Raw genomic sequence first — 56274 nt, 5'->3', positions numbered from 1 at the left:
CTCCCCCGGCGCCAGCTCGCCAAGCTCCCATCCCCCGATTCGCCAGCGCACCAGCCGCAGCGTCGGATAGCCGACCGCGGCGGTCATGCGGCGGACCTGGCGGTTGCGGCCTTCGGTGATCGTCAGCTCGATCCAGCTGTCGGGCACGCTCTTGCGGTATCGCACCGGCGGGTCGCGGTCCCACAGCAGCGGCGGGTCGATGCGGCGGACGGTCGCGGGCCGCGTCGGGCCGTCGTTCAGCGTGACGCCGCGGCGCAGCGCCTCCAGCGCGGTGGCGACGGGCTCGCCCTCGACCTGCGCCAGATAGGTTTTGGGCGTCTTGTGCTTCGGCGACGAAATCCGCGCCTGCAGCGCGCCGTCGTCGGTCAGGATCAGCAGGCCTTCGCTGTCGCGATCGAGCCGCCCCGCCGGATAGACACCGGGGACGTCGATATAGTCGGACAGCGTCGCGCGCGGGCCGCCATCGCCCCCCGCTCCGCTCGCGGTCATGCTCTTGTCGGTGAACTGGCTGAGCACGCCCCACGGCTTGTTGAACAAGATCAGCGTCATGGCATCAAACTCCGCGCGACCGCCTCGGCAACCTTGATGCCGTCGACCGCCGCCGACAAGATGCCCCCGGCATAGCCCGCGCCCTCGCCCGCGGGGAACAGCCCGGCGGTGTTCAGGCTCTGAAAATCGTCGCCGCGGGTAAAGCGCACCGGCGACGAGGTGCGCGTCTCGACCCCCGTCATCACCACGTCGGGATGGTCATATCCCGCGATCTGGCGCCCGAACACCGGGATCGCCTCGCGCATCGCTTCGACGGCGAAATCGGGCAGGCACGCCGCGAGGTCGGTCGGCGTGACGCCGGGGCGATACGATGGGACGACGCTGCCGAGCGCGGTCGACGGGCGCCCCGCGAGGAAATCGCCGACGCGCTGCGCGGGCGCTTTATAGTTCGATCCGCCCGCGACAAAGGCGAGCGATTCCCAGTGCCGCTGGAAGGCGAGGCCGGCGAGCGGATCGCCGGGATAGTCGCGCGCTGGGTCGATCGCGACGACGAAGCCCGAATTGGCGTTGCGCTCGTTGCGCGAATATTGGCTCATGCCGTTGGTCGCGACGCGGCCTTCCTCGGAGGTCGCGGCGACGACGGTGCCGCCGGGGCACATGCAGAAGCTGTAGACGGTTCGCCCGTTCTTGCAGTGGTGCGAGATATGATATTCGGCGGCGCCGAGGATCGGGTTGCCCGCATCCGCGCCGAAGCGCGAGGTATCGATCCACGATTGCGGATGCTCGATGCGGACGCCGATCGAAAAGGGCTTCGCCTCGACATGCACCCCCGCCGCGTGCAGCATCGCGAAGGTGTCGCGCGCGCTGTGGCCGACGGCGAAGATGACGCGGTCGGCCTCGATATACTCGCCGCCCGCCAGGTGCAGGCCCTGGACGCGGCGCTCGCCCGCCCCGTCGGTCACGATATCGAGCCCGTCGACCTTGTGCTGCCAGCGATATTCGCCGCCCAGCCCCTCGATCGTCTCGCGCAGGCTTTCGACCATCGTCACCAGCCGGAACGTGCCGATATGCGGGTGCGCCTCGGTCAGGATTTCGGGCGGCGCGCCCGCCTTGACGAACTCGGTCAGCACCTTGCGGTCGAGATGCCGCGGGTCCTTGATCCGGCTGTAGAGCTTGCCGTCGGAAAAGGTGCCCGCGCCGCCCTCGCCGAACTGGACGTTCGATTCGGGATGGAGCACGCCGCGCCGCCACAGATCCCACGTGTCCTTGGTGCGCTCGCGCACGACCTTGCCGCGGTCGAGGATGATCGGGCGGAACCCCATCTGCGCGAGGATCAGCCCGACGAACAGCCCGCACGGCCCCGCGCCGACGACGACCGGCCGTTTGATGCCCTTCGGCGCCTGCGTGATGAATTTATAGGCAGTGTTCGGGGTCTGCTGGACATTGCGGTCCTTGCGAAAACGCGCGAGCACCGCGCCCTCGTCCTTCACATTCACGTCGACCGAATAGATCAGCTTGATGTTCGTCTTGTCGCGCGCATCATGCGCGCGGCGCGCGACGACATGGCGCACCAGTTCGCGCGGGGAAATGCGCAGCCGCTTGCAGATCGCGGCGGGCAAATCCTCCGGCGCATGGTGCAGCGGAAGCGGGAGTTCGGTCAGGCGAAGCATCGCACGCCTCTAGCTCGCATTCACCAATGCGCCAATCAATCACGCTCATTCGGCGATCGATCGACTCAGCCCCGAGCGACCCCTGCCCCATCGCCCGCGCCGGCGGCGCCGAAGGAAACGGGCGGTGGCGCGGCCGCCGGCACCGCGGCATCGACCGCCTCGACAGTCGATGCCAGCGGGTAGAGTTCGCTGTCCTCGCGCTCGATACGCTGGGCCAGCGCGCCCAGGATGCCCTTGGTCGCGGCGCAATAGCCGGGCCAGTCGGCGGCGATCGTATCGGGGAGCCATTGGCGGCTATAGGCGCTGAACGCTTCGGAAATATGGCCCATTTCGTCGGCGAAATCCTGCGCCGTCGCGGCCAGCCGGGCATCGTCGCTGGCGAGCATCGAGGGGTAGAGCACCCAATCTTCGCGTTTCAGGTGCGCGATCAGCTGGTTGCGCAATTGGGTGCGCACGCCGTGAAAATCGTCGAGCGCGGCACGATCGGCGGGAAATGCGCCGCGCACATGGCGTCCCAGCGTGGTCGCCAGGGCAAGCAGCCGGCTATGCTCGGTCGTCAACCGTTCGATTTCCGCACGCATCGTCATCGCCCATTCCCTCCATCGCAGAAGGACAGAGGCGTATAGCGGCGATGTGAAGAAAGGTTGAACCGCGTAGTCCGGCCGAACCGTGTCGGAACACGGCGCCAGAGCCGAAGCCCTGGCGCGCCTGATTTATGCCGCTTCCTTCTTGCGCGACGCTTTCTTGCGCTCGTGCGGGTCGAGCAGCGCCTTGCGGATGCGGATATTCTTCGGGGTCACTTCGACCATTTCATCGTCGTCGATATAGGCGATCGCCTGCTCCAGCGTCATGCGCTTGGGCGGGGTCAGGCGGATCGCGTCGTCCTTGCCCGTCGAACGGAAGTTCGTGAGCTGCTTCGACTTCATCGGGTTGACTTCGAGGTCGTCGGGCTTCGCATTTTCCCCGATGATCATGCCCTCATAGAGCGCCTCGCCGGGCGAGACGAAGAGGATGCCGCGCTCTTCGAGCGGGCCGAGCGCATAGGCGACGGCTTCGCCGTTGCCGTTCGAGATCAGCACGCCGTTCTGGCGGCCCGCGATCTGGCCCTTATGCGGGCCATATTTTTCGAACAGGCGGTTCATGATCCCGGTGCCGCGCGTGTCGGACAGGAATTCGCCGTGATAGCCGATCAGGCCGCGCGACGGGCCGCTGAAGGTGATGCGCGTCTTGCCGCCGCCCGACGGGCGCATGTCGGTCAGGTCGGCCTTGCGGATCTGCATCTTCTCGACCACCGTGCCGCTGTGCTCGTCGTCGACGTCGATGACGACGGTTTCATACGGTTCGGTGCGCTTGCCGGCCTCGTCCTCGCCATACAGCACGCGCGGGCGGCTGATGCCGAGTTCGAAGCCTTCGCGGCGCATCGTTTCGATGAGCACGCCGAGCTGAAGCTCGCCGCGGCCCGCGACTTCGAAGCTGTCCTTGTCGGCGCTTTCGGTGATGCGGATCGCGACGTTCGTTTCGGCTTCGCGGAACAGGCGGTCGCGGATCATGCGGCTCGTGACCTTGCTGCCCTCGCGGCCCGCCATCGGCGAATCGTTCACCGCAAAGCGCATCGACAGCGTCGGCGGATCGATCGGCTGCGCGGCGATCGGCTCGCTGACGCTGGTGTCGGCGATGGTGTTCGCGACGGTCGCCTGCGCGAGGCCCGCGATGGCGACGATGTCGCCCGCGCGCGCTTCCTCGACCGGAACGCGCTCGAGCCCGCGGAACGCCAGCAGCTTCGACGCGCGGCCGGTTTCGATGATCTTGCCGTCCATGTCGATCGCATGGATCGGCTGGTTGACCTTGATCGTGCCCGACTGGACGCGGCCGGTCAGGATGCGGCCGATGAAATTGTCGCGGTCAAGCAGGGTCGCAAGGAAGGTGAACGGACCATCTTCGGGCAGGCCCGGGGTCGGGACGTGCGACACGATCGTCTTGAAAAGCGGCTCGAGCGTGCCTTCGCGCGCTTCCGGGCTTTCCGAGGCATAGCCGCCGCGGCCCGAAGCATAGAGGATCGGGAAGTCGAGCTGTTCGTCATTCGCTTCGAGCGTCAGGAACAGTTCGAACACTTCGTCGAGCACTTCGGCGGCGCGCGCATCGCTGCGGTCGATCTTGTTGACGACGACGATCGGCTTCAGGCCAAGCGCGAGCGCCTTGCCGGTCACGAACTTGGTCTGCGGCATCGGGCCTTCGGCCGCATCGACGAGCAGGATGACGCCGTCGACCATGCTGAGGATACGCTCGACCTCGCCGCCGAAGTCGGCGTGGCCCGGGGTGTCGACGATGTTGATGCGCGTCAGGTCGGCGCCTTCGCCCCACTCGACCGAGGTGCACTTCGCAAGGATCGTGATCCCGCGTTCCTTTTCGAGATCGTTCGAATCCATCGCGCGTTCTTCGACGCGCTGGTTGTCGCGGAACGTGCCCGACTGACGGAAAAGCTGGTCGACGAGGGTGGTCTTGCCATGATCGACGTGGGCGATGATCGCAATATTGCGCAAAGACATGCGGAAGAGCCTTGATGGAAGGGGGCAGCGCCCGGAGCGCCGCGAAACGCCGCGCCCCTAACAGAAGTGGTGCTGCGGCGCAACATGATTGCCGATGGCGCGGACTAGCGCAGCGATTCCGCCAGACGCTTTCTATCGTACAGGGAGCGGCCCTCGGCGCCGCGCAGCCGTTTCGCGAGCCCCGTGTCGAAGTCGCCTTTCCAGCGCGCGAGCGCCGGCCCGATCCGCGCCGCGTCGCCATCGCCGATCGCCTGCAACGCGCGCGATGCGGCGAGCAACCCTTCGCGCTCCTCCGCCAATCCCGGCCCCGCATAGCGTTCGGCGATCAGTCCGAGCTGATGGCGCATCGACGCAATCGACAGCGCCGCGCCTTGCAGGTCGGCGCGATCGATCATCAGCCGCACGCCCGCGACGCCGTCGTCGATAGCCGAAAGTTGATCGCCGAGACCCCGCCCGATCCTCGGCTCGCCCGGGCAGGCGCGCACCGCGCGAACATAGGTGGCCAGCACGTCGAGCATTGCGGGGGTCGGTTCCTGTCCGCCGAATTCCTCGACGATCAGGTTGCGGACAAAGGCTTCGAGCGCACGCGCATCGGGATCGCGCGCGACCTTTCCCGGCATCGCGAGGTCGGGAATGACGACGGGGTCGAACCGGCCATTGCCGCGCGCCGCGCTGAAGAAACTGTTCGTGACGTCGGCCGTCCCCGGCACCGCCGACACGCCTGCGAGCAGAAAATGCGGATTGTCGCGCCCGTTGATGTGGCAACTCGCGCAACTCAGCCCCGCCTTCGCCGCCTGCCCGCCGAGCAAGGTCGGCGCGCCGAACAGGGCGCGGCCGCTGAGCACGAGCGCATCGTCGGGACCGGCAAGACACGTTGCGGTTTGCGTCGACAGCAGCGCCAGCTCGGACCCCGGCGCGGTCCAGCGCAATTGCTCGAAAACCGGCGGCGCGCTGTCCGGCGTCGCCGCGACACCGAGGAGCAGCGCCGCGAACGCGATCAGCTTGCGGATGCGCGCCCCGCGGCAATCCAGCGCTTCAGCTCGTCGACTTCGTGACAGCCGAAACCGCAGATCGCCTCCAGCTTTGCCAGATGCGCCCTCGCGCCCGCGACGTCGCCGCGTTCGAGTTTCAGTTCGCCATAATATTCGAGCGCGCCGCGATGCGCCGGCGCGATGGCGAGCGCCTCGCGATAATAGGCTTCGGCCGCGTCATAACGTTTCAGCTTGCGGTTCGCGAAACCCAGGTAGGTGAGCACATCGGGGTGCGGGCCCGCCGCCCACAACGCGGCGTCGAGCTTGGCGATCGCAGCTTCGTAGCGATGCTCGTTGATCAAGCCCACCGCCGCGACATAAGTCGCATCGAGCGTCTCGGCCGCGGCCAGCCGCACCTCGGGCTCGACCGCACTCTGCGCTTGCGGCCCCGCGGCAACCGCCGCCTCCAGCTTGGCGATCGCATCGGTGAGCTTCGCCGAATCGGCGCACGTCCCCGCGCACCCTTCCTGAATCGCTTTCAGCGCGCCGAGCTGCTCGCCGGCCTTTTCGGCCTTGCCGAGCTTCGCCTGCGTGATGCCCAGGTCGCGGCGCGCGTCGACCATCTTTTCGTCATAGCGCACCGCGGCTTCGAGCGGCTTCACCGCGCGTGAGAAATCGCCCTGCGCCATATAGCTCGCGCCGAGCAGATAATTGGCCTGCGGGTTCTTCGGCACCGCGGACACGACCTTTTTGAAGGCCTTCGCCGCTTCGTCATATTTTCCCGAAGCGAAGGCGTCGACGCCTTTCTCGTAATCGACCGTCGGGTCGTAGGCGCTCTGGCTCGGCGGCGCGCTGCCGCCGCCTCCGCCGCCTCCCGCCGCGAAGGCGAGCGGCGCGACAAAGATCGCGCAGGCCGCGGCGACGGATAGTGAAGATCGATAGCGCATGACGAGTCTCTCCGTCGGCCGATACGGGCGCCAGCCTATCACAAACGCGATCGCCGCGGAACGGCGAAGCGACGGTCAGATCGTCACGATCAGCCGCTCGATCGCTTGCCCGGCGACGCGCGCGGCGCGGACGAGATTGGCATGGAAATCGCCCGCGCTGTCGCCATTCGCTTCGTCAGTGACCGCTTTCACTGCCGCCCAGGGCTTGCCCAGCCGTGCCGCGACCTGCGCCACTGCGCCGACTTCCATGTCGACCAATGTCGCGCCGAGACTGGAGAGATCGGCGGCGGCATCGGGACACGCGACAAATGAGTCGCCGCTCGCGATGCGCGCGTGCGGCAGGCCGAGGCCGGGGTCGGGCATCGCCGAAAAATGCGCCTCGCCGGCCTCGCCGATCGGCCATTCGCCCGCACGGTAGCGGCGGAAGAGGCCGGGCTGCACCGCGCCATAATCATGCTGAAGCGCCTCGGCGAGCCAGTAAGCACCGGGGGCCGCGCCGAGCGATCCGCAGGTGCCGGTCATCAACAGCATGTCGGCATCGCCCGCCAACGTGCCCGCGCAAAGCGCGGCATTGACCTTGCCGAGCCCGCAGGTCGCGATGGTGAGGCGATCGCCGCCCACCGCGAGCCGCCGTTGGGCAAATAATCCGCCGATGCGTTCGCCAGTGCCGGGAAACAGCGCGTCGGCCTCTTCGGGCAGCGCGGCGAGGATCAGGATATGGGCCATCACGCCTCTCTATCGTCTCGCGCGGCCTTGCCAAGCGCGCGTGACGCCGCCATCGCTCGCACCAATGCTGTCCCGCATCTTCCCCGACCGCTTCGTCCCCGTCCTGTTCGCGACGATCCTGCTCGCGAGCCTGCTCCCGGTGCGCGGCGCGGCGGTGCCGATCGCGGGAGGGCTGTCGACCGCGGCGATCATCTTCCTCTTCTTCCTCAACGGCGTGCGCCTGCCGCGCGAAGAGGTGCTGCACGGTATCCGCAACTGGAAATTGCAGGGAAGCGCGCTCGCTTTCTGTTTCGGCTTCATGGCGCTGCTCGGCCTCGCGGCGCAGGCGGCGACCGCGCCGCTGCTCCCCGCGACGCTCGCGCTCGGTTTCCTCTTCCTCGGCATCCTGCCCTCGACCGTCCAGTCGGCGACCGCGGCGAGCAGCCTTGCCGGCGGCAATGTCGCGGCGAGCGTCGTCGCGGCGGCGCTGCTCAACCTCAGCGGGGTCGCGCTCTCGCCGCTGTTCTTTGCGCTGCTCGCGGGCAGCGCGGGCGAGATCCATGGCGAGGCGGTGCTGCGTATCGTTTCGATCCTGCTCGTGCCCTTCGTTGCCGGCCAGTTCGTCCAGCGCTGGCTGCGGCCGTGGGTGCTCGCCCATCGCGGCCTCGCGACCTTCATGGACCGCACCGCGATCGCAATCGCGGTCTATGTTGCCTTCTCGGCGGCCGTCGTCGCAGGGATCTGGAGCCTGCTCGACGGGCGCGAGATCGCCATCGTGCTCGCCGCGGTTGCGGTGCTGCTCGCACTCTCTTTCGGCGGCGCCTGGGCGCTCGGGGGGCTGCTGAAGCTCGCGCGGCCCGACCGCATCACCCTGCTGTTTTCGGGCGCGCAAAAGAGCATCGCGGTCGGCGCGCCGCTCGCCGCGACGCTTTTCCCGCCCGCCATCGCCGGCATGGTGCTCGTTCCGATCCTCGTCTATCATATGGCGCAACTGATCCTGTCCGCATGGATCGCGCCGGTGCTGCGGTCGGAACAGGGTGTGGTGCTTGAATAACACAGATGCGCATGCCATATAGGCAGGCGGCCCAAATTCTCTCTGTGGGTGGCTGGAAGGAAGACGAATGAGCGAACTGACCGCGACGGCAACCGCGACCGACGAGTTGAAGCTGACCCCGCCCGATCCCGTGCCCGCAGTTTCCCCCGAAAAGGCCGCCGGCCTGGTGCCGCTGTCGACCGAACAGAAATCGAAGCTCGAGGAACGCGTCGATGGCTTCATCGACGATCTTGTCGCGCAGGACGTCAATTCGCCCGCCTTCGGGCAAAAGGTCGACCAGATCACCAACATGGGCCGCAAGGAAATGCTGGAGGCGGCGAACCAGTCGAACCGCTTCCTCGACCGCCCGATCAAGGCGATGGACCGCGACACCGATATCGGGATGAACCTGATCGAGCTTCGCAACACCGTCGAACGGCTCGACCCCTCGGCGAACGGCAAGCTGTTGACGAAGCGCGGCTTTTTCGACAAGATTCTCGGCAACAAGGTGGGCAATTATTTTGCGCAGTACCGCAGCGCGCAGACGCATATCTCGGGCGTGCTCACCGCGCTGTCGAACGGCAAAGACGAACTGTTGATGGACAATGCCGCCATCGACGTCGAGCGCCGTAAGCTGTGGGAAGCGATGGGCAAGCTTGAGCAGATGGTCCACATCGCGGGCACGCTCGATGCCAAGCTCGAGGCGAAGGCGACCGAGCTCGACGGCATCGACCCCGCCAAAGCGAAGGTGCTGCGCGAGAACGCACTCTTCTATGCACGCCAGCGCACGCAGGACCTGCTCACCCAGATGGCGGTGACGGTGCAGGGCTATCTCGCGCTCGATCTCGTCAAAAAGAATAATGTCGAACTGGTGAAGGGCGTCGACCGCGCCTCGACCACTACCGTCGGCGCACTGAAAACCGCGATCACCGTCGCACAGGCGATGACGAACCAGAAGCTGGTGCTCGAGCAGATCACCGCGCTCAATACCACGACCGCGAACATCATCGACGGCACGTCGAAGATGCTGAAGGACAACACCGCGCGCATCCACGAGCAGGCGGCGTCGAGCACGATCCCGATGGAAACCCTGCAGCGCGCGTTCCAGAACATTTATGACACGATGGATGCGATCGACACCTTCAAGCTGAAGGCGCTCGACAGCATGAAGACGACGGTGACGACGCTCGAGGGCGAGGTCGCGAAGTCGAAGGGCTATATCGCGCGCGCCGAGGGTGCGAGCCAAGCGCAGGCCAGCGTCGGCGGCGCCGAAAGCCCGCTCGCGTCGCTCGAAGGCTAAGGCACATCATGACAATGAGCGAAGTCGACAAGATCCGGGTTTCCGCGGCATCGGCGATCGAACGTTCGCGCGAACGCCGTCGTCCGATCGGCACCAAAAGCGTCGCGCTGCGCCGCCAGCATCTCTACAAGAAGCTCGGCCGCGTGCTGATCGCGGGCGGGATCGTGCTGATCGGCGCCGCGGTGTTCGGCGCGCTGATCCAGCCGCTCGGCTTCACCGGGCTGCTCGCTTTGTTCATTCTCCTCATCGGGGTCGCGGTGCTGTTCGGCCGTTCGCCCTTCCCCGAACCGCGTCAGGCCGATCTGCCCAAGGCCGATCTCAAGCAGCTCGCGGGCCGCACCGAAATCTGGCTCGAGGCGCAGCGCCCCGCGCTCCCCGCCCCGGCGCGCCAGCTCGTCGATGGCATCGGCGTCCAGCTCGACCTGCTCGCGCCGCAGCTCCAGACGCTCGATGCATCGAGCCCCGCCGCGGCAAATATCCGCAAGCTCGTCGGCGAAGACCTGCCCGAACTTGTCGCGGGCTATCAGCGCATCCCCGCGGGGCTCCGCACCGAAGCGCACGCCGGGCGCACGCCTGACGAAACGCTCGTCGGCGGGCTGAAAATGCTGGAGAGCGAAATCGGCAACGCAGCGCGTAGCCTTGCCGCGGGCGAACTCGACAAGCTCGCGACGCGCGAACGCTATCTCCAGCTCAAATATCAGGGCATCGACGACGAGGACGTTCCTCCCGCCTAAGCCTGCCGCCAGCGCTGCGTCCCGAACCAGAGCAGCAGGATGAGCAGCAGCGGCGGTGCGAGCCCCCAATGCCCCGCCCCGGCGAGCGGCGCCAACAAAGGCGCCGACGAGAGGAGCCACAACGCCGCGAGCAGCGCGCCGATCGCCGACGCCTCGAACGCGAAGCTCCGCCAGAAGCGGGACCGCGCGCTTGCATAGGCCGCCTGCGCGTCGATCGCGCGCTCGACGCCGACCGCAAAACCGCGATCACCCGGCCGCTCGGGCGGCGCCAGCATCGCCGCCAGCATTGCATTGATGTCGTGATCGTCCGGCGCCGTCATGCGTCCGCTCCTTCGCCGATCATCTTCTGCGCCTTTGCGCGCCCGCGCAAGACGAGCGATTTGAGCGTGCCCAATGGCAAGCCCATGATCTCGGCCGCCTCCCCATGCGACCAGCCATGGCCGAAGCATAAAGTGAGTGCGGCGCGCTCCTGCGGCGACAGCGCGGCAAGCAGCCGGTCGGCGTCGATCGCGGCGTCGCTTGCCGGGCGCGGATCGGTCGACGTCGCAGCCTCCTCACCCGCCGCCAGTCCCGCGCGCCGCCGTGCGGTGCGCCGCTGGTCGAGGAACAGTCGCCAGCCGATCCCCATGATCCACGCCGCATAACTCCCCTGCCCCCGATATTCGCCCGCGCGCTGCCACGCGCGAACAAAGGCTTCCTGCGCCAGATCGTCGGCGTCGCACCCGGCGGCGCGGGACAGGAAGGCGCGCAATCGCCCTTCGTGCCGCAACACGAGGAGCTGAAAAGCGGCGCGATCTCCCCCCGCGACACGCTGGTTGAGGGCCCAATCTTCATCGGCGCTTGCCTCATCACGCAGCGGCGCGCTCCCCGGCAGCCGCTGCGCGCGCAAGGCGGCGGCGGACGAGCAGCGCGATGCCGACAAAGGCGGGAAAGAGCGCCGCGCCCGAAGAAATCCGGATCAGCTGCTCATTCCCCTGGATCAGCCCGAAGCCCGCCATCGCCAGCCCGATCGCGAGCAATACCAGCGCATTGCGGTCGTCGCCGCCCGACGGTTCGCCGGCACTCTGCGGGCCGATATGCTCATAGGGCTTGTTGAGCTTGTCGATCAGCGGACTCACCGCATCCGACTTGGCCTCGAGCGCGCGGCGGATCGAGCGATGGAGCATCCACGCGTGGAGCAACCGCGCGAGCAGGAAGAAGCCGACGACGAACAGCGCGACCATCGTGATATTTTCGAGCCAGCTGAAGAAACTGTCGCTGACCGCGACCAGTTCGGTGGTCGGCGGGGGCGCGGGCACATAAGAGGCGACTTCGCGCGGGCTGATATAGGCGGCGACATCTTCGGCGCTGAGCGATTCCCCGGCGGGTACGGTGATCGTCGTAACGGCCGGGGGCACCGCCGCCGGGGAAGATGCAGTGGCGGCAGCGGCCGCGGCGGCAATCAGAATATCCATCAACATATCTCCCCGTCATGCCATTTCGACATGGTGAAACCACAGGCGGCGGCCTCCGGCAAGGCGAGATGATCTGCACCGGGGAGCACATATCAACCGCCGTGCGACGCCGCCGCCCGGACCGGCGCGGGGGCCGATCATGGACTGGACGGCACGACACGCGCCGGTGGATGCAAGGGAGGAGATTTTTTGGGTGAGAGGGCCTAAAGCCCCTCGCCGCCGGTCCAGTGCGCGTTGACGAGGCGGCGCGCGAGCGCGCTCACCTGGTTGCGGATATCGGGCACCGCGACGACTTCCCACAAATCGCCGCGCGTCATCGGGCCGATCGCGAGGATATGCTCGGACGAACGACCCGAGGCATCGACGATATGCCCGTCGCGGTCGATATCGAGCCCGAGGCGCAGCGCATCGGGGCGGATACGCCGCGCTCCGAGCAGGCGTTTTACCAGCGGATCCGACGAGCGCAGCAAATCGCCCTGCGGCCCGGTGCAGTTGATCACCCGCGCCGCGCGTGTCGTCACCAGTTCGGCTTCGCCGCGCGGCAGCCAGGAAACCGCGAGCGCGTCGGGTTCGACCGCGACATGCGCGATCTTGCCCGCGCGGAAATGAAGCTGCCCCGACGCGATCAGCGCGTCGATCCGGTCGGCAACCTCGGGCGCGAGCCGGTGGCGATGGACGTCCCAGAAGGGGCGCAAGTGACGCAGGAAGCGTGCGCGCTTTTCGGCATCGGCGGCGGACCACATCATCTGTGTGATCGGGCGGATCGAATCGACGACGAGCCGCCAGTCGCGGTCCTTTGCCTCCTCCCGCGCCCAGCGTACGAGTTCAGACAGGTCGGGCGCCGGCTTGGCCAGCACCGGCTTGGGGCGCGGCAAGCCGTCGATATGGCGATGCGGACGCAGGCCGCGGCGCGAGAGCGCGGTGATCGGCCCCTCATGGCCGTGCGAAACGAGCCGGAGGATCACATCGACCGCGGTCAGCCCGGTGCCGACGACCAGCACCGGCGCCTGCTTGTCGAGTCCGTCCTCGAAGGCGCTCGCCCACGGGTCGCCGATATAGCGGTGCGACGGCAGGTGCGCGCCCTCGATCGCGGGCGGATCGTGCGGTGGCAGATTGCCGATCGCGAGCACCGCGCGGTCGGCCTCGATCAGCCCGCCGTTGACGAGCCCCAGCGTGACCTGCCCGCGCTTCTCCTCGATATCGAGCACCTCGTCGTCGACGAGCTTCAATCGCCGGCCATATTTTTCCATCGCCGCGCGCAGCGTCTCGCGCAAATAGCGACCATAGGTCGCGCGCGTGACGAACGCCGCCTCGCAGCCGAGGCCGCGCGCGGCAAGCCACTCGCAGAAATGGTCGGGCCGGTCGGCAAAGGCGCTCATATTGCCCGCGCGAACGTTGAGCAGGTGCGAGGTTTCGGTGCTGCTGTACGCGACCCCGGCGCCCATCTGGTGCCGGTCGCGCTCGATCAGCAACACCTCGACATCGGGCTGTTCGAGCAGGTTGATCGCGAGCAACGTCCCCGAAAAACCCGCGCCGACGATCGCGACGCGCGTCGCGGTGCGAAAGCGCGGACGCGGCGAATGAAGCTGCGCTTCGATCATCCTCATCGGGTTACCACGTCGCCCGACACCGTCACGCGTTCGAGCGCGCGATATTCGGGCCAGTAATCGCCGACGGCATAATGCTGGGTCGATCGGTTGTCCCAGATGCCGATCGCGTTCGGGGTCCAGCGGAAACGAACCTGATATTCGGGCACCTTGATCCGGTCGAACAGCAGGCGGAGCAGGCTGTCGCTGTCCTCCTCGCTCGCGCCGACGATGCGGCTGGTGAAGGTGTAGTTGACGTAAAGGATCTTCTCGCCCGTTTCGGGGTGCGAGCGCACGACCGGGTGGCGCACCGGCGGGAAATCGCGCGCGAGCTGCGCGCGCTTTTCTTCGGTCACGCGGCCGCCGAAGCTGCGCACGATGTCATGCTCGGCCTCGAGCCCGTCGATCCGGTCCTTCACCGGCTGCGGCAGCCCTGCATAGGCGGCGACGGTGTCGGCCCACATCGTATCGCCCCCCAGCGGCGGCAGGTGCCGCGCGCGCAGGATCGAGGCGATCGACGGCCGCTCGCGGAAGGTTACGTCGGTGTGCCATTTGTTATACGCCTGGAAGGGCGCGACCGTCTCGGCGGTGAGCTGAACGCCCTCGACGCCTTCGATCTTGAGGATTTCGGGATAGCCCTCGACCGACGGGATAACCGGATGGCCTTCGAGTTCGCCGAACAGGGTGCCGAGCCGGACATGGCTTTCGTGGCTGATATCCTGATCGCGGAAGAAGATGACCTTGAAACGCAGCCACGCGGCGCGTAGCAGATCGGCCTCTTCGGACGAGAGCGGGCGGTCGAGATCGAGCCCACTGATCTCCGCCCCGATCGTCGGAGTCGAGGGAGAAATCGACACGCCGAGCGATCGCGCGTTCTCGAACAGGTCGGGGGTGTTCAGCTGCGTGGCCATAAGCGGTCCTTTCGCTCGTTCGATTCGGACGATGTCCCGGAACGCATGAAATTAACTCAACTGATCTAATTGACAAGTCTTAACACGCCGAAGCGCATGATATGCGCGACCTATGGCCGATAAGGGATGGCGTCGGGCAGGATCACGCCGACATCCTGCGCATAACGATCCCATGCCGCCGCAAGCTCGGCTTTGCGGCCCGGATGCGCGAGCGACAGGTCGCGCGTTTCGCCGGGGTCGCGCGCGATGTCGAACAATCGCCAGATGCCGTCGCCGACATCGGTGAGCTTCCAGTCGCCACGGCGATAGGCGCGCGAGCCGAACAGCTCGGCCCCCACGCCGTCGTCGGCGCCATAAACGCGTGCGTCGGCATTTTTCAGCCAGGCGGCCCACGACCGGCCGGTGATCGGCACGACCTTGCGCCCCGCGACCTGCGTCGCCCTGGCATCGGCACCCGCAAGGTCGAGCAGGGTCGGGGCGATATCCGCGACCGACAGATATTGCGTTTCCGCACCCTTGCGTGCCGCGATCCCCGCGCCGCTGATGAAGGCGACCGCGCGCGTGCCGCCCTCGCTTTGATAGCCCTTGGTCAGCCACGACGGCGCGGTCGCCGCCTGTGCCCAGCCCGCGCCATAGGTCAGGTACGACGACGCCGTGCCGCGATTGGCGAAGCCGTTGTCGGCGCCCTTGAGCGAGCCCGCCAGCATCTGTGCGCCGGTGGTTTCGACATCGAGCGCCTCGGCGCCATTGTCGGCGAGGAAGACGATGACGGTGTTGTCGAGTTCGCCCGATGCGCGCAGCAATTCGATCACGCGGCCGACATTCTGGTCGAGCCGGTCGACCATCGCGGCATAGATTTCCATGTCGCGCGCGGCGAGCCGCTGCTGGTCAGCGGTCAGCGAATCCCAGCTGCCGTCGCGGTTGCGCGGCGTGTGCGCGACGACATCGGACGCAAGGATGCCCAGCTCGCGCTGCCGTGCAATGCGGCGTTCGCGCAGCACGTCGAAGCCTTCGTCATAGCGCCCCTTGTAGCGCGCAATGTCCTCCGCCGGCGCTTGCAGCGGCCAATGCGGCGCGGTGAAAGCCAGATAGCCAAAGAAGGGCCGCCCGGCTTTCCCCTTCGCCGGCCGCTCGCCGAGAAAATCGATCAGGCGGGTCGCGAAATAATCGCTCGAATAGAAATCGGTGGGCAAGCGCGCGACGACCTTGCCATCCTCGCGATAGGTCGCGATCCCGCGTGTCCCGGGGCTCGCTTCGGGCTGGATGTCGGTTCCATAATGATTGTGCCCGCCCTGCAATAACGCAAAGCTGCGCTCGAACCCCCGCGCATGCGGGTCTTGCTCGGGGGTCAGGCCCAGATGCCATTTTCCCGACAGCAATGTGCGATAACCATTGGCGGCCAGCCGCTCGGCGAGCGTCGCGACATCGCTGCGCAAATAGCCTTCATAGCCCGGCTTGCCCTGCTGGTTCGGCCGGATCATCTCGGCCATCGTGCCGAGCCCCGCGCGATGATTGTCGGTGCCCGACAGCAGCATCGAGCGCGTCGGCGAACAGGTCGGTGCGGTGTGGAAGCCCGCGAGCCGGATGCCGTTCAGCGCCAGCTTGTCGAGGTTCGGCGTGCGGATCTCGCCCCCGAACGCGCCAAGGTCCGAATAGCCGAGATCGTCGGCGACGATGACGAGCAGGTTCGGCCGCCGCTCCTTCGCCTGCGCGGGACCGACGGTCGCGGCGGCGCCGATCAGCGCGGCAAAAAGGAAGCGGGCGAAACGCGAACCTTGGGTCATCGGGTGGTCTTTCGAAGGTAAAAGGTCGGCGCGCCCGGGCGAATGGAACCGGGGCGCGCCGCAGACAGGGCCGGCGCAGTCACAGGAAGGAAGGGAGAGCCATAAACGCCGGCCGATTTCTCAGGCAGGTTCGTATTGAACCGCCTTTTCCTTGCGGACGGTGCGGCTGCGGCGCCCGTCGATTCCGACCGGCACTTCGCCCGAAATCGTCGCACGGCGCAGCGTCCGGCGCTGCAAGCCAAAGTCGGCAGTCGCGCGGTGCTGGGTCGACTGATTGTCCCAGATCGCCACATCGCCTTCACGCCAGCGCCAGCGCACGACATTCTCGGGCTTGGTGATATGATCTTGCAGCGTCTGAAACAGCCGCGCCGAATCCGCCGCGTTCAGCCCGACGAACTGCTTGACGAAGTGGCCGAGCAACAGGCTGCGCTGCCCGCTGACCGGATGGACACGGACCACCGGATGCTCGGTCTCATAGACCGTCGAGGCGAAGACGTTGCGATGCTCCTTGATCCGCTTCGCCGCACTTTCGCCGTCGGGCGCCGATTGCAGGATCGACGCATAGTCATAGAGGTTGGTGTGCGTCGCCCACAGATTGTTGACGAGCTGGCGCAGCACTTCGGGCAAGCCCTCATAGGCGGTCTCGCCATTCGCCCACTGCGTGTCGCCGCCGGCTTCGGGGATGGTCAGCGCGCGCAGGATCGATGCCTTGGGATAGGCGTCGACAAAGGTCACGTCCGTGTGCCAGCTCGACGCCGCATAGCCTTCCTTGCTGTCGAGTTCGAGCAAGTAGCGCGATCCTTCGGCAACCGGCACCGTCGGATGCGCGACCGGATCGCCGAGCAGCGCCGCGAAATCCTCATGCTCCTGGTCGGTCAGATGCTGCTGGTCGCGGAAGAAGAGTACCTTGTGCCGCACCAGCGCGGCCTGGATGGCCTGCACCACCGGCGCGGGCAGATCGCCCGACAGCGCGACACCGTGGACGATGGCGCCGATCGTGCCGGTCACCGGTGTGATTTCGAGCGGGATATTCTTGTCGCGCGCATTGGCATAGCTGTTGTGAAGGTCCGTCATGTCAGTCTCCTTTGGGGGTTGGACGGCGGGGGTATCCGGCAAGAGCCCCGGCGGGCGGTCGTCGAATGGGGTGGGCGCGTGGTTCACGCGCGAGTGAGGCGGGCATGGCCATCACAGCTTCGTCCGCAGCGTCGCGCCGATCGTGCGCGGTTCGCCGATCAGCGAGGTCACGATGCCGGTGTTTTGCGCCGACAAGGTCTGGAAATAGTCCTTGTCGAACAGGTTGCGCGCCCAGAGCGACAGGTCGAACAGGCCGTCGTCGGTCTTGAAACCGATACGCGCGTTCGCAATCCCATAGGCGGGAACATCGGCATAGATGCTGTTGCTCGACGAGGTGTTGAACGAGGAGCGATGCGAATAATCAGCATGGGCATAGATCGACAGATCGCGCCCGCCGAGATTGCCGACCGGCGCCGACACATCGCCGCCGAGCGTGTAAGTGAACTTCGGAACGCCGGGCAGCTGCTCGCCCGTCAGATCCTGAATTCCACCTTCGTTCAGCCGCTCGGGCGCCTGCGGAGCGGTCCGGTAATCGCTGTACGTCGTGTCGGCATAAGCGACCGAAGCATAGAAGCTCGCACGCTCGCTGGGCGCATAGCTGAGGTCGCCCTCGATCCCGCGCGAGCGCACGCCGGGAATGTTCGCAATATATTGGCGAACGTTGACCGTGTTCGGCACCTGCTCGGTGATCGCGGTCTGATAATCGCTGATCTCGGTCCAATAGCCCGCGACGTTGAGCGTCACCGCCTTGTCGAACCATTGCGACTTGATCCCGAGTTCGTAGCTGTCGACCTTTTCGGGCGCGACGTCGGGGTCGATCCCGGCGGGCAGGTTGGTGAGGTTGAGCCCGCCCGACTTGTTGCCGCGCGAATAGGTCGCATAGGCGAGCGCATCGTCGCTGAACTGCCACGACAAGGTCGCGAGCCCCGACACGCTGTTGTCCTTGAAGCCCGTCGAATAGCTGGTCACCGGGTTGAATTGCGCGCGGAGCGCCGCCGCCTGCGCCGCGATTCCGGCTGGCAGGGTCGACAGGTCGGTCCCCGCGACGTGGAATTGCGTGAACGAACCGCTCTTCTTTTCGTGCGTGTAACGCAGCCCCGCGGTCAGCGTCAGCCGGTCGGTGAATTTCCAGTCGAGCTGGCCGAACAAAGCATAGCTTTTGGTCCGCGGGTCCGAGGTCGAATTCGCCTCAAAGCCGTTGAGCGCGGCTTCCCATGCGGCGAGCGGGATCGGCGAGGTCGCGGGACGGTTCCACAGCGCGGCGGCGGGGCCATAGGCGCTCGCGCCCCGGCCGCGGATCACTTGCCAGAAATAATAGGCGCCGACGACATAATCGATCGGCCCGTCGCTGTCCGACGCGAGGCGAAGTTCCTGGCTGAACTGGCGTTGGCGGTTCGACTGTTGCGCCTTGACGATGACGGGGAGCGAAGTCGAATCGCCGTCGTTCGCGGGGTTCCAGTCCCACCAGCGGTATGCGGTGATCGAGGTCAGCTTCGCGGCGCCGACGTTCCAGTCGACCTGCCCCGACACGCCATAACCGTCCATATTCGACTGATAATGGCTGTCGGCCTCGCCACGCCGCGCGAAAGGATCGATCGTCGGAAAGCTGTAACCCGGGAAACGCGCCGCGCGCTCGGCAAAGCTGTTCGCGATCGCCGCGCCATTGGCATAGGTACCGAAATAATCGGCGAAGACATTGAGGACGTGATTCTGCTTCTGCCGCGCAAAATCGCCGATGATGCGGACCTCCAGATCCGACGTCGGGGTAAACAGCAACTGCCCGCGCACGCTCCAGTTCGAATAATCCTGCGCGCGCTCGTTCTGCGTGTCGTTGTAGAGGAAGCCGCGCCGCTCGGTCACCGAGCCGCTGACGCGGACCGCGAGCAGATCGTCGATCAGCGCCCCCGATGCCGAGCCGCGCAGCTGGTAATAGCCATAATCGCCGACGCTCGCCTCGCCCGAAAATTCGGGGTCGAAGCTCGGCTTCCTCGAGCTGATGTTGATCGCGCCCGAGGTGGTGTTCTTGCCGAACAACGTCCCCTGCGGCCCGCGCAGCACCTCGATCTGCTGCAGATCGACGAGGTCGAACTGCGACTGGCCGACACGCCCATAATAGACATTGTCGACATAGAAGCCGACGCCATTCTCCAGCCCGTCGTTGGTCAGCGCGACATTGCTGCCGAGCCCGCGGATGTTGATGTTGGTGTTACGCGGGTTGAAGCTGAACACTTGCAGACTCGGCACGATCTGCTGGATCTGCGTCAGCGAGTAGTTGCCCGTCGCCTCGAGCTGCGACGCGCCGACGACCGACAGCGCGATCGGCACGTCCTGCGCGCTTTCGTCGCGGCGGCGCGCCGACACGATGATTTCGGCGCCATCATAGGATGCGGCCGAGGCGGCCGCCACCGCGGCGCCGGCGGCTTCTTCTTCGGCCGCGGCGTCGGCAGACGCGCCGGTCTCAGCGGTGGTTTCGGCGGCAAAAGCCGGAGCAGCGGGCAGCAACAGCGCCGCGCCAAGCAAAAACTTCAAACGATGATCGGGAGAGAAACGGTTCATTATATCGGGTCCCCGGGCGGCGATCCCGCCCCCTTTTTGATGTGATGGATGGTGGCGCGGTGCGCCGCGCCGGATCGGGCAGCCGCCAGCTCCGCCCCCCAAAGCGCACGGGCGGCGCTGCGCAAGGACGCAGGATAGCGAGCCAGATCCGACAGGTCGGATTGGGTCAGCAAAGGCATGATATTTCCCCGCGCCGGCGCTTGGGTGCCGGACGTCAGGCCGCAAACGTCTCGCGTGAGGAGGCGCGGCTGGAGATTATGGGAGGCCGCTGGGCGTGAAGGGCGCGGTCGGTCCGCTACCCCGCGCTAGCGCGGCGATGATTTAGTTGATGGTGCTACACATACGCATCGCAATACCCCTTCTGGGGGAACGCAATGCCTGGCGATGTCGCCCGAGCATCACGCGCTTTAGCCGTTGGTAACGCGGAGCAAGCTGCTTCCCGGTCAAAAGCCGCGGGTCGAAGGGGAGAGCCCGTCATTCGTCTCAACCAGTCCCGAATGACAATGTCAACTTAATCGATTGATTTTAGATTCGTCAACGGCGAGGGCCGCTTTTTGCGACGAAGAAAATCTATCGATGGACAAGCCGAGGCTTATCCGCCGGTCACAAATCCCGTCAGGCGATTGCGCCGACCGGTCAGAAACGCTTGATCGAAAGCACCTCGAAGGTCTGGCGCAGCGTGTCGATCGAATGATCATAATCGCCGAGCGCGAGCGCCGCGATCAGGGCATCAACGACGCAAAGCTGGGCGATCCGGCTCGTCATCGCCTCGGTGCGAAAGCGCGTTTCGCGCGCCATGGTGAAAAGCACCACGTCGGCATAAGCCTGGATCGGCGAGCGCGCGAAATTGGTGATGACGATCGTCCGCGCCCCCGCCTCCTTCGCCAGCCGCGTCGCCGCAACGGTTTCATGCGTCGCGCCGCTGTGCGAAATCGTCAGCACCGCGACATCGGGGTCGCAGCGCGAGGCGCTGATCGCCTGGATATGGCTGTCGGTGACCACGCGCGCGTCGAGCCCGATGCGCAGCATCCGGTAATGCGTGTCCTCGGCGATCGGCGCCGACGAGCCGATGCCGTAGATTTCGACGCGCTTCGCCGTCCGGATTGTACTCACCGCGCGCGTCAACGCCTGCGGATCGAGCACCGAGAGCGAGTCACGCAGCGCCTGAATCCCCGAATGAAAAACCTTGCGGCAGATCGTATCCATATCGTCGTCGCGCCCGACATCCTCGTGGATGAACTGCACCGGCTGGACGACCTCGCGCGCGAGGCTGAGCTTCAGATGCTGGAAGCCCGAGAGACCAATGCCGCGGCAGAAATTGACGACGCTGCCTTCGCTTACCCCGACCGCTTCGGCGAGTTCGGTGATCGACATGCGGACAATCTCTTCGGGCTGCGCCAGGATATGGTCGGCGATGCGGCGCGCGCCCCGCGCCATATTCCCATGAGCCATTCTCATTCGCTCGAGCGCATTTTCGATCGGCGCCCGATCGTCACCCGCCGTTTTCGGCGCCCCGCCCTTGTCACTCATCTTACGCAATTCTCCGTCAGAATCCGCATGTCCGCCCCTGCAGGACAGAGAATGCTAGCCGAGATCGCGGTAACCCGAAAGTATAATTTGCTCATTTTTCCACAAATCTAAAATTGAGCTAATTTCACTCAACTGTCACACGCCGCCCCTAGCGGATGCCTCGCACATTGGTGCGGCGCAGCATCGAGTCGTGAACACGACCGCCCTGCTCCGCCCGATGTGATCGCGATTCTTCAAAAGGGGCATGATTGTGCACAAGGCTTCCAAATTTCGTGCGGCCATGGTTTTTGGCCTGATGCTGTCGGCGAGCGCGCTGCCGTCGGTCGCCTTCGCCGCCGTCGATGAGGCGACCGCCGACAGCGCCGATGCCGGCTCGGGCGCGGGCGACGAGATCATCGTCAATGGCACCGCGACCGTCGAAGCGACCCCGCTCGCCGCTGCCGCGGTCGAATATGGCAACGCCGTGCAGATCGTGACCGCCGAAGAAATCGCCGCTACCGGCGCGACCAACTTCGCCGAAATCGCGCAGCTCCTGATCAAGGGCGCGAACATCGGCTATTCGCCCGACGAAGGCGAATATACGATCCGCCTCGACGGCGGCAGCGACCGCGACACGCTGGTCGTGCTCGACGGTGTGCCGCTCTACGATCGCGGCCCCGCGCTCGAGGATATTTGGGGATCGACGACGATCGACCCGCACATGATCGAGCGCGCCGAGGTGTTCCGCGGCGGCAACAGTCTCTTCTTCGGCAGCAACGGCGGCATCGGCGTGATCAGCCTCGTCACCAAGCGCCCCGACGGCAGCAGCAAGTTCGAACTCGGCGCGCAGTACGGCGCGTTCAACACGCGCGAAATCTGGGGCAACGCGCGCTTTCCGATCGATCCCGAGGGGCGCCACAGCCTGATGGTCTATGGCGGCACGATCCAGACCGACGGCCCGCGCATCTTCGCCCCCGAATCCTATGTCGACAACGTCGCCAAGGCCGGCGGCATCCAGGATTATCCGCTCAACCGCAGCAATATCGGCGTCAAATATCTGTGGAAGGTCGACGACAAGACCGAATTCCGGGTGAACGGCCAATATACGCAGATCGAATTCCACGATCCGTTCCCCGATGCCGAAACCTATTCGCCGAACCGCGTCCGCTACCCGATAGTCGACTTCTCGCTCGACCGCCGCTGGTCGGAGAATTTCTACACCGAGGTCGCAGGCTATTGGAGCAACCCGCGGCTCAACAACACCGAGACTTTCGCCGAAATCTGCAAGACGCCCGCGGGCTGTACCGACCCGACGACGGGCAAGACTACGCCATTCGGCGACGCGACGGGCAAGTCGGTCCCCTTCCCCAACAAGGGCTTCGGCAAGGATTCAAAGGTCGGCGGTTTCCGCGAAATGGGGCTCAACGTCCGCAACACGCTGTCGCTCCCGAACATCCTCGAAGTCGTCGCGGGCGTGCAGGTCGTGTCGTACAAGAATGACTCGGACCCGGTCTTCCCGATCTCCAACAACGCGAACACGATCACCGGCGTCTACGCCGATTTCCGCCCGGTGATCCCGTTCAGCCCCGACACCAAATTGTCGCTCGCGCTGCGCACCGACTTCGCCGACAGCTTCGGGTCGCGCACGATCTGGAAATTCGGGTTCCGCCAGCCGATCGGCGCTTTCTATATTCGCGGCAACGGCGGTACCTCGTACAGCCTGCCGCGCACCAACGAACTTTATGCCGACAGCCCGACCTTGATCGGCAACCCCGATTTGAAGACCGAGGAAACCGAAACCTATAACGGCGGCATCGGCTTTTCGCAGAACTTCGGCAATGTGCAGGTGAATGCCGAGGTCGGGGCGTTCCGCACCGACGTCACCAACCGCATCCAGACGACGTCGGGCCTGACTCCCAACACCTATTTCAACAACGACCGCATCACCGAAATCCGCGGGCTCACCGCCGAGCTCGACGTCCGTGTCGGCAAGGGCTTCGCGTTCAACGTCAATTACACCAAACAGAAAGCGCGCCTCGACGGCACCAAGCTGCAGATCAACGAGACCCCCGAATATATGATCGGCGGCAACCTCCGCTGGACGAGCCCCGACGACCGTTTCTCGGTCACGCTCTTCCCGCGGTATCAGGGCCCGGAATATGCGACGGGCGGCGTCAACAATGCGCTGCGCCACAATTTCGGCAATTATTTCCTGTTCAACGGGTCGATCGGATACCGTCTGGGGGACGAGCGCCAGCACCAGATCCAGCTGCGCGTCGTCAACATCTTCGACAAGAAATATGCCGAACGCTACGGCTACGGCAACATGCGCTACAGCTCGGCGTTCATCCGCGGCGAGATTGCGCTCAACAGCCCCGCATATTTCTATGGCTATGAGTTCGAGGGCAAGCCGCGCGCCGTCTATGTCTCCTTCTCGACCCAATTCTGATCGGCCCGGTTCGGAGAGCCCGGTTCATGCCGCTGTCACAGCCCCGTCGTAATCGCCCCCTGTTTTTCGGGTCGACGGAGATTGTGTATGCGGCGGTGGATGATTGCGGGCGTGCTGGCGGCGCTATGCGTCGCCGGCACGGCCTGGCTGACCTTGCCTCGCCGCTCGGCCCAGCCGCCGCCGCTGCGCGTGCTGCTGATCCCCGCCGATGGCGGGACCGAAAGCGGCACGCTCGCCGACTATCGCCCGATCTTCGACGCGGTCGCGCGCAGTACCGGGCTGCGCTTCGACCTCAAGGTCGCGCAATCCTATGGCGGGGTCGTTGAGGCGATGTGCAACAATGCCGCCGATATCGCATTTGTCGGATCGGTCACCTATCTGCAGGCGCAAAAGCGCGGCTGCGCCGAGCTGCTCGCGGTCGCGGTCAAGTCGGGCCGCTCGGTCTATTATTCGGGGCTGTTCGTCCGCGCCGACGCGCCCGTCCGGTCGATCGCCGACCTGCGCGGCAAGCGCGTCGCCTTCGGTGACGTCAATTCGACCTCGGCCTTCATCTTTCCCGTCGCGATGTTTCTCGACGCCGGGATCGATCCGGTCCGCGACCTGTCGGCGGTCCGCATGACGGGCACCCATGCGAACAGCCTCGCGGCGCTGATCAACGGCGAGGTCGACGCCGCCGCGCTTTCCTTCGACAGCTATGACAAGGCGGTGCGAGCCGATGTCCCCGGCGCGCGCGACCTCCGCGTCGTCGCGCGCAGCGAGCCGATCCCCTACCCGCCGCTGATCGCGAACACGCGCCTCGACCCCGCGCTCCGCAACCGGCTGCGCGGCGCGTTCGAGAAGATCGGTCGCACCGCGGGGGTCGCACCCGAGATGATCCGCGGCTATGGCGGCGCACGCGTCGATGGCTATATCGGCCATGTTCCCGCCGGGCATTTCGACCCCGCCTCGCGCAAGATGGTGCAGGTCACCCCGGCGCTGAAAGACGAGATGCTGCGCAAGGCGGCTGAAAGGCCGGCACGATGATCGACATCGGTATCGCCGATCTTTGCGTCCGCCACGACGGCGCCGGCCGCGCGCTCGCGGACGTCACGCTCTACATCCCCGCGGGCCAGTTCTGCGCAGTGCTGGGTGCATCGGGGGCGGGCAAATCGACGCTGCTGCGCACCGTCGCCGGACTGGTGGCGCCGGGCGAGGGACGCCTCCTGTTCGACGGCACGCCCCTCCGCCCTGCACAACGCCGCCGCATCGGACTGATCCCGCAGGATTTCGCGCTGAGCGGCCGCGCCAGCGTCGCGCGCAATATCATGGCGGTGGCCGATATCGGCCTCGCGCGGTCCTTCGCCGGCCTTTATCCTGATGCCGAGCGAGCGCGCGCGACGCATTTGCTCGCGCACCTCGGGTTAGACGAAACCCATCTCGCGCGGCGCGCCGACAGCCTGTCGGGCGGCCAGCAACAACGCGTCGCGATCGCGCGGGCACTGCTCCACCGCCCCGCCGTCATCCTCGCCGACGAGCCCGTCGCCAGCCTCGACCCCGCGACCGGCGAACGCGCACTGGCGCTGATCCGCAACGAGGCGCGCAACCTCGGTGCGACCGTGATTTGCAGCCTGCATCAGCCCGCACTCGCGCGGCGCTTCGCCGATCGCATCGTCATGCTCGACGCAGGGCGGGTCGTTTTCGACGGTGCCCCCGCGATGCTCGACGGCAACGGCATCCCGCCCCGCATCCGGGCAGTGGCGCGATGAACGCGGATCTTCCCTGGCGCTTCCCCGCCTTGCTCAACACGCGCGCCGTCGCGCTGATCGCGGCGGCGTTGTTGCTGCTCTGGTACACCGGGCAGCGTGTCGAGATCGGCCGGATGCTTGCGCTCAGCGGCGAAGCAGTGCTGGCGCAGGCAGGCATGGCCAGCCGGTCGCAGGTCGCCGACGGGCTCGGCTCGACGCTCGCAGAGCTAGTGCCGATCCAATTGTCGTCGCGGCGCGAGGTCAGCCGTATCGAGGGATTCGATCCCGACCGCCTGCCCGCCTTCGCGCATATCGAAACCACTCGGACGCGCGTTTCGGAACTCGATCCCGAAACGCTACGTCGCGAAGAACATGTGGTGCGCACCGCCTGGCTGGTCGAGCCGTTCGGTTATGCCTTCCACGTCGCGGCCAAGATGCTCGAGACGCTCGAGATCGCGCTGTGGGGCAGCGTGATCGCGGTGCTGATCGGGATGCCGCTCGCGCTGCTTGGGGCACGCAACATTACGCCACACCCCGCGTTGCGGGCCGGCTCGCGCGCCGCCTCGGCTTTCCTGCGCGCCGTCCCCGAACTCATCGCTGCGCTGTTCCTCGTTATTGCTTTCGGTTTCGGCCCGATTGCCGGCGTCCTCGCACTCGGCCTCCATTCGGCGGGCTTCCTCGGCAAATTCTATGCCGACGATATCGAGGACACCGACCGCCGGCCGCAGCAGGCGCTCGCCGCGATGGGTGCCGGCCGCCTGACCATCTGGGGCAATGCGATCCTGCCGCAGGTGCTGCCGCAGCATATCGCCTGCACGCTCTACACCTTCGATCGCAACGTCCGCATGGGCTCGGTGATCGGCCTCGTCGGCGCGGGCGGCATCGGGCAGGAGCTCAAGGGCCGCTTCGACCTCTATGAATATGGCCATGTCGGCACGATCCTGATCGCCATCTTCCTCGTCATCCTGACGCTCGACCTCGTCGCCTCGCGCGCGCGGCAGGCATGGCGATGACGTCCCCATTTTCTTTCAATCCGGAGTAGTTTGGATGAGCAATTCGAGACGTGACTTCCTCAAAGTCGCCGGCGTCGCCGGTTCGGCGGCCGCCTTCCACGCCAGCATCGGCCGCGCACTCGCTATCCCGGCGAAGCGTACGACAGGGACGATCAAGGACGTCCGCCACATTGTCATCCTGATGCAGGAAAACCGTTCGTTTGATCATTATTTCGGGACGATGAAGGGCGTGCGCGGTTTCGGCGATCGCCACCCGATCCCGCTCGCCGGCGACAAGACTGTCTGGTTCCAGAGCAATGGCGCGCGCGACCTGCCGCCCTTCCACCTCGACACCGCGCGCACCAACGGCCTGAAGGTCCCCGGCACTCCGCACAGCTTCGCCGACGCGCAGGCGGCGTGGAACCAGGGAAAGTTCGGCCTGTGGCCCAAGTTCAAGACCGATTATTCGATGGGCTATTACAAGCGCGAGGACATACCCTTCCAGTTCGCGCTCGCCGAGGCCTTCACCATTTGCGACGCCTATCATTGCTCGATCACCACCGGCACCGATCCCAATCGCATCGTGTTCTGGTCGGGGTCCAATTTCGACCCCGATGTCGCCGCGACCGGCACCAACTGCCGCGACGACAAGTCCGAACCCAATAACCTCCGCTGCTGGATCAAGGGTGCACTGCCCGAACCCGGCTATACCTACGCCGGAAACGCGCTCGAATGGGCGACGATTCCCGAGGTACTCGAAGCCGCCGGGGTCGACTGGCGCATCTATCAGGACCCCAACGACAATTGGACCGGGGCGATGCACGGCGGCCTTGCCTTCAAGGGCTTTCGCGACGCCAAGCCCGGCTCGCCGATCTACGAACGCGGCATGTCGCATCATTCGCTCGAAAAGCTCGCCGAGGATGCGAAGAACGGAACGCTGCCCGCGGTGTCGTGGGTGCTGCCGCCCAAGCAATGGTCCGAGCACCCCTCGGCCTCGACTCCGATCGAGGGCGCCGAATTCACCGCATCGGTGCTCGATGCGCTGACCGCCAATCCCGACACCTGGGCGGGCACGGTCTTCTTCCAGACCTTCGACGAGAACGACGGGCTGTTCGACCATTTCCCGCCCGCCGCACCGCCGTCTTACAATGCCGACGGCACCCTCGCGGGCAAGGCGACGATCGCGTTGCCCGGTCATTATTTCGACGATCATGAGGATAAATATCTCTCGCGCGACGACAATATCTCCGGAACGACGCGGCCGTTCGGCCTCGGCCCGCGCGTGCCGATGTATGTCGTCTCGCCGTGGAGCAAGGGCGGCTGGGTCAGCAGCGAGGTCTTCGACCACACCTCGGTCGGCCAGTTCCTCGAACAGCGTTTCGGCGTCACGATCCCTGCGATCAGCCCGTGGCACCGCTCGGTGTGCGGCGACATGACCTCCTGCTTCGATTTCACGAAGGGCGCCGATGCGGCCTTCCCCGCCCTGCCCGATGTCAGCGGCTCGGTCGCAATCCTCGACGCGCACCTCCAGCGCCCGAAAGCGCTGCCGCCGCGCGTGCCGCAGAATCTGTTCCAGGAAAAGGGCATCCGCCGCTCGCGCGCGCTGCCTTATGTGCTCCACGTCGATGCGCGAATCGACGCCGGCCGCCAGGCGGTCGTGCTCGATTTCATCAACGAGGGTGCCGCGGGCGCGGTCTTCCACGTCTATGACAAGCACAAGCTCGACAGCATCCCGCGCCGCTATACGGTCGAGGCGGGCAAAAGAATCGACGATCGCTGGAGCGTCGAGACCGACGGGGCGTTCGACCTCTGGGTTCTCGGCCCCAACGGTTTCCACCGTGCCTTCCGCGGCACTCTCGCCGACGCCGTTCGCGCGCCTTCGATGACCGCGCGTTACAATCTGAAACAGCGCGCCCTCGCCTTCGCCTTCACCAATGAAGGCGGCGCTGCGCAGGAAGCGAAAATCCTCCGCGACGCCTATGCCCCGTCGACCGGCAAGGCGGTGACGATCGCAAGCCGCGGCAAAGCGGCCCAGGCATGGCCAACCCCGAAGGATCACGACTGGTACGACGTCACCGTCGCGCTGCCGGGCATGGAAGTCCGCCTCGCCGGCCGCATCGAACGCGGCGCGCATGGCATCAGCGATCCGCTGACCGCGGCTTAAGGAGAGCATATGCCGGGCGCGCCATCGGGCCGCCCGGCGCTCTGCGGACGTTTCGACTTCAGCGATTTAAGGAAAGCTCTGGATGCCCCGCGAGGATTCGAACCTCGATAGGCGGTATCAGAAACCGCAGTCTTACCATTAGACGACAGGGCAGCAGAGGCGGGCGCAATATGATTGCACGGCCGCGCTGTCAAGGCCGGTTCGCCACTCGAACAAGTCCGCTTGCCCTAACGCATTTCGCCGCTAGCATCGCCCGCATAACAAGAGAGGGGCCGCGCGCCCGCGCGGAACCCGAAGGAGTGGGTTGATGCGTCATGTCGCGATCGTCGGGTCGGGCCCCGCGGGCTATTATACTGCCGAAACATTGCAGAAAGCGGACGATATCGCGGTCGACGTCATCGACCGGCTGCCCGTTCCCTATGGCCTGATCCGTACCGGGGTCGCGCCCGATCACCAGTCGATCAAGGCGGTGTCGCGCCGCTATGAGGGCACCGCGCTGACCGATAATGTCCGTTTCGTCGGCCATGTGTCGGTCGGCACCGACGTGACGATCGACGAGCTCGTCGGCCTTTACGACGCCGTGATCCTCGCGACCGGCGCCCCCAACGACCGGCCGCTCGACATCCCCGGCGCCGACCTGCCCGGGGTGATCGGCAGCGCCGCCTTCGTCGGCTGGTACAACGGCCATCCCGACTTCGCCGATCTCAACCCGCCGCTCGACGCGCCCGGCGTCGTGGTGATCGGCAACGGCAATGTCGCACTCGACGTCGCGCGCATCCTCGCCAAGACGCCGGCCGAATTCTCGGGCAGCGACATCGTCGCGCACGCCCGCGACGCGCTGGCGCAGAGCGCGGTGCGCCATATCCAGATCCTCGGCCGCCGCGGCCCGCACCAGATCGCGATGACGCCGAAGGAACTCGGCGAGCTCGGCCATCTCGAACGCGCCAGCCCGCGCGTCGACCCCGCCGATCTGCCGCCCGAGGGCGACGATGCCATGCTCGAACCCGGCATGCGCAAGTCGGTGACGCATTTGCGCAGCTTCACCGCCAACCCGGTCGCCAAGCCGGTGACGATCGACTTCGATTTCTTCGCGATGCCCGTCGCAATCGAGGGCGTCAAAGACGATGGGGGCCGCGTGCAGCGCGTGATCGTCGAGCGGACGACGCTCGACGCCGACCTCACCAGCCGCGGCACGGGCGAGACCTATGCGCTCGATGCCGGGCTGGTGATCAGCTGCATCGGCTACCAGACCCCGCCGATCCCCGGCGTCCCCTATGAACATGGCCGCGGCCGCTTCGCGAGCGACGAGGGCCGCATCCTGCCCGGGCTTTACGCCGTCGGCTGGGCGCGGCGCGGCCCGTCGGGAACGATCGGCACCAACAAGCCCGACGGCGCGCGCATCGGCGAAATGGTGCTGGAGGATATCGGCCGCGGTGCAGGCAAGGCGGGACGCCCCGGGCTCGATGCACTGCTCGCAAGCCGCGATGTCACCCCGGTCACCTTCCGCGACTGGCGCCGGATCGAGGAGGCCGAGGTTGCGGCAGCGCTCGATGGACGCCCGCGCGAAAAATTCACCAGCATCGAGGCGATGCTGACAGCGCTCGGACGTTGACCGCACCCGTCCGTGCTACGCTTCGCTGGCTGCTCGCGCTGGCCTATGGCTACGCCGGCTATCGCCACCTTACGACCCCCGCGCCCTTCCTCGCGATCACCCCGTCGTGGGTGCCGCAGCCCGAGCTGGTCGTCGCTGCGACCGGCATTGCCGAGATCGCGGGGGCGATCGGGCTGTTGATCCCCCCGACGCGAAAGGCGGCCGGCTGGGGCCTCGCGCTCTATGCGCTGTGCGTCTGGCCCGCCAATTTCCACCACGCGCTCGCCAATGTTGCGATCGGTGGCGAGACGCTGAGCTGGTGGTATCACGGCCCGCGCCTCGCCGCGCAGCCGCTGATCATCTGGTGGGCGCTATGGACGGGCGGCGCGACCGACTGGCCGTTTCGCCGCCGCCCCTAGCCCTTATTTCGCGACCGGGGTTTCGATCGGCGGCTGGCCCTTCTGGCTCGCGGCATAGGCCTCGACCGCCTTCAGCACGCGCAGCATGTTGCCGCTCGAAATCTTCTCGAGCTCGGCCTGAGTATAGCCGCGCCGCGCGAGTTCGGCGAACAGGCGCGGATAGCCGGTGACGTCCTCCAGACCGACCGGGGTCGCATCCATCCCGTCATAATCGCCGCCGATCCCGATATGATCGACGCCGATCGTCTTCTTGATATGGTCAATATGGTCCGCCGCGATTCCGATCGGCGTCTGCGGTGCCGGGTTCGCCGCATCCCACGCTTTCAGCGCCGGGGCGACGGCATCGGGATTGCCGACGTACAGCGCGTCGAGCCGCGCCTTCGCCGCCGTCCGCGACAGACCATGCGCGCGCAGCTTGGGGTCGAGGAAGGCGGCATAAAGCACGACCATCACGACGCCGCCGTTGGCCTTCACCGCGGGCAACACGCTGTCGGGCACGTTGCGCGGATGGTCGTTGACGCCGCGCACGCCAGAATGGCTGAACATGACCGGCGCATGCGAGACCTCGAGCGCATCCTTCATCGTCGCTTCGCTGACATGGCTCAGGTCGACGATCATGCCGATCCGGTTCATTTCGCGAACCACTTGTTTGCCGAAATCGGTGAGCCCGTCATGCTGCGGAGCATCGGTCGCGCTGTCGGCCCAGGGCGTGGTCTTGCCGTGGGTCAGCGTCATGTAGCGCGCGCCCATGCCATAAAGCTGACGCAGCACGGCGAGCGACGAGCCGATCGACTGGCCGCCCTCCATCCCGAGCATCCCGGCGACCTTGCCCGCCTTCATCTGCTGTTCGAGTTCGGTAGAGGTCGACGCAAAGCCAAGGTCGTTCGGATAGCGTGCGATCAGCCGCTTCGCGACGTCGATCTGCTCGATCGTTTGCTGGACCGCCTGCTGCTCATTCGTGTTCGACGGGACATAGACCGACCAGAATTGCGCGCCGACATGCCCCTTGCGCAGGCGCTGGATGTCGGTGTGCATTACCGTTCCGTCGGGCTTAGGCTTGGTGGTATCGCGAAAGTCGAAGTCGTTGATCATATTGCCGACCTGCCCACGCAATTCCCACGGCACGTCATTGTGCCCGTCGAATACCGGCGCCTTCTTCAGCGCGGCTTCGGCGGTCGCCTCGGGCGACTTTTGCGCCATGGCGGGAGTGGAGATCAGGGCGAATGCGGCGAGACCGGCGAGCAGGGTGTGCTTGTTCATGGCGCGCGACCTTAAGTGCTTGTTGGCGCAGCGCAAGCCCGACTTGACGTGTGCGTCAACGCCGCGCAGCATCACCCCATGACAGCCTTCGACGACTGGCGCGCAAGATCGCCCTATTATGACGAAACCCACGAAGCGCTGGCGCAGAGCGTCCGGCGCTTCGTCACCCGCGAGATCGCCCCGCATATCGACCGCTGGGAAGCCGAAGGCGAGCTGCCGCGCGAGCTGCACAAAAAGGCTGCGGAGGCAGGAATCCTCGGGCTGCGCTATTCCGAGCAATATGGCGGGCACAGCGAGGGCTTCGACAATTTCCACGGCCTCGTCCTCACCGAGGAACTCGCCGCGGTTGGCGCCGGCGGTCTCGGTGCATCGCTGATGACGCACGGCATCGGCCTTCCCCCGATCCTGGCATTGGGCTCCGAAGAGCTGAAACTGCGCGTCGCACCGCCCGTGCTCACGGGAGACAAGATCATTGCGCTCGGCATCACCGAGGCGGGCGGCGGCAGCGACGTTGCGAACCTCAAGACAACCGCGATCAAGGACGGCGACCACTACATCCTCAACGGTGGCAAGATGTTCATCACCAGCGGTATGCGCGCCGACTGGCTGACCTGCGCCGTGCGCACCGGCGGTCCCGGCGCCGCGGGCATTTCGCTGCTTCTCATCGACATGGATAGCCCCGGTGTCGAGCGCACGCGGCTCGACAAGATGGGCTGGCGCTGCAGCGACACCGCCGCGATCCACTTCGACGGCGTCCGCGTCCCTGCCGAAAACCTGATCGGCCAGGAGAACGCCGGCTTCATCGGCATCATGCGCAATTTCAACAGCGAGCGGCTCGGCATGGCGATGGGCTGCTGCGCCTATGCCCGCGTCGCGATGGCCGAGGCAGCCGAATGGGCGCAGAACCGCGAGACCTTCGGCAAACCGCTCGTCGGCCACCAGTCGATCCGCATCAAGCTCGCCGACATGGAACGCCAGATCGAGGCGACGCAGGCATGGGTCGACCTCTGCGCCTGGCAGGTCAAAGAGGGCAAGGACCGCCCCGCCGACTTCGCGATGCTCAAGGTACAGGCGACGCGCATGCTCGAAAGCGTCGCGCGCGAGGCCGCACAGGTCCTCGGCGGCGCGTCCTATATCACCGGCAGCAAGGTCGAACGTATCTACCGTGAAGTCCGCGTCAACGCGATCGGCGGCGGCAGCGAGGAGATCATGCTGGATCTGGCGGGGCGGCAGCTGTTCGGGGGGCGTGACAAGTGACACTAAGAATCACAATACTGCTGTTGGCGTTTGCGCTTAGTTTCACTCACGCCGGCGCCGCACCAGCCAAAGTTAAAGGGACTGCGGCAGTTCGACCCGTAGTCGACACAGCCGCCCTAGAAAACTCGCTCGCGGCAGAGACCGAGGCGCGCCGGGAAGCTCAACACAATGCCAGCATAGCAGAAGCCAAAGCTGAACTTATTTCTGCTGCCAATAGCCGACTAGAAAATTGGATCGCCCTGTACGGAATCCTGATTACGATAATCTTCGCAACTGCCGGATTTTTCACCTGGCGTAGCGCTGCCAACGCGGCTCGATCCGAAGTTCAGGATATGCGAGATGAACTCGCCAAGATTGCAAAACAGGCGCGGGAAGCAAAGGAAAAGATCGATCACTTAGCTCTCGATGCAAGCAACCGGCACAAAGGCATCGTTGACATATCCGATGCGTTGGCGGCCCGCGCCAATGCGCTACCGGGTGAGGGGGAAACGCTTTCCTCGGCTACCGTTGATGCCGAGTTGAGACGGGCCACTAACAATATAGAGGCACATCCGAAACATGAATGGTCCCCTTTAGAGTATAGGCTGATGATTTTACGTGCAGAAGCTGAAGGAAATTGGGAGCACTACATAGATCTTGCACGAAAAATGGCTGAAGCTCATTCGGAGGATCCTGAAGATAGAGCTTATGCGCTTTTCGCTGTTGCCTATGGTCTCTCGAAATTGGACAAATTTGACTTAGCCTCGAACGCCTATGCCGACTACATTGAAAGTTGCCCAGAAGACAAACCAGCAGATCACGCCAAAGCGCTTTCAAACTGGGGCAATGCCTTGGACGAGCAGGCCAAGCTAAAGGCATCTGCCGGAGACAGAGAAGGTGCGAAGAGGCTATGGACGCTTGCAAGCGAGAAGCATGCTGAAGCCATAGCGCTTGCTCCTGACATGGACGTCGCATTCAGTAATTGGGGAATTGTTTACAACGAAATGGCCAAGGACAGCTCATCTGCTGGCCGCCAGGTTGATGCCGATAATTTTTGGAATCTCGCAACAGAGAAGTACTCGGCCGCGCTCGCCATCAATCCCAAGTCGCATGTCGCTTACAGCAATTGGGGCAACGTGTTACATGAGCGAGCAACCGCTAAGGCTGCCATCAGAGACTATGATGAAGCCGACAGTCTCTGGGCGATCGCGATAGAAAAATACGTGGAAGCGATCGCATGTGATGCAAACATGTATGAAGCATACAATAATCTGGGTTGCTCGTTGATCGCATTCGGAAATCGCAAAACGGAGGAAGAAAGGGAGCGACTTCTTGCAAGGGCGGAGGAGGCGTTAAACAAAGCCAATGGCTTGCGTCCTGGCTGTGCGAGCTACAATCTTGCCTGCATTGCAGGGGTGCGCGGCGACGCAGAAACGGCCGCGAAAATGCTTCGAGATGCGAAAGACAAAGACACTAGTTTTCCGAAATGTAGCCAGATCCTGGCCGACCGCGATTTTGACCGCGTCCGAGATAGTGCCGTATTTCAACACGCTCTGATCGATGTCGGCTGTAATGTGGCTGACAAAAAGGGGGGACTGAATGACGACTAAAGAGTGGCCCGCCGAGGCCGAAACTCTCTTGGGCGATCTCGTCGACCTGCGCCGCGCGATCCATCGCGAGCCCGAACTCGGGCTGCAAAACCCCAAGACGCTCGCGAAGATCAAGGACGCGCTCGCAGGCCTCCCGCTCGAGGTTCGCGAGGGGCCGTCGACCACCGGGCTGATCGCGATCTTGCGCGGCCCCGCGAACGGGCGCACCGTGCTGCTGCGCGGCGACATGGATGCGCTGCCCCTGCTCGAAGACACCGGCCTCGATTTCACCTCCGAGATCGCCGGCGCGATGCATGCGTGCGGGCACGACACGCATGTCGCGATGCTCGTCGGCGCGGCGAAGTTGCTGTGCGCGGCGCGCGACCGCCTGCCCGGCACCGTGATGTTCATGTTCCAGCCGGGCGAGGAGGGCCATCATGGCGCGCGCTTCATGCTCGAGGACGGGATCATCGACCCGCTGCCCGATGCCGCCTTTGCGCTTCACATCATGCCGAACGCGCCGCACGGCATTTTCGCGGGGCGCGCGGGGCCGCTGCTCGCCTCGTCCGATGTCCTTTCGATCATCATCAAGGGCGCGGGCGGCCATGCCTCGATGCCGCACGACAGCATCGACCCGATCCCTGTCGCCTGTTCGATCGTCACCGCGATCCAGACGATGGTCACGCGCCGCATCTCGGTTTTCGACCCCGCCGTGGTCACCATCGCAAAGATCGCCGCGGGCACGACGAACAACATCATCCCCGAAACCGCCGAGATGGTCGGCACGATCCGCACCCTTTCGCCCGAACGCCGCGCGATGGTCGCGCGCGAGCTGAAGCGCCTCGCCCCCGCGATCGCCGAGGCGCATGGCTGCACCGCCGAAGTGACGATCGAAGAAGGCTTCCCCGTCACCATCTGCGACAGCCGCGCCGTAACCTTCGGCAAGTCGGTCGTCGAAGACACCTTTGGCGAGGCGGCATGGCTGACGATGGACAATCCCGTGATGGGCGCCGAGGATTTCTCCTATGTCCTCGAGAAAGTCCCTGGCGCAATGTTCTGGCTCGGCGCGAGCGAAGAAGGCAGCGACTGGCGTGCCTGCTGCGGCCTGCACAGCAATCATATGGTGCTCGACGAAAAGGTGATGGCGCGCGGCGCCGCATTGCACGCCGCGCTCGCCGAACGCTTCCTCAACGAAGGATTCAACGCATGATCAACATCATTGGCGCGATCATCTCGGGCCTGATCATCGGCGCGCTCGCGCGCTTCTTTTATCCGGGTGCGGTCCAGATGGGATGGATCGCGACGATCCTGCTCGGCATCGGCGGCTCGCTGCTTGCGGGGCTAGCGACATCGCGCGGCCGCGGCGACTTCCACCGCGCGGGCTGCCTCGCCTCGGTGATCGGCGCGGTCGTGCTGATCCTTGTCGGACGGCTGCTCGGCGTCGGCGGCTGACGCCTATTCGATCATCGCCTCGACCGTTTCGTGCGGATAGAGCATGAATTCGCGATAGAGCCGGTAATGCGCCGTGTCTTCGAGCTGTACCGGCTCGATCCCGAGCGGACTGATCTGCCATAAATCCGCATCGGGCAGCGCCATCAGGATCGGCGAGTGCGTCGCCATGATGACCTGGCTGTTGTTCGCGCGCTGGATACGGCGAAGCAGCTTGAGGAACTCGAATTGCCGCGAGGGTGAGAGCGCCGATTCGGGTTCGTCGAAAATATAGATACCCTGCTGATCGGCGCGTTCCTCGAAAAAATGGAGGAAGCCTTCGCCGTGCGACCAGGACAGATAATCGGGCCGCCCGGCGTTCGAGTCAAAAGCCGCCTGATCGACGTAGCGTGCGAGCGTGAAGAAGGTTTCGGCGCGAAAAAAGAAGCCTCTGCCGACCTTGGGCAGCCACGCTGCGCGCAGGGCATCGACCAATAGGCCGCCGTCGCTGCCCGAGATGTCCGACCGCTCGACCGCCATATGACCGTAGCCGCCCCCGCCCTCGCTGAAACCGGCCAGCACCGCTATCGCCTCGAGCAAGGTCGATTTGCCCGACCCGTTTTCGCCGACCAATATCGTGACGGGTTTCTCGAACCGGATTTCGAACCCCGGATCACCGAACAGCGGGATATTGAAGGGATATTGATCCCGATCGACGGCGGACGTGTCCGCATCCCGGGCGGGTTCGCGCATCCACACGCGCCGTAAATAGGGCGGCGGAAGCTTCGTCCGCGACCCTTTAGCCACCGATCACGGCACCAGCACCGTATCGACCGCTTCGGGCAGCAGGTCCGGATAATCGAGCGTGTAATGCAGCCCACGGCTTTCCCTGCGGTGGAGCGCGCTGCGCACGATCAGCTCGGCGCATTGCAGCAGGTTTCTGAGCTCGATCAGGTCGGTGGTGACGCGGAAATGGCCGTAATAATCCTCGACCTCGTGCGTCATCATATCGATGCGATGCCGCGCGCGCTCCAGCCTTTTGGTCGTGCGCACGATGCCGACATAATTCCACATGAAGCGGCGGATCTCGGTCCAGTTCTGCTTGATGACGACCTCTTCGTCCGAATCGGTGACGCGGCTGGCGTCCCACGGCCGGATCGCGGGCGGCGCGTCGAGCTGGCCCCAGCTCTCGATGATATGCTTCGCCGCCGCCTCGCCGAACACGAAACATTCGAGCAGCGAGTTCGACGCCAGACGGTTCGCGCCGTGCAGCCCGCTCTCGGTGCATTCGCCCGCCGCATAAAGCCCCGGCAGGTCGGTGCGCCCGTCGAGGTCGATCAGCACCCCGCCGCACGTATAATGCTGCGCGGGCACAACCGGGATCGGCTGCTTCGTCATGTCAATGCCGAGCGTCAGCAGCTTTTCATAGATGTTCGGGAAATGCCCGGCGACGAAATCGGGGTCCTGATGGCTGATGTCGAGGTGGACATAATCGAGTCCCGACCGCTTGATCTGGTCGTCGTTCGCGCGCGCGACGACATCGCGCGGGGCCAGTTCGGCGCGCGCGTCATAATCAGGCATATAGCGGTGCCCGGTCACGGGATGCTTCAGGATCCCGCCCTCGCCGCGCACCGCCTCGGTGATCAGGAAATTCTTGACGTCGAGATTATAGAGACAGGTCGGGTGGAACTGCATCATTTCCATGTTCGAGACCCGCGCGCCCGCGCGCCACGCCATCGCGATCCCGTCGCCCGTCGCGCCGCGCGGCGCCGTTGAGAACTGGTACACACGCCCCGCACCGCCGCTCGCAAGGATCGTTGCGCGCCCGACATGCGCATGGACCTTGCCGGTCTTTTCATCGAGCGCGTAGACGCCCCAGACGCGGCCCGAGCCCGAATAGCGCGCCTCGTGGCGGCCGGTGGTCAGGTCGATGCACGCCTGCCCCGGCAATAATGTGATATTCGGATGCGCCTCGGCGGTCTTGAGCAGCGCCGCCTGCACCGCCCAGCCGGTCGCATCGTCGACATGGACGATGCGGCGATGCGAATGCCCGCCCTCGCGCGTCAGATGCAGCGCCTCGGCGTCCTTGTTGAACGGCACGCCCATCTCGACGAGCCGCTCGATCGCGTGCGGCGCGTTCTCGACAACGAACTCGACCGTCTCGCGCCGGTTTAGCCCCGCGCCCGCGACCATCGTATCCTCGATATGATTCTCGAACGTATCGCCCGCGTCGAGCACCGCCGCGATCCCGCCCTGTGCCCACGCGGTCGACCCGCCGGTCAGCTCGCCTTTCGCGAGTACGAGCACGCGACAATGATCGGCGAGCGCGATCGCGGCGGTGAGGCCCGCAGCGCCCGAGCCGACGATGATGACGTCGTGGAGATTTTCAGCCATTCAATTTCCGTTCGTGTCGAGCGAAGTGGAGACACCCCGCGCCCTTGAGCCATGCCGATGGGCATCTCCACTTCGCTCGATGCGAACGGAAATTGAAGCTAGCCATTCGCCGCCCGCGTCAGATTCAGGAACACATCTTCCAGATCGGCCTCGCGCGTTGAGACATCGACGATGCCATGCCCCATCGCATTGACCGCGGCGAGCACCTCGCCCGCGTTCATGCGGTCCTTGTTGTAACTGATCGCCAGCCCGCGCTCGCCCTCGCGCTCGACCTTCTCGAACGCAGGGTGCGTCGGCAGGTCGGTAATATCGGCGTCGAGCGTGACCACGACGATCTTCTCGCGTGCCATGTCGACCAGCTCGCGCGTCGGCTTGTTCGCGATCAGCTTGCCATGGTTGATGATCGCGATGCGGTCGCACAGTTCCTCGGCTTCCTCCAGATAGTGCGTCGTCAGCACCACGGTGACGCCGCGGTCGTTGAGCCGCTGCACATAGTCCCAAAGCTGCTGGCGCAGCTCGATGTCGACCCCCGCGGTGGGTTCGTCAAGGACGATGATCGGCGGCGAATGCACCATCGCCTTTGCCACGAGCAACCGCCGCTTCATCCCCCCCGACAGCGTGCGCGCATAGGCGTCGCGCTTGTCCGAAAGATGCACCGCCGCGAGCAGTTCGTCCGAAATACGCTTGCCCTTCGGCACCCCGTACAGCCCCGCCTGATTCTCGAGCGTCTCGTACGGGGTGAAGAAGGGATCGAAAACGATCTCTTGTGGCACGATGCCGATCGAATATTTGGCGTTGCGCGGATCGGCGTCGATGTCGAAGCCCCAGATGCTCGCATGCCCGCTCGTCTTGTTGACGAGCCCCGCGAGGATGTTGATCAGCGTCGACTTGCCCGCGCCGTTCGGCCCGAGCAGCCCGAAGATCTGGCCGCGCGGCACGTCGAAACTGACATTGTCGAGCGCCCGCTTGCCGCCGGCATAGAGTTTGGAGACGGCGTCGATGCGGATGGCGGCTTCACTCATGGCGGCCTCCATAGCCGCGAGCCTCGGCGTGCGAAAGCCCGCTAATTTTTCGTCAGCACCGCATTAACGCTAAATTGGAAACTCACCGCTAGAGCAGCAGGCGTGAGGACCAGCCACATCATTTGCCCGCTGCCTGTGCAGCGCGGCCTAGCCATCTTTGCGCTCCTGATCGCGCCCACGACCGCTTTGCCGGCGCTGGCGCAGGGCCGCGCGCAAGGCGAAGCCGAAGCCATCGTGCTTCGCCCGCTGTCCTTCTTTAAGGTGGGCGACCTCGATTTCGGCGACATCATCCCGTCGGCGACCGCGGGGACCGTCACGATCGAACCCGACGGCACGCGCACCCGCACCGGCGGCGTGACGCTCGCACGGGGTGGCGGCGAGCCCGCGCGCTTTGCGGGACTCGGCAGCTTCAACCGCCAGGTCAACATCTCGCTCGGATCGAACAGTATCTGGATCACCGGGCCGGGGGTGCGAATGCGCGTGCGCGATTTCGAGATCGGCAGCACCCCGACCGCGATGCTGTCGACGGCGCCGACGCGTTTCCGCATCACCTCGACGCTTGGAAACTATAATTTTCCGGTCGGCTGCACGCTCGAAGTCGGCGCCAACCAGGCGCCGGGCGATTACAGCGGCACGTTCACGATCACCTTGAACTATCTTTAGGCCTTCCTGTGGGGGGAAGACGGCACCGGGGGACCACTTGCACCCGAAAGGGTGCCTGCACCGGTGCCGTCAAAGCCCAACACGATTGCGGGCGCCCGCGCTGCTTGCTATGGGCGCGGTCGATGACCCAGCCCGCACCCGAAACCATCCGCACGCCCAAGACCCGCATCGCCTGCGACGGCACCGGCGACGGCCTCGCCGATGCGGCGCTCGGCCACCCGCGCGTGTGGCTCGAAATCGACACTGACGAAGGTTTCGCCGACTGCGGCTATTGCGACCGGCGCTTCATTTTGATCGGCGGGATCGCCGATAAAGGCTGAATTCCGGCCCTCGGAAGTAAACGGCCGATTCACCAACCCCGTGCATCGGAGATGAACGCCTCGCTGGCATAAGATGTGCCAGACAGGAGCAGAATCTGTGGGGATTCAAGGGACCAGAAACTGTCGGGGTGCTGCTCGCGCCCTGACCATCGCCGTGGCATCGGCAGGCGCGGCGCTGTGCGGACCGGCCTGGGCCGCCGACATGGCGGGCACCGCCAATGCGGCGGTCGTCCGCCCGAACACGCTGATCAAGACCGACGATCTCGATTTCGGCACGCTGATCAGCGGCGCCACCGGCGGCACCGTCACGATCAACCCCGTCACCAATTCGCGCACCACCGCCGGCGGCGTGACCCCGGTGGGTTCGGCGGCGCAGCGCGCGGTGTTTCAGGGCACCGGCGGCATATTGCTCATCACCGTATCGGGCAGCACCTCGGTCACGCTGACGCGCGCGGGCGGCGGCGCGGCGCCGATGACCGCGAGCCTTGTCCGCGCCGCGAGCACCAGCGGCGGCGGCATCGCGCTGCTCAGCGGGACATTGCTGCCGAGCGGGGTGCAGACCTATTATATCGGCGGCACCTTGACCGTCCCCGCGAACCAGCCCGAGGGCGATTACAGCGGCACCTTCACGCTGACCGTCAATTATCTCTGACCGCTGGCGTCGGGGGACGCGCGTGCCTATATCGGCTCCATGACCAGTCTCGACCCCCGCCGCTTCCTCTATCGCGCCGATGCGCTCGACCCCGATCTGGCGCAGGCGCTCGCGCGCGAAGCGCTCGCCAAGGCCGACGACGGCGAGCTTTACCTGCAATATCGCGCGACCGAGAGCTTCGGTTTCGACGACGGCCGCCTCAAGACCGCCGATTATTCGACCGACGCGGGCTTTGGCCTGCGCGCCGTGTCGGGCGAGATGACGGGCTTTGCGCATGCCAGCGACATCAGCGCCGGCGCGATCCGTCGCGCCGCCGAAACGCTCGCGCTGCTCGACCCGTCGAATCAGACGCACGCCGCGCCGCCGCCGCGCACCAACCGCCATCTTTACGACGAGGCGAACCCGCTCGACCTCATCCCCTTCGCCAAGAAGGTCGCGCTCTGCCAGGAAATCGACGCCGCCGCGCGTGAGCGTGATCCGCGCATCGTCCAGGTTTCGGTCGCGCTCGCGGGCAGCTGGTCGGTGGTCGAGATCGTCCGCGCCGACGGCTTCCTCGCGACCGACATCCGCCCGCTCGTCCGCCTCAACGTCTCGATCGTCGTCGAAGAGAATGGCCGCCGCGAAACCGGCTATTTCGGCCTCGGCGGGCGTTACATGTACGACCATCTGTTCGAACCCGCAAAGTGGAACCGCGCGATCGACGAGGCGCTGGCGCAGGCGCTTGTCAACCTGCGCGCGGTCGATGCCCCGGCGGGCGAGTTCACCGTATTGCTCGGCCCCGGCTGGCCCGGCGTGCTACTGCATGAAGCCGTCGGCCACGGGCTCGAAGGCGATTTCAACCGCAAGGGCACGAGCGCTTTCTCGGGCCGCATCGGCGAACGCGTCGCCGCGCCCGGCGTCACCGTCGTCGACGACGGCGCGATGGACAGCCCGGTCGGCGGCGGTCGCCGCGGCTCGCTCAGCATCGACGACGAAGGCACGCCGACCGGCGAGACCGTGCTGATCGAGGACGGCATCCTCAAAGGCTATATGCAGGACCGTCTCAATGCGCGCCTGATGGGGGTCGAACCCACCGGCAACGGCCGCCGCGAAAGCTTCGCGCACGCGCCGATGCCGCGGATGACCAACACCTTCATGCGCGGCGGCAACGACGATCCCGCCGAACTGCTCAGCCGCGTCAAGAACGGTATTTTCGCGAAGAGCTTCGGCGGCGGACAGGTCGACATCGTGTCAGGCAAGTTCGTCTTCAGCTGCACCGAGGCGTACAAGATCGAGAACGGCAAGCTCGGCGACTCGATCAAGGGCGCGACGCTGATCGGCGACGGGCCGAGCGTGCTGACGAAAGTCACGGGCATCGGCAATGACATGGCGATCGACGAGGGCATCGGCATCTGCGGCAAGGGCGGCCAGAGCGTCCCCGCGGGCGTCGGCCAACCGACCCTGCTGGTCAGCGGGCTGACCGTGGGCGGCACGGCCTGATCTGTTCCCCGGTGAAAGCCGGGCCCAGTTTCGACCAACCGGGCACCGGCTTCTGCCGATGTATGCAGCCTGTGATCGCCCTCACTTGGCGTTCGCCCCTCCCGCGCATATAGCTTGCGCAAACAAGAAAAAGAATCGGTCGCATCATCCGCGGGGGTATCCCTCGCAACAGGGAGGGTAATATGCGTTCGAATCTGCGTTTCGTTTCCGTGGCCGCCGTCGCCGCGATCCTCGCCGCCGTTCCCGGCTCGGCGCAAAAAACCACCGGCCCCAAAGAGCGTTACGAGATGGACGTCGCGACGATGTCGGGCTTCGCCGCGATGGCGGGCGGCGGCAGGGGCGGCCTCGGCGGCGCGATGGGGATGATGTTCGGCGGCGATCCGTCGAGCAAGGTCGCGCACCAGCTCCTCCTCCGCCTCGGCTCGAACGACGCGGCCACTGCGCCGCCGCCGAAGGGCGACCATTTCTTCCTGCCGCAGGCGAAGATGGGCAAATCGGTCCCGCTGACGACGATCGAGGGCAAGGACGAGCCCGGCACCGCCCCGTTCGAACGCCCGAAAGGCCGCCTGCTCCTCTATTGGGGCTGCGGCGCGAAGGCGGGGCCCGGCCAGCCGGTGGTGATCGATTTCGCCAAGGTCGCCGCGGGCCAGATGCCGCCCAATCTCTTCTCGAGCGCGGTCCCGGTGATCCGCGAAGTGAGCAAGGCGAACAGCCGTTCCTATGTCGACTGGCCGAACAACAAGGGCGGCAAGCAGCCCGGATCGGGCTCGTCGCTGCTCGGCGCGCACCGCGTCGCGAGCAATATCGGCCCCGATATCAACTTCACCCTCGCGCAGGACTATATGCAGGGGATCAGCGCCTCGACCGCGATCCAAGGCGACCAGTCGGTGATGGTCCGCTGGAATTCGGTGCCGAGCGCGACCGGCTATGTCGCGTGGACGATCGGCGGCATGGGCAATGGCGGCGGCAAGAATGATCTCGGCGATATCGTCTGGTGGACGAGCAGCGCATCGAAGGAATTCGGCGGCGGTCTCTGGGACTGGCTGCCGCCCTCGGTCGTCGCGAACCTTGTCACCAAGAAGATCGTGATGCCGCCCAGCCAGACGAGCTGCCAGATTCCCGCCGAGGTCAAGAAAGCCTCGGGCGAAATGATGATCGGCAATTTGAACGCTTTCGGGCCCGAAGCCAATTTCTCCTATCCGCCGAAGCCCGCGGGCAACGCCGTGTGGAATATCGACTGGACCGCGAAAGTCCGCTTCCGCTCGCACACGATGCTGATGATCGGCGCCGACTTCGGCGGCATGGGTGGGGCAAGCACGGGTGGCAGTACGCCGGTCGAGCCCGCGAAGAAGAAGAAATGCAAAGGTCCGCTGGGCATCCCGCTGCCCGACGGCGCGTGCTGAAACGGCGACGAGTCAGGCCCTGTTCACGCCGGGTGGCCTAAAGGAAGCACCGGGTAGGGTATGATGAAGACAGGAGTCGAACCCATGCGTCACCTCATCCCGGCACTTCTTGCCGCCGCAGCCATCGTGGTCGCCCCCGCCGCCACCGCGCGCGAAAAGCTTGCTCCCGAGGACCAACTCGCCAAGCTGCTCGAAGGCCGCGTCGCGGGCGAACCGCAGAATTGCATCCCGCTTTCGACGACGCGCAGCTCGCAGATCATCGACAAGACGGCGATCGTCTACCGGGTCGGTAGCACCCTTTGGGTCAACCGTCCCAGGGGCGGCGCCGAATCGCTCGACGACGACGATATTCTCGTCCTCAAGACGTCGGGGAGCCAGCTGTGCAGCATCGACACCCTCGAACTGCATGACCGCACGAGCCATATGTACAGCGGCTTTGTGTCGCTCGGCGAATTCGTCCCCTATCGCCGCGCCAAGGGCGAATGAGCCCGGGCGCGGTTGCGCGCCCCTGGTTCCATATTAAAGTCGTCATCCCGGCAAAAGCCGGGATGACTCTTTCAGGGAACCGACGATCTTGACCGAAAACGAAAACGCCCCGCCGCCCACCGACTGGGCCCGGCAACTCCTCGCCTTCTGGTTTGATAACCATGGTATGGACGATTGGTACGGCGGCGGCGCCGAATTCGACGACGCCGTCCGCGATCTGGCGGAGGGCTGGCACGAAGCGTTGCGCTCGCAGCCCGCCGAAGCCTTCCTGACCGATCCCGACACGGCGCTCGCCGCGACGATCCTGTTCGATCAGGTCCCGCGCAACATCTATCGCGGCCACGCCGACGCCTTCGCAACCGACGACCTCGCCCGCGCGATCGCGCACGGTATCGTCGCGCGCGGCTGGCACGAAAACTGGCCCGACGAGCGGCGTCAGTTCGCCTGCCTGCCCTTCCAGCACAGCGAAAATATGGGCGACCAGCGCGAATCGCTGCGCCTGTTCGCGCAGTTCGACGATCCGATGTTCCAGGACTATGCCCAAAAGCATTTCGACGTCGTCGACCGCTTCGGCCGCTTCCCGCACCGCAACGCGGCTCTCGGCCGCGCGACCCGCGCCGACGAGGAAGCCGCGATAGAAGAGGGCAAGAATTGGTGATAGGCCTGCACCGATACGGAGAACAGCCATGGAATTCACCGATACGCTGACCGACAAGCATATCGCCTTCATCGAAAAGCAGCCGGTCTTTTTCACCGCGACGGCGGCCGAGGGCGCGCGCATCAACCTGTCGCCCAAGGGCTATGCCGACAGCTTCAAGATTCTGTCGGACCGACAGGTCGCCTATCTCGACCTCGGCGGTTCGGGCAATGAGACACACGCGCACCTCGCCGCCGACGGGCGCATCACGATCATGTTCTGCGCCTTCGACCGCAGCGCGCTGATCCTGCGCATCTATGGCCGCGGCCGCCCCGTGCTGCCGCAAGATGCCGAGTGGGACGCGCTCGCCGCACACTTCACCCTACTTCCTGGCACACGCCAGATTTTCGTCATCGACGTCGAAAGCGTGCAGACTAGCTGCGGCTGGGGCGTGCCGATGATGGAGTTGCAGCACGAGCGCGACACGCTGCAGAAATATCACCGCCAGGCCGACCGCGCCCTGTGGGTCGAAAAGTTCAAGGAACGCGACCGCAGCATCGACGGCCTGCCGACGCGCCCGACCGACCGTTTCATCGTGGGCGACGCCTGATGCCGCTCGTCGAGCTAGTACGCCTGCCCAACGGCGCCGAGGCCGAATTGCTGCGCGGCCGCCTCGAAAGCGCGGGGGTCCATGCGGTGTGCTTCGACGCGGGCATGAATATCGCCGAAAGCGTCGGCTTGCTCATTCCCGTGCGCATCATGGTGCTCGACGAGGATCTGGACGAAGCGCAAGCGCTGATCGCCGAATTTGAGGCTGGCGGGAACGGAAGTGCGGCCTGAGCGCTTGAAAAACACGTCATGATCAAGGTCGCCAGTTACAATATGCGCAAGGGCATCGGGCTAGACCGGCGCCGCGACCCCGGCCGGGTGCTGTCGGTGCTCGGCGAACTCGACGCCGATATCGTCGCGCTGCAGGAAGCAGACCGCCGTTTCGGCACGCGCGCAAGCGCGATCCCGCCGCATATGTTCGAAGAGCATAGCGACTATGTCCCCGTCGACCTGCTCAGCGGCCGTCCCTATGCGATCGGCTGGCACGGCAATGCGCTGCTCGTGCGCAAGGGCGCCGTGGTCGAGGAAAGCCACGCGCTCCACCTGCCGACGCTCGAACCCCGCGGTGCCGTCGCGGCGACGATCCGTATCGGCGAGACGCGGCTGCGCGTCGTCGGCATGCACCTCGACATTTCGGGGCTGCGGCGCCGCCAGCAGGCGCGCGCGATCCTCAATCATGTCGCAGAGGGCGAGGAATTGCCGACGATCCTGATGGGCGACTGCAACGAATGGCGGCCGCGCGGCGGCTGCCTTGCCGATTTCGGCGAACGCCACCGGCTTGTCGAGACCGGCCACAGCTTCCACAGCCGACGCCCGGTCGCCAAACTCGACCGCATCTTCGCGACCCCTGATCTCGAGGCGATCGATGCGGGCGTCCACCAGAGCCCACTTGCGGCGCGCGCATCGGACCATCTGCCGATATGGGCGCGGTTCAAGGCAGCCGATCGCCCTGCCTAAAATTTAGGCAAAAGCCTGCCTCCCCTGCTTAGCGAACGAACGATTGTTCGCTGTGGACGCCATTAAACCGTCGTAAAATGTCAACTTCCGCGCCCCCCGCGCAATCTGGCACGCCCGTTGCAGTGCAACATGGTGCCATTAGCAAAAGGGGGCGTCATGAAGCTGATCTTGGCCATCATCAAACCATTCAAGCTCGACGAGGTGCGCGAGGCGCTCACCGGACTGGGCATCGCCGGCATGACCGTGACCGAGGTCAAGGGCTTCGGCCGGCAAAAGGGGCAGACCGAAATCTACCGCGGCGCCGAATATGCCACCAACATGGTGCCAAAGGTGAAGATCGAGCTCGTCTGCGACGACGCGCTTGCACCGCGCGTCGTCGAGACGCTGCAGCACACGGCCGGAACCGGATCGATCGGCGACGGCAAGATTTTCGTCCTGGACGTGGGTCAGGCGGTGCGCATCCGCACCGGCGAGACCGGCGAGGCGGCACTGTAATGACGAAGGGGGAAACTATGACGTTCGCAAACAAATTTGCGGCGGGCGCCGGGGCCATCGGCCTCTCGCTGTTCGCCGCGCTGCCCGTCTGGGCGCAGGAAGCCGCCGCGGCGGCACCTGAACCGGTGATCGAAGCTGTAGTCGATAAGGGCGACACCGCCTGGATGATGACCTCGACCGTCCTGGTGCTGCTGATGATCCTGCCGGGCCTCGCGCTCTTCTATGGCGGTCTGACGCGCACCAAGAATATGCTCTCGACGATGACGCAGATCGGCGCCGCCGCCTGCCTCGCGATGATCATCTGGGTGATCTACGGCTACGGCCTCGCCTTCGGCCCCGAGGGCAATGCCTTCATCGCATGGGGCAAATTCTTCCTCGCCGGCGTCACGCCCGACAGCCTCGCCGACACGTTCAGCGACGGCTTCAAGCTGCCCGAATATGTGTTCATCAGCTTCCAGATGACCTTTGCCGCGATCACCCTCGCGCTGGTCCTCGGATCGGTCGTCGAACGCATGAAATTCGCGGCGGTGATGGTGTTCGGCGCGATCTGGCTGACGATCGTCTATTTCCCGATCGCGCACATGGTGTGGGCGGCGGGCGGCCTCTTCTTCGAAATGGGCGCGCTCGATTTCGCCGGCGGCACCGTCGTACACATCAACGCGGGTGTCTCGGCGCTTGTCGCCGCGATGATCCTCGGCAAGCGCATCGGTTACCAGAAGGAAATCATGGCGCCGCACTCGCTGACCCTCACGATGGTCGGCACCGGCATGCTGTGGGTGGGCTGGTTCGGCTTCAACGCCGGCTCGGCGCTCGAAGCCAATGGCTCGGCCGCGCTCGCGATGATCAACACCTTCGTCGCCACCGCTTCCGCCGCGCTGTTCTGGATGCTCGCCGAAAAACTCGCGGGCCATAAGCCTTCGGCACTCGGCTTCTGTTCGGGCATCATCGCCGGCCTCGTCGCGGTGACCCCGGCGGCGGGCAATTCGGGCCCCTTCGGCGCCATCATTCTCGGCGCCGTCGCTTCGCTGATCTGCTTCTATGCCGTGACGGTGCTCAAGCCCAAGCTCGGCTATGACGACTCGCTCGACGCCTTCGGCATCCACGGCATCGGCGGCATCGTCGGCGCGATCGGTACCGGCATCGTCTACGCCCCGAGCCTCGGCGGCCCCGGCGGCGACGATTTTGCGATGGGACCGCAGCTTGTGACGCAGGTCTCGGCGGTTGCTGCGACGATCGTCTGGGCCAGCGTCGGCACCGTCATCGCGATCTATGTCGCCAAGCTGCTCACCGGCCTCCGCGTTTCGGAAGAGGTCGAACGCGAAGGGCTCGATCTCGGCGAACATGGGGAGCGCGCCTACAACTACTGACGAGACAGGATACCCGTCGCCGCACGTCTCTCTCCTTTCAAACGGCGGCGGCGGGATCCTACCGAGGTTCCTCCTGCGAACCACTGGCCGGGACACAGGTCCCGGCCTTTTTTTATGGCGGGAATGGCCGCGAGCGCGGGGCACAGTCCCGTCCATTTTTGTCATTTTCTTACTGTGGCTGGCGCGCAACATGTCCCGGCCTTTATTTCGCGCAATATTCATGCGCCATTGCGTAATGGAAACAAGAAGCGCACCCTCCCGCCCGGACCAGCGTAGATTGGCCATCAGGAGGAGGATTATCATGAATGCACGAGCATCTATGCTCGCGGGCTTGTCGTGCCTTGCGCTTGCAAGCACCCCGGCAGTGGCGCAGGACGCGCCTGCGAACAGCTATGACGGCAACGAGATTATCGTCACCGCGACCAAGCGCGACGCGAGCCTGCAGGACGTTCCCTTTTCGATCAACGCGCAGACCGAACAGGCGATCGAGCGCGCAAACGCGAGTACGGTCGAGGATCTGTCGCGCAACGTCGCGGGCCTGACGGTCCAGAATCTCGGGCCCGGGCAAAGCCAGGTGTCGGTGCGCGGCGTCTCGGCGGGCCAGATCGCGCGGGACCAGCCGGGCGTGAAGGAACAGGTTGGCGTCTATCTCGACGAATCGGTCGTCTCGCTGTCGCTCTTCACCCCCGACCTCGACCTGTTCGACCTCAACCGCGTCGAGACGCTGCGCGGGCCGCAGGGCACGCTCTTCGGCTCGGGTTCGGTCGGCGGCACGCTCCGCTACATTACCAACCAGCCCAATCTCGACGGCATCGAGGGCAAGGTCGAAGGCAATGTGAACCTCGTCGACGGCGACGATTTCGGCGGCCACCTCAAGGGCGCGATCAACCTGCCATTGAGCCCCAATCTCGCGATGCGCGCGGTCGGCTATTATACGCGTTACGCGGGCTTCATTAATGCGCTGCGCGAAGGCGGCGGCGAGAGCGAGGACGTCAACAGCGGCGAACGCTATGGCGGACGCTTCTCGCTGCTGTGGAAACCTGCCGAGAATCTGTCGATCACCCCGCGCTTCGTCTATCAAAAGGTCAAGACCGACGGCTTCAACCGGCAGGAGGTCTATAACCTCTTCGCCAACCAGTTCACGACGACGCGACCGCAGGTGACCTTCAAGGAACGCCAGCAATATCTGCTGCTCGACGAGGCGTTCGAGGATGAGGTCAAGCTCTTCGACCTGACAATGAGCTATGATGGTGACGTGATCGGCGTGACGTCGGTGACGACCTATACCGACCGCGACATCCTCGTCAGCCGCGACGCGAGCGCGCTGACGGGCAGCGTTTCGGCCGACCTCGGTTTTCCGGTTGCGGGCATATTGTTGCCCTCGAACCTTGTCGACACCACGGGCGTCAAGCAATTCACGCAGGAATTGCGGGTGAACTCGGCGGGAACCGGCCCCTTCCAGTGGCTCGTCGGCGGCTATTATGCCAACGTCAAACGTGACTATACCCAGCGCCTTCCGACGCCGGGTTATGACGTGTTCACCGATGCGAGGTTCGGCGCGGGCACCTCGGCGGCGCTCGCCAACGGCTTTGGTCCCGATTCGCCCTATAACGCCGACATCCCTTATGACCTGTCGCAGATCGCTATTTTCGGCGAGCTGAGCTACGACCTCACCGAAGCCTTCACCGCGACGCTCGGCGGTCGTTATTATGCTTTCGACGAAAGCCGGCGTTTCGTATCGGGCGGGCTATTCCCCAACGGCGACAATGCCCGCGACAAGACCTCGTCGACCGGCTTCTCGCCGCGCTTGCTGCTCAGCTACGATGTCGCCGACGGCATCACGCTCAACGCGCAGGCGTCGAAGGGCTTCCGCCTCGGCGGCGTCAACGATCCGCTCAACCTGCCGCTGTGCGACGGCGGCGTGCCGAACGGCCCCGACGCGCAGACCTTCAGCGGTCGCCCGCGCTACGACGACGAAACCTTGTGGAACTATGAAGGCGGGGTGAAGGCGCAGTTCGGTGGCATCACCTTCAACGCCGCCGGCTTCTATACCAAGATCAACAATCTGCAGGTCACCGCCGATGCCGGCAGCTGCTCGTCGCGTATCGTGTTCAACGCCGACGCACACACGATGGGGCTCGAGTTCGAACTGTCGGCCAGCCCCTTCACCGGCTTCGATCTCGGATTGTCGGGCAGTTATGTCGAGGCCGAATTCGATTCGACGCTCACGCGCCCGAACGGGACGGTGATCGAGGGCATCCGCAACGGCAACCGCCTGCCCTCGGTGCCGAAGTTCCAGATGGCGGCGAACGCGACCTACAGCTTCCCGCTCGATGCCTCGTCGGACACCAACGCCTTCGTCACGGCATCCTTCCAGCATGTCGGCAGCCGCTACACCCAGCCCGGCGACCAGGAAAACAACCCGCGGACCTTCGTCCACGGTTTCACCTTCGGCGGCGCGCCGATCGCCTCGGCGACCACGCTCGACCTCAAACTACCCGATTATCAGCTGGTGAACCTCGGCGCGGGGATCGAGTTTCCGAACGAGTTCGAAATCTCGGTCTATGTGAACAATCTGCTCGACGAAAATGCGCTGCTCGCCTTCGATCGCGAACGCGGCGGGCGCGCGCGCCTCGGCTTTGCGACGAACCAGCCGCGCACTTTCGGCGTCACCGTTCGCAAGGGCTTCTGAGGGGAGAAATGGGCCGGACGCGGACGCGTTCCGGCCCATTTTTACGCTCTGAAATGTTGCACAAAATTTGCGCAGCATTGCCGCAATTTTAGCCTTCCCAACATGACATTAATATGGCATTCATTGCGTCAACAGTTTCAGGAGGGGAGAGCCTGAAAGGCTGGGCCGGGACGCAAGTCCCGGCCCTCTTTTTTTGTGCGCAGCACGGGTATCGGCCAAAATCGTCAGTTTTCAGGGATTTGTGCGCGTGTAGCGCAGCATGGCGAAGACGCGCCAGCTGCCGTCGTCCTGCAGAATCGAATCGCTGACGACGAGTCTTCCACCCGCTTCAAGGGCATAGGTCGATCGGCCGATCTCGACATCGGCGCTGCCCCAATGTGTCCACCATTTCGCCGCATTGACCCCGCCCGCGACCGCGCGTGTGCGGCCAGTGCTGTCGGTCCATTTCCCGCGCACGCGCCCCTTCGCATCGAACGCGTAAGTCGCCTCGGCCGAATAGACGACGCGCCGCGTCCCCGCGATGCCCAGACGATAGGCGAGCGTCGTCGTCCCACCCTCGCCCGGCGCGATGGCGAGCGTCGCGGTCGCGGGCTTGCCGAACGCCTCGCCGTCACCCGCCCAGCTTCCGTGCCAGGCGGCGAGCGAAGGGGCTTCGACGGTGGGCGCGGCCGGCGCGACGAGTGCCGCCACCGCCCACCCGAGCGATATCATGCCGCGATCTCGGACTGCGAGAACATGAAGGCGTTACCGTCGGGATCGTAAAAAGTGAGCAGCTTCACCAGCCCCGGAATATGCTGGATATCGCCGTCCTGCCGCACCCCCTCGGCGTCGAGATGCGCCTTCGCCTCCTCGATATCGGCGACCTCGAACACATTGGTCGCGCCGCCGCCCTGCACGACCGCCTCGACCTGGCTGAGCCCGATATTCACCCCCGCCATCGGCGTCTTGAGCTCGCACCAGCCGATCTCGTCGGCGCGGTAGAGCAGCGTGCAATGCATTACCCGCTCGTACCAGGCGATCGACGCCGTCATGTCCTTGACCCCCATCGAACAGGTAAGCTCGGATCCGATCTGAAGCGCCATATATTCCTCCCTTTTCGCGAAGCGTCGAGCCGCGCGGAGAATCGCATGGCCCATATCGCTTGCTTCACTGGTCCGGTTTGTATAGTTAGTTGCAAATGCCGTCAACCACGCCCGACCCCGTGCTGATTCAGCTCGGCAGCCATCGCTGGCTAGTGCCGCTGCTCGCCGATCTGGCAGCACACAAGGGGGCGCGCTTCGTTGAACTGATCCACCGGTTAGGGCTTTCGCGCGACAGCTGCGCGCGCACGCTGGAGGCGGCCACCGCGATCGGCTGGGTGCAGCGCAACCCGGGCCACGGCCACCCGCTCCGCCCCGAATATATCCTGACCGAATCGGGTGCCGCCGTCGCCGCGCGCGCCGCAACGATCAGCGAAGCGCAGTCGGAAATCGGCCTGCCACCGGGCGCCGCGACGCGCTGGGGACTTCCGCTCATCGTAGGGATCGGCGCGGGGCATGACCGCTTCAACGCGCTCTCGCGCCTGCTGATCCCTGCCACCCCGCGCGCGCTGTCGCAGGGCCTGACTGCGCTAGGGAAGCACGGGCTGGTGACGCGCGAAATACTCGACATGCGTCCGCCGGCCAGCCGCTACGACCTGACGAAACGCGGTACGCTGCTCGCCGCAGCCTGCACCGCCTAGTTCAGCGCGGCCTTCACGAAATCGGCAGCGCGTTCGCCAATCATGATGCTCGGCGCGTTGGTGTTACCCGACACCAGCCGCGGCATGACGCTCGCGTCGGCCACCCAAAGCCCGTCGATACCGTTCAGCTTGAGCATCGGATCGACCACCGCATCGGTGTCATTCCCCATCCGGCACGTCCCGACGGGATGGTAGACGGTGTCGGCGCGGCTGCGGATCAACGCGTCGAGCGCCGCGTCATCGTCGATATTCACCGGGTGCCGGTCGGCACCCGCATAGTCCGCGAGCGGGGGCGCCGCCGCGATGCGGTGCATCATCCGCACTCCCGCCCGCAAGGTCGCCATGTCACGTTCGTCGGTCAAAAAGCCCGGGTCGATCGCCGGCGCCGCCGCGGCATCGCCCGACGCGAGCCGCACCGTCCCGCGGCTCTCGGGCCGCAGCACGCAGGCGTGGCACGAAAAGCCATGACCCTTGACCTTGGTGCGCCCATGATCCTCGAGCATCGCGGGCACGAAATGATATTGGATGTCGGGCGCGGGCAGGTCGGCGCGCGATTTCCAGAAGCCCCCCGCCTCGGCAAAGCAGGTCGTCATGATCCCGCTGCGTTTCGTCCGGTGCTCGAAGATCGCCTTCACCATCCGCCAGGTGCCGCCGAGGCTGTCACCGAACGGCTCGGTCGAACGTGTCTCCCAGCTCGACACATAATCGATATGGTCCTGCAGATTGTCGCCGACCCCCGCGCGGTCGAGCATCACCTCGATCCCCTTGTCCTTGAGATGCGCGCCCGGACCGATCCCCGACAGCATCAATATCTGCGGGCTGTTGAAGGCGCCGGCCGACAGGATCACCCCGCCCCGCGCGCGCAGCGTCTCGCGGCGTCCACCGCGCCGGATCACCACCCCCGTCGCGCGCCCGTCCTCGACGAGTATCTTCTCGACGAGCGCGCCGGTTCGCACCGCGAAATTGCCATGCTCGCGCAGCGGCTCGACATAGGCGCGCGCCGCCGACCAGCGTTCGCCGCCCTTTTGCGTCACCTGATAGAGCCCAAAGCCTTCGTTGCTGGGGCCATTGAAATCCGCCGTGCGCGGCAATTGCAGCGACGCCGCGCTCTCGATGAAACGCCGGCTTGTCACATTGGGCCAGCGCTGGTCCATCACATTGAGCGGGCCGCCGCTCCCGTGGAATTCGTCGCCGCCGCGCTCATTGCTCTCGCTCCGCTTGAAGAAGGGCAGCACGTCGGCATAGCTCCAGCCCGTCGCGCCAAGCGCCGCCCACTGGTCATAATCGAAGGCATGGCCGCGGATATAGACCATCGCGTTGATCGCGCTCGACCCGCCCAGCCCGCGCCCGCGCGGCTGGTATCCGATGCGGCCGTTCAGACCCGCCTGCGGCACCGTCTCATACTGATAATTGGACGATTTCGGAATGAAGGGCATGAAGCCCGGGGTCTTGACCCGCACCGTGTCGTTGCGCCCTCCCGCCTCGACCAGACATACCGTCCGCTTGCCGTCCTCGGCCAGCCGCCCCGCCGCCGCACTCCCCGCGCTGCCGCCGCCGATGACGATGATGTCGAACTGATCCATGCTTGCGACTCTCCCTCGCGCCGCCTGCTGGCGGTCGCCCGGATGCTTACATGAATGTCATTAGGGGGTGAGGCAAGACCAATACCGTCGCCCCCGCTAAGGCGGCGGCGCTATCGATGTAGGGCAAGGCCGACAACGGCCATCGCCGTCGCGGCGGGCGACGATATTTACTCCGCCAGCTCGTCCACCGGCCGCCCCGCCGCCCAGCGTTCCTTGATCATCGCGCTCGTCGCGCGGCTGCCGTCGTGGCTCCAGCCGGGCTCGCGCCACATATAATCGAGCTTGTGCTTCCACGGCGCGTGCCAGACATCCTTCGCGATCCCGACCCATTCATGCACCGCGGCCCATAATATGTTGAAGCTGCCAAGCTGCTTGACGATGCCGTAACGCACGGGTTCGTCGTCGCGTTCGGCGACGAAGCTGCCGAACATCTTGTCCCAGATGATGAACACGCCCGCATAATTGGCGTCGAGGTAGCGCGGGTTCACGCCATGATGGACGCGGTGGTGCGACGGGGTGTTCATCACCGCCTCGAACCATTTGGGCATCCGCCTGATCGCCTCGGTATGTATCCAGAACTGGTAGATGAGGTTCAGACCCGCGCAGAAGAACACCATCGCGGGCGGAAAGCCGATCAGGAACAAAGGCAGGCGGAACAGGAAGGTCAGGCTGAAAAAGCCCGTCCACGTCTGCCGCAGCGCGGTCGAGAGATTATAATGCTGCGAGCTGTGGTGGATGACATGGCTCGCCCAGAACCAGCGCACGCGGTGCGCGCTGCGGTGAAAGACGTAATAAGCGAGGTCGTCGAGGAAGAAGCAGAGGATCCACGCCCACCACCAGCTTTTGAATTCGATCCCGATGTCGAACAGGCGGTATTGGTACACCCACACCGACGCGCCAATCACCGCCGCACCGACGAGAGCGCCCGCGATCTGGCTCACCGTGCCGAGCATCAGCGAGGTCAGCGTATCGCGCGCTTCGTACCGGCTTTTGTCGGCGCGCAGCGAAATGATCATCTCGGCGATCAGAAGCAGGATGAAGGCGGGAACGGCGTAGGTTACCGGATCGGGCAGCTTATCCACGGCTGAACTCGCGCATCCGGCTGGCCCACATCCCCGCATCCTTCCCCAATTGCAGCGTCACCGCGCCGAATGTCTTCTCCGGCGTCGTCAGTGTCAGGAAATCCTTGTCGAGCCGCCCGATCACGCTGGCGTCTACCGGCCGCGCGGCAAAGAAATTGCCATGCGCGCGGACCAGCATCATCCGTCCCTCGGCATTGCGCACGATCGCGGCAAAGCCCGCCCGGTCGCGCGCGACCTCGACCCCGCGAAACCCCGCCTCCGCCTCTTCGGCCAGCCGGATGGCGTGCTCGGCATCGGCAATCCGCGGATCGCCGCCGAGCCCGATCTTCCCGACCAGCCAGGCGACGAAAAACACCGCGATCAGCGACCCGCCCAGCTGGATCAACGCGGCTTGCGTCATTTTTCCCCCGCGAGCGCGTCCAGCATCGGCCGCAGCGCGGTAAGGTCATAACCCGCATTCGCGGCCGCCTCGACGATGCCATCGACGTCGTCGCCGGCGCGTGCGCGCGTCAGCGCCCACAGATGCGTCGAGCGGGTGCCCGAACGGCAATAGGCGAGGATCGGCCCCGTCGCGTCACCGAGCAATGTGTCG

General features: G+C 65.3%; 54 protein-coding genes and 1 tRNA gene (2 of these 55 cut by a window edge). 28 read left to right on the top strand and 27 right to left on the bottom strand.

Features of this window, described 5'->3' with window-relative positions; genetic code table 11:
- The 7 genes from ASD73_RS20755 to ASD73_RS20725 form a co-directional block, all read right to left on the bottom strand.
- A protein-coding gene (locus ASD73_RS20755) for a pseudouridine synthase (protein WP_056367875.1) crosses the window boundary here: on the bottom strand, positions 1 to 549 show its 5' portion. Its footprint begins 18 nt before the window's first position; only the first 549 of its 567 coding nucleotides appear in the window; the start codon lies at positions 547 to 549; its stop codon lies off the left edge, out of view.
- Entirely contained in the window at positions 546 to 2159 is a 1614-nt protein-coding gene (locus tag ASD73_RS20750; RefSeq protein WP_056367872.1) for an NAD(P)/FAD-dependent oxidoreductase, read from the bottom strand. Before ASD73_RS20750 ends, ASD73_RS20755 begins: the two co-directional genes overlap by 4 nt.
- Positions 2160 to 2224: 65 nt before the next feature.
- Positions 2225 to 2746, bottom strand: coding sequence for a hemerythrin domain-containing protein (locus ASD73_RS20745; protein WP_056367870.1), 522 nt, complete (start codon positions 2744 to 2746; stop codon positions 2225 to 2227).
- Positions 2747 to 2872: 126 nt separating this feature from the next.
- A complete protein-coding gene (gene typA, locus ASD73_RS20740) occupies positions 2873 to 4705 on the bottom strand; it encodes a translational GTPase TypA (protein WP_056367869.1) in 1833 nt (610 codons plus the stop codon).
- 104 nt (positions 4706 to 4809) lie between these two features.
- Entirely contained in the window at positions 4810 to 5634 is an 825-nt protein-coding gene (locus ASD73_RS20735) for a hypothetical protein (protein ID WP_056367867.1), read from the bottom strand.
- Positions 5635 to 5702: 68 nt separating this feature from the next.
- On the bottom strand, positions 5703 to 6623 hold the full coding sequence (locus ASD73_RS20730; protein ID WP_056367865.1) for a tetratricopeptide repeat protein: 921 nt from the start codon (positions 6621 to 6623) through the stop codon (positions 5703 to 5705).
- 75 nt (positions 6624 to 6698) lie between these two features.
- Positions 6699 to 7349, bottom strand: a complete 651-nt coding sequence (locus tag ASD73_RS20725; RefSeq protein WP_056367863.1) for a 5'-methylthioadenosine/S-adenosylhomocysteine nucleosidase family protein — start codon at positions 7347 to 7349, stop codon at positions 6699 to 6701.
- 64 nt (positions 7350 to 7413) lie between these two features.
- On the opposite strand from ASD73_RS20725, the gene ASD73_RS20720 reads away from it, so the two are divergent.
- The 3 genes from ASD73_RS20720 to ASD73_RS20710 all read left to right on the top strand — a co-directional run bounded on the left by ASD73_RS20720 (position 7414) and on the right by ASD73_RS20710 (position 10395).
- Positions 7414 to 8382: a bile acid:sodium symporter family protein gene (locus ASD73_RS20720; RefSeq protein WP_056367861.1), complete on the top strand. Its 969-nt coding sequence runs from the start codon at positions 7414 to 7416 to the stop codon at positions 8380 to 8382.
- 67 nt (positions 8383 to 8449) lie between these two features.
- Positions 8450 to 9661: a toxic anion resistance protein gene (locus ASD73_RS20715; protein WP_056367860.1), complete on the top strand. Its 1212-nt coding sequence runs from the start codon at positions 8450 to 8452 to the stop codon at positions 9659 to 9661.
- 14 nt (positions 9662 to 9675) lie between these two features.
- Positions 9676 to 10395 carry a hypothetical protein gene (locus tag ASD73_RS20710; RefSeq protein WP_235534631.1) on the top strand — a complete coding sequence of 240 codons (720 nt, stop codon included), beginning with the start codon at positions 9676 to 9678 and terminating at the stop codon, positions 10393 to 10395.
- Here ASD73_RS20710 and ASD73_RS20705 read toward each other — a convergent pair.
- The 9 genes from ASD73_RS20705 to ASD73_RS20660 all read right to left on the bottom strand — a co-directional run bounded on the left by ASD73_RS20705 (position 10392) and on the right by ASD73_RS20660 (position 21290).
- Positions 10392 to 10715 carry a hypothetical protein gene (locus tag ASD73_RS20705; RefSeq protein WP_056367856.1) on the bottom strand — a complete coding sequence of 108 codons (324 nt, stop codon included), beginning with the start codon at positions 10713 to 10715 and terminating at the stop codon, positions 10392 to 10394. The two genes, ASD73_RS20710 and ASD73_RS20705, sit on opposite strands and share 4 nt — an antisense overlap.
- The gene (locus ASD73_RS20700; protein WP_056367854.1) at positions 10712 to 11284 is read right to left on the bottom strand and encodes an RNA polymerase sigma factor; all 573 of its coding nucleotides are present in this window, start codon (positions 11282 to 11284) and stop codon (positions 10712 to 10714) included. The genes ASD73_RS20705 and ASD73_RS20700 overlap by 4 nt, the downstream gene beginning before the upstream one ends.
- Positions 11244 to 11849 carry a hypothetical protein gene (locus ASD73_RS20695; protein WP_156377492.1) on the bottom strand — a complete coding sequence of 202 codons (606 nt, stop codon included), beginning with the start codon at positions 11847 to 11849 and terminating at the stop codon, positions 11244 to 11246. Before ASD73_RS20695 ends, ASD73_RS20700 begins: the two co-directional genes overlap by 41 nt.
- Before the next feature lie 203 nt (positions 11850 to 12052).
- Positions 12053 to 13456: an FAD/NAD(P)-binding protein gene (locus ASD73_RS20690; RefSeq protein ID WP_235534630.1), complete on the bottom strand. Its 1404-nt coding sequence runs from the start codon at positions 13454 to 13456 to the stop codon at positions 12053 to 12055.
- A complete protein-coding gene (locus tag ASD73_RS20685) occupies positions 13453 to 14346 on the bottom strand; it encodes a TauD/TfdA dioxygenase family protein (RefSeq protein WP_056367848.1) in 894 nt (297 codons plus the stop codon). The genes ASD73_RS20690 and ASD73_RS20685 overlap by 4 nt, the downstream gene beginning before the upstream one ends.
- Positions 14347 to 14456: 110 nt before the next feature.
- A complete protein-coding gene (locus tag ASD73_RS20680; protein ID WP_056367846.1) occupies positions 14457 to 16130 on the bottom strand; it encodes an arylsulfatase in 1674 nt (557 codons plus the stop codon).
- 120 nt (positions 16131 to 16250) lie between these two features.
- Positions 16251 to 17204 carry a TauD/TfdA dioxygenase family protein gene (locus ASD73_RS20675; protein ID WP_056367844.1) on the bottom strand — a complete coding sequence of 318 codons (954 nt, stop codon included), beginning with the start codon at positions 17202 to 17204 and terminating at the stop codon, positions 16251 to 16253.
- A gap of 111 nt (positions 17205 to 17315) precedes the next feature.
- A complete protein-coding gene (locus ASD73_RS20670) occupies positions 17316 to 19760 on the bottom strand; it encodes a TonB-dependent receptor (protein WP_056367841.1) in 2445 nt (814 codons plus the stop codon).
- A 636-nt stretch (positions 19761 to 20396) separates the two neighbouring features.
- Positions 20397 to 21290 carry a MurR/RpiR family transcriptional regulator gene (locus ASD73_RS20660; RefSeq protein ID WP_056367837.1) on the bottom strand — a complete coding sequence of 298 codons (894 nt, stop codon included), beginning with the start codon at positions 21288 to 21290 and terminating at the stop codon, positions 20397 to 20399.
- A gap of 280 nt (positions 21291 to 21570) precedes the next feature.
- Between ASD73_RS20660 and ASD73_RS20655 the strand changes: the two genes are divergently transcribed.
- The 5 genes from ASD73_RS20655 (at position 21571) to ASD73_RS20635 (ending at position 28598) form a co-directional block, all read left to right on the top strand.
- Positions 21571 to 23718 (top strand): TonB-dependent receptor plug domain-containing protein, encoded by a 2148-nt coding sequence (locus ASD73_RS20655; protein WP_082521766.1) that lies wholly within the window; start codon positions 21571 to 21573, stop codon positions 23716 to 23718.
- A gap of 87 nt (positions 23719 to 23805) precedes the next feature.
- On the top strand, positions 23806 to 24741 hold the full coding sequence (locus ASD73_RS20650; RefSeq protein ID WP_056367833.1) for a phosphate/phosphite/phosphonate ABC transporter substrate-binding protein: 936 nt from the start codon (positions 23806 to 23808) through the stop codon (positions 24739 to 24741).
- Positions 24738 to 25463: a phosphonate ABC transporter ATP-binding protein gene (locus ASD73_RS20645; RefSeq protein ID WP_056367831.1), complete on the top strand. Its 726-nt coding sequence runs from the start codon at positions 24738 to 24740 to the stop codon at positions 25461 to 25463. The genes ASD73_RS20650 and ASD73_RS20645 overlap by 4 nt, the downstream gene beginning before the upstream one ends.
- Entirely contained in the window at positions 25460 to 26455 is a 996-nt protein-coding gene (gene phnE, locus ASD73_RS20640) for a phosphonate ABC transporter, permease protein PhnE (RefSeq protein WP_056367829.1), read from the top strand. Before ASD73_RS20645 ends, phnE begins: the two co-directional genes overlap by 4 nt.
- Before the next feature lie 34 nt (positions 26456 to 26489).
- Entirely contained in the window at positions 26490 to 28598 is a 2109-nt protein-coding gene (locus tag ASD73_RS20635) for a phosphocholine-specific phospholipase C (protein WP_056367827.1), read from the top strand.
- Between the two features lie 79 nt (positions 28599 to 28677).
- Here the strand turns inward: ASD73_RS20635 and ASD73_RS20630 are convergent.
- A tRNA-Gln gene (locus tag ASD73_RS20630) sits at positions 28678 to 28751 on the bottom strand.
- A 154-nt stretch (positions 28752 to 28905) separates the two neighbouring features.
- Here ASD73_RS20630 and ASD73_RS20625 point away from each other — a divergent pair.
- Together ASD73_RS20625 and ASD73_RS20620 are read left to right on the top strand one after the other, a co-directional pair.
- Entirely contained in the window at positions 28906 to 30210 is a 1305-nt protein-coding gene (locus ASD73_RS20625) for an FAD-dependent oxidoreductase (protein WP_056367825.1), read from the top strand.
- Positions 30207 to 30608 carry a DoxX family protein gene (locus ASD73_RS20620; protein WP_327196936.1) on the top strand — a complete coding sequence of 134 codons (402 nt, stop codon included), beginning with the start codon at positions 30207 to 30209 and terminating at the stop codon, positions 30606 to 30608. Before ASD73_RS20625 ends, ASD73_RS20620 begins: the two co-directional genes overlap by 4 nt.
- A gap of 3 nt (positions 30609 to 30611) precedes the next feature.
- On the opposite strand, the gene ASD73_RS20615 is transcribed toward ASD73_RS20620, so the two are convergent.
- Positions 30612 to 31868: a dipeptidase gene (locus tag ASD73_RS20615; RefSeq protein ID WP_056368263.1), complete on the bottom strand. Its 1257-nt coding sequence runs from the start codon at positions 31866 to 31868 to the stop codon at positions 30612 to 30614.
- Positions 31869 to 31946: 78 nt separating this feature from the next.
- On the opposite strand from ASD73_RS20615, the gene ASD73_RS20610 reads away from it, so the two are divergent.
- Genes ASD73_RS20610 through ASD73_RS20595 form a run of 4 tightly spaced genes read left to right on the top strand, consistent with a single transcriptional unit; the run spans position 31947 to position 36145 of the window.
- Positions 31947 to 33125 (top strand): acyl-CoA dehydrogenase family protein, encoded by a 1179-nt coding sequence (locus ASD73_RS20610; RefSeq protein WP_056367823.1) that lies wholly within the window; start codon positions 31947 to 31949, stop codon positions 33123 to 33125.
- A gap of 23 nt (positions 33126 to 33148) precedes the next feature.
- The gene (locus ASD73_RS22880) at positions 33149 to 34714 is read left to right on the top strand and encodes a hypothetical protein (RefSeq protein WP_156407297.1); all 1566 of its coding nucleotides are present in this window, start codon (positions 33149 to 33151) and stop codon (positions 34712 to 34714) included.
- On the top strand, positions 34704 to 35903 hold the full coding sequence (locus tag ASD73_RS20600) for a M20 metallopeptidase family protein (protein WP_056367820.1): 1200 nt from the start codon (positions 34704 to 34706) through the stop codon (positions 35901 to 35903). Before ASD73_RS22880 ends, ASD73_RS20600 begins: the two co-directional genes overlap by 11 nt.
- Entirely contained in the window at positions 35900 to 36145 is a 246-nt protein-coding gene (locus ASD73_RS20595) for a GlsB/YeaQ/YmgE family stress response membrane protein (RefSeq protein WP_056367817.1), read from the top strand. The genes ASD73_RS20600 and ASD73_RS20595 overlap by 4 nt, the downstream gene beginning before the upstream one ends.
- Before the next feature lie 3 nt (positions 36146 to 36148).
- On the opposite strand, the gene ASD73_RS20590 is transcribed toward ASD73_RS20595, so the two are convergent.
- The 3 genes from ASD73_RS20590 to ASD73_RS20580 all read right to left on the bottom strand — a co-directional run bounded on the left by ASD73_RS20590 (position 36149) and on the right by ASD73_RS20580 (position 39537).
- Complete coding sequence (locus ASD73_RS20590) at positions 36149 to 36874, bottom strand: AAA family ATPase (protein WP_056367815.1); 726 nt, start codon at positions 36872 to 36874, stop codon at positions 36149 to 36151.
- Positions 36875 to 36931: 57 nt separating this feature from the next.
- Positions 36932 to 38515: an L-aspartate oxidase gene (nadB, locus tag ASD73_RS20585; protein WP_056367812.1), complete on the bottom strand. Its 1584-nt coding sequence runs from the start codon at positions 38513 to 38515 to the stop codon at positions 36932 to 36934.
- A gap of 98 nt (positions 38516 to 38613) precedes the next feature.
- Positions 38614 to 39537: an ABC transporter ATP-binding protein gene (locus ASD73_RS20580; protein WP_056368262.1), complete on the bottom strand. Its 924-nt coding sequence runs from the start codon at positions 39535 to 39537 to the stop codon at positions 38614 to 38616.
- Positions 39538 to 39639: 102 nt separating this feature from the next.
- On the opposite strand from ASD73_RS20580, the gene ASD73_RS20575 reads away from it, so the two are divergent.
- The 13 genes from ASD73_RS20575 (at position 39640) to ASD73_RS20515 (ending at position 51297) form a co-directional block, all read left to right on the top strand.
- Positions 39640 to 40200, top strand: a complete 561-nt coding sequence (locus tag ASD73_RS20575; RefSeq protein ID WP_056367809.1) for a DUF4402 domain-containing protein — start codon at positions 39640 to 39642, stop codon at positions 40198 to 40200.
- A gap of 122 nt (positions 40201 to 40322) precedes the next feature.
- Positions 40323 to 40520, top strand: a complete 198-nt coding sequence (locus ASD73_RS20570; protein WP_037513506.1) for a zinc-finger domain-containing protein — start codon at positions 40323 to 40325, stop codon at positions 40518 to 40520.
- Between the two features lie 154 nt (positions 40521 to 40674).
- Positions 40675 to 41172, top strand: a complete 498-nt coding sequence (locus ASD73_RS20565) for a DUF4402 domain-containing protein (protein ID WP_056367807.1) — start codon at positions 40675 to 40677, stop codon at positions 41170 to 41172.
- Positions 41173 to 41211: 39 nt separating this feature from the next.
- Positions 41212 to 42651: a metalloprotease TldD gene (gene tldD / locus ASD73_RS20560; RefSeq protein ID WP_056367803.1), complete on the top strand. Its 1440-nt coding sequence runs from the start codon at positions 41212 to 41214 to the stop codon at positions 42649 to 42651.
- A gap of 182 nt (positions 42652 to 42833) precedes the next feature.
- Positions 42834 to 44054 (top strand): hypothetical protein, encoded by a 1221-nt coding sequence (locus tag ASD73_RS20555; RefSeq protein ID WP_082521745.1) that lies wholly within the window; start codon positions 42834 to 42836, stop codon positions 44052 to 44054.
- An 84-nt stretch (positions 44055 to 44138) separates the two neighbouring features.
- A complete protein-coding gene (locus tag ASD73_RS20550; protein WP_056367802.1) occupies positions 44139 to 44540 on the top strand; it encodes a hypothetical protein in 402 nt (133 codons plus the stop codon).
- A gap of 88 nt (positions 44541 to 44628) precedes the next feature.
- Positions 44629 to 45198 (top strand): DUF924 family protein, encoded by a 570-nt coding sequence (locus tag ASD73_RS20545; protein ID WP_235534628.1) that lies wholly within the window; start codon positions 44629 to 44631, stop codon positions 45196 to 45198.
- 28 nt (positions 45199 to 45226) lie between these two features.
- Positions 45227 to 45787 (top strand): pyridoxamine 5'-phosphate oxidase family protein, encoded by a 561-nt coding sequence (locus tag ASD73_RS20540; RefSeq protein ID WP_056367796.1) that lies wholly within the window; start codon positions 45227 to 45229, stop codon positions 45785 to 45787.
- Positions 45787 to 46017 (top strand): putative signal transducing protein, encoded by a 231-nt coding sequence (locus tag ASD73_RS20535; RefSeq protein WP_056367795.1) that lies wholly within the window; start codon positions 45787 to 45789, stop codon positions 46015 to 46017. Before ASD73_RS20540 ends, ASD73_RS20535 begins: the two co-directional genes overlap by 1 nt.
- A gap of 18 nt (positions 46018 to 46035) precedes the next feature.
- Positions 46036 to 46743, top strand: coding sequence for an endonuclease/exonuclease/phosphatase family protein (locus ASD73_RS20530; protein ID WP_056367792.1), 708 nt, complete (start codon positions 46036 to 46038; stop codon positions 46741 to 46743).
- Positions 46744 to 46899: 156 nt separating this feature from the next.
- Entirely contained in the window at positions 46900 to 47238 is a 339-nt protein-coding gene (locus ASD73_RS20525) for a P-II family nitrogen regulator (RefSeq protein ID WP_056367782.1), read from the top strand.
- Positions 47239 to 47255: 17 nt separating this feature from the next.
- Complete coding sequence (locus ASD73_RS20520; RefSeq protein ID WP_056367781.1) at positions 47256 to 48605, top strand: ammonium transporter; 1350 nt, start codon at positions 47256 to 47258, stop codon at positions 48603 to 48605.
- 301 nt (positions 48606 to 48906) lie between these two features.
- Positions 48907 to 51297 (top strand): TonB-dependent receptor, encoded by a 2391-nt coding sequence (locus ASD73_RS20515; RefSeq protein ID WP_056367779.1) that lies wholly within the window; start codon positions 48907 to 48909, stop codon positions 51295 to 51297.
- Positions 51298 to 51528: 231 nt separating this feature from the next.
- Here ASD73_RS20515 and ASD73_RS20510 read toward each other — a convergent pair whose 3' ends face one another.
- Complete coding sequence (locus ASD73_RS20510) at positions 51529 to 52008, bottom strand: hypothetical protein (RefSeq protein WP_056367777.1); 480 nt, start codon at positions 52006 to 52008, stop codon at positions 51529 to 51531.
- Positions 52005 to 52379, bottom strand: a complete 375-nt coding sequence (locus tag ASD73_RS20505; RefSeq protein WP_162248179.1) for a VOC family protein — start codon at positions 52377 to 52379, stop codon at positions 52005 to 52007. The genes ASD73_RS20510 and ASD73_RS20505 overlap by 4 nt, the downstream gene beginning before the upstream one ends.
- Positions 52380 to 52474: 95 nt before the next feature.
- Between ASD73_RS20505 and ASD73_RS20500 the strand changes: the two genes are divergently transcribed.
- Complete coding sequence (locus ASD73_RS20500) at positions 52475 to 53017, top strand: winged helix-turn-helix transcriptional regulator (protein WP_056367773.1); 543 nt, start codon at positions 52475 to 52477, stop codon at positions 53015 to 53017.
- Here the strand turns inward: ASD73_RS20500 and ASD73_RS20495 are convergent.
- From ASD73_RS20495 to ASD73_RS20480, 4 genes are all read right to left on the bottom strand, one after another.
- Complete coding sequence (locus ASD73_RS20495; RefSeq protein ID WP_056367771.1) at positions 53014 to 54600, bottom strand: GMC family oxidoreductase; 1587 nt, start codon at positions 54598 to 54600, stop codon at positions 53014 to 53016. The two genes, ASD73_RS20500 and ASD73_RS20495, sit on opposite strands and share 4 nt — an antisense overlap.
- A gap of 167 nt (positions 54601 to 54767) precedes the next feature.
- Complete coding sequence (locus ASD73_RS20490; RefSeq protein WP_082521744.1) at positions 54768 to 55682, bottom strand: sterol desaturase family protein; 915 nt, start codon at positions 55680 to 55682, stop codon at positions 54768 to 54770.
- Positions 55675 to 56082: a hypothetical protein gene (locus tag ASD73_RS20485; protein ID WP_056367766.1), complete on the bottom strand. Its 408-nt coding sequence runs from the start codon at positions 56080 to 56082 to the stop codon at positions 55675 to 55677. The genes ASD73_RS20490 and ASD73_RS20485 overlap by 8 nt, the downstream gene beginning before the upstream one ends.
- Positions 56079 to 56274, bottom strand: partial view of a TIGR01244 family sulfur transferase gene (locus ASD73_RS20480; protein WP_056367765.1) — the 3' end only. 239 nt of this gene lie beyond the right edge of the window; 196 of the gene's 435 nt are visible here — the last part of the coding sequence; its start codon lies off the right edge, out of view; the stop codon is at positions 56079 to 56081. Before ASD73_RS20480 ends, ASD73_RS20485 begins: the two co-directional genes overlap by 4 nt.

This window comes from Sphingopyxis sp. Root154 (assembly GCF_001427105.1).
GTDB lineage: Bacteria > Pseudomonadota > Alphaproteobacteria > Sphingomonadales > Sphingomonadaceae > Sphingopyxis.
The sequence above is the reverse complement of the archived record's forward strand: the minus strand, read 5'-3'. Positions and strand labels throughout refer to the sequence as shown.

Excerpts from the sequence above, each read along its gene's own strand:
- ASD73_RS20750 (WP_056367872.1), bottom strand. The coding sequence starts at position 2,159 with ATGCTTCGCCTGACCGAACTCCCGCTTCCGCTGCACCATGCGCCGGAG.
- ASD73_RS20745 (WP_056367870.1), bottom strand. The coding sequence starts at position 2,746 with ATGACGATGCGTGCGGAAATCGAACGGTTGACGACCGAGCATAGCCGG.
- typA (WP_056367869.1), bottom strand. The coding sequence starts at position 4,705 with ATGTCTTTGCGCAATATTGCGATCATCGCCCACGTCGATCATGGCAAG.
- ASD73_RS20730 (WP_056367865.1), bottom strand. The coding sequence starts at position 6,623 with ATGCGCTATCGATCTTCACTATCCGTCGCCGCGGCCTGCGCGATCTTT.
- ASD73_RS20725 (WP_056367863.1), bottom strand. The coding sequence starts at position 7,349 with ATGGCCCATATCCTGATCCTCGCCGCGCTGCCCGAAGAGGCCGACGCG.
- ASD73_RS20720 (WP_056367861.1), top strand. The coding sequence starts at position 7,414 with ATGCTGTCCCGCATCTTCCCCGACCGCTTCGTCCCCGTCCTGTTCGCG.
- ASD73_RS20715 (WP_056367860.1), top strand. The coding sequence starts at position 8,450 with ATGAGCGAACTGACCGCGACGGCAACCGCGACCGACGAGTTGAAGCTG.
- ASD73_RS20710 (WP_235534631.1), top strand. The coding sequence starts at position 9,676 with ATGAGCGAAGTCGACAAGATCCGGGTTTCCGCGGCATCGGCGATCGAA.
- ASD73_RS20705 (WP_056367856.1), bottom strand. The coding sequence starts at position 10,715 with ATGACGGCGCCGGACGATCACGACATCAATGCAATGCTGGCGGCGATG.
- ASD73_RS20695 (WP_156377492.1), bottom strand. The coding sequence starts at position 11,849 with ATGGATATTCTGATTGCCGCCGCGGCCGCTGCCGCCACTGCATCTTCC.
- ASD73_RS20690 (WP_235534630.1), bottom strand. The coding sequence starts at position 13,456 with ATGAGGATGATCGAAGCGCAGCTTCATTCGCCGCGTCCGCGCTTTCGC.
- ASD73_RS20685 (WP_056367848.1), bottom strand. The coding sequence starts at position 14,346 with ATGGCCACGCAGCTGAACACCCCCGACCTGTTCGAGAACGCGCGATCG.
- ASD73_RS20680 (WP_056367846.1), bottom strand. The coding sequence starts at position 16,130 with ATGACCCAAGGTTCGCGTTTCGCCCGCTTCCTTTTTGCCGCGCTGATC.
- ASD73_RS20675 (WP_056367844.1), bottom strand. The coding sequence starts at position 17,204 with ATGACGGACCTTCACAACAGCTATGCCAATGCGCGCGACAAGAATATC.
- ASD73_RS20670 (WP_056367841.1), bottom strand. The coding sequence starts at position 19,760 with ATGAACCGTTTCTCTCCCGATCATCGTTTGAAGTTTTTGCTTGGCGCG.
- ASD73_RS20660 (WP_056367837.1), bottom strand. The coding sequence starts at position 21,290 with ATGAGTGACAAGGGCGGGGCGCCGAAAACGGCGGGTGACGATCGGGCG.
- ASD73_RS20655 (WP_082521766.1), top strand. The coding sequence starts at position 21,571 with ATGGTTTTTGGCCTGATGCTGTCGGCGAGCGCGCTGCCGTCGGTCGCC.
- ASD73_RS20650 (WP_056367833.1), top strand. The coding sequence starts at position 23,806 with ATGCGGCGGTGGATGATTGCGGGCGTGCTGGCGGCGCTATGCGTCGCC.
- ASD73_RS20645 (WP_056367831.1), top strand. The coding sequence starts at position 24,738 with ATGATCGACATCGGTATCGCCGATCTTTGCGTCCGCCACGACGGCGCC.
- phnE (WP_056367829.1), top strand. The coding sequence starts at position 25,460 with ATGAACGCGGATCTTCCCTGGCGCTTCCCCGCCTTGCTCAACACGCGC.
- ASD73_RS20635 (WP_056367827.1), top strand. The coding sequence starts at position 26,490 with ATGAGCAATTCGAGACGTGACTTCCTCAAAGTCGCCGGCGTCGCCGGT.
- ASD73_RS20625 (WP_056367825.1), top strand. The coding sequence starts at position 28,906 with ATGCGTCATGTCGCGATCGTCGGGTCGGGCCCCGCGGGCTATTATACT.
- ASD73_RS20615 (WP_056368263.1), bottom strand. The coding sequence starts at position 31,868 with ATGAACAAGCACACCCTGCTCGCCGGTCTCGCCGCATTCGCCCTGATC.
- ASD73_RS20610 (WP_056367823.1), top strand. The coding sequence starts at position 31,947 with ATGACAGCCTTCGACGACTGGCGCGCAAGATCGCCCTATTATGACGAA.
- ASD73_RS20600 (WP_056367820.1), top strand. The coding sequence starts at position 34,704 with ATGACGACTAAAGAGTGGCCCGCCGAGGCCGAAACTCTCTTGGGCGAT.
- ASD73_RS20595 (WP_056367817.1), top strand. The coding sequence starts at position 35,900 with ATGATCAACATCATTGGCGCGATCATCTCGGGCCTGATCATCGGCGCG.
- ASD73_RS20590 (WP_056367815.1), bottom strand. The coding sequence starts at position 36,874 with ATGCGCGAACCCGCCCGGGATGCGGACACGTCCGCCGTCGATCGGGAT.
- nadB (WP_056367812.1), bottom strand. The coding sequence starts at position 38,515 with ATGGCTGAAAATCTCCACGACGTCATCATCGTCGGCTCGGGCGCTGCG.
- ASD73_RS20580 (WP_056368262.1), bottom strand. The coding sequence starts at position 39,537 with ATGAGTGAAGCCGCCATCCGCATCGACGCCGTCTCCAAACTCTATGCC.
- ASD73_RS20570 (WP_037513506.1), top strand. The coding sequence starts at position 40,323 with ATGACCCAGCCCGCACCCGAAACCATCCGCACGCCCAAGACCCGCATC.
- tldD (WP_056367803.1), top strand. The coding sequence starts at position 41,212 with ATGACCAGTCTCGACCCCCGCCGCTTCCTCTATCGCGCCGATGCGCTC.
- ASD73_RS20555 (WP_082521745.1), top strand. The coding sequence starts at position 42,834 with ATGCGTTCGAATCTGCGTTTCGTTTCCGTGGCCGCCGTCGCCGCGATC.
- ASD73_RS20550 (WP_056367802.1), top strand. The coding sequence starts at position 44,139 with ATGCGTCACCTCATCCCGGCACTTCTTGCCGCCGCAGCCATCGTGGTC.
- ASD73_RS20540 (WP_056367796.1), top strand. The coding sequence starts at position 45,227 with ATGGAATTCACCGATACGCTGACCGACAAGCATATCGCCTTCATCGAA.
- ASD73_RS20535 (WP_056367795.1), top strand. The coding sequence starts at position 45,787 with ATGCCGCTCGTCGAGCTAGTACGCCTGCCCAACGGCGCCGAGGCCGAA.
- ASD73_RS20530 (WP_056367792.1), top strand. The coding sequence starts at position 46,036 with ATGATCAAGGTCGCCAGTTACAATATGCGCAAGGGCATCGGGCTAGAC.
- ASD73_RS20525 (WP_056367782.1), top strand. The coding sequence starts at position 46,900 with ATGAAGCTGATCTTGGCCATCATCAAACCATTCAAGCTCGACGAGGTG.
- ASD73_RS20520 (WP_056367781.1), top strand. The coding sequence starts at position 47,256 with ATGACGTTCGCAAACAAATTTGCGGCGGGCGCCGGGGCCATCGGCCTC.
- ASD73_RS20515 (WP_056367779.1), top strand. The coding sequence starts at position 48,907 with ATGAATGCACGAGCATCTATGCTCGCGGGCTTGTCGTGCCTTGCGCTT.
- ASD73_RS20510 (WP_056367777.1), bottom strand. The coding sequence starts at position 52,008 with ATGATATCGCTCGGGTGGGCGGTGGCGGCACTCGTCGCGCCGGCCGCG.
- ASD73_RS20505 (WP_162248179.1), bottom strand. The coding sequence starts at position 52,379 with ATGGCGCTTCAGATCGGATCCGAGCTTACCTGTTCGATGGGGGTCAAG.
- ASD73_RS20500 (WP_056367773.1), top strand. The coding sequence starts at position 52,475 with ATGCCGTCAACCACGCCCGACCCCGTGCTGATTCAGCTCGGCAGCCAT.
- ASD73_RS20495 (WP_056367771.1), bottom strand. The coding sequence starts at position 54,600 with ATGGATCAGTTCGACATCATCGTCATCGGCGGCGGCAGCGCGGGGAGT.
- ASD73_RS20485 (WP_056367766.1), bottom strand. The coding sequence starts at position 56,082 with ATGACGCAAGCCGCGTTGATCCAGCTGGGCGGGTCGCTGATCGCGGTG.